Genomic DNA, 56,533 nt, shown 5'->3' on the forward strand with positions numbered 1-56,533 from the left:
CGGTCTCAAAGCAGTTGAACGTTTACTGCGATTTACCTATCGTTGCCGTCCCCAAGTTTGGCGTGGCCAGCGGCTTTCGTGGATAATCGCCCGATCATCTTGTCGTCACAGCGAGCCTTCATGACCGACCCTCAGGATCTCACCGCCAGCGCCGAGCCGGCCGCAGCGCCCAGCGGCGGGCCTCGCCAGACCCTGCAGCTGGGCGATACCCGCTACACCCTGCTGGGCACCGCCCACGTCTCCAAGGAGAGCGCCGACGAGGTGCGCGCGCTGGTCCGCTCCGGCGACTTCGACGCGGTGGCCATCGAGCTGTGCGCCTCGCGCCACCACAGCCTGGTGGAGCCCGATGCCCTGGCCGGTCAGGACCTGTTCGAGATCTTCCGTCAGGGCAAGGCCGGCATGGTCGCCGCCAGCCTGGCGCTGGGGGCCTTCCAGCAGCGTGTCGCCGAGCAGTCGGGCATCGAGCCCGGCGCCGAGATGCGCGCCGCGCTGGAGGAGACCCAGCGCCGCGACCTGCCGCTGCTGCTGATCGATCGCGACGTCGGCATCACCCTCAAGCGCATCTACGCCAATGTGCCCTGGTGGCAGCGCTTCTCGCTGTTCTCGGGGCTGCTGGGCAGCGTCATGTCGCGCCAGGAGGTTTCCGCCGCCGATATCGAACGACTCAAGGAGGGCGACGTGCTGGAGTCGACCTTCAATGAGTTCGCCGAGCAGTCCGAGTCGCTCTACACGCCGCTGATCAGCGAGCGCGACCGCTACATGACCCTGCGTCTCGGCGAGGAGAGCCCGCCGGGGCGCTATCGCCACGTGCTGGTGGTGATCGGTGCCGGCCACCTCAAGGGCATGGCCGAACATCTCGGCACGCCGCTGCCCGACGAGCCGCGAGTCGAACGCGAGGCGCTGGAGGCCACGCCGCCGCGCTCGCCGGTCTGGCGAATGCTGCCCTGGGCGATCACCGCCCTGGTGCTGACCGGCTTCGCCATCGGCTTCTCGCGCAACACCGACCTCGGCTGGCAGCTGGTCGGCGAGTGGTTCCTGATCAACGGGGTACTCTCGGCGGCGGCTACCACCATCGCCCTGGCCCACCCGGTGACCATCCTGGCGACCTTCTTCGCCGCCCCGCTGACCTCGCTCAACCCCACCATCGGCGCCGGGTTCGTCGCCGCCGGGGTGGAGCTGTTCATGCGCAAGCCCAAGGTCGGCGACTTCGCCCACCTGCGCCACGACGTCACCCAGCTCAAGGGCTGGTGGCGTAACCGGGTGTCGCGCACGCTGCTGGTGTTCCTGCTCGCCACCCTCGGCTCGGCGGCGGGCACCTGGGTGGCAGGCTTCCGCATCGCCGGCGCGCTATTCGGTAGTTGAGACATGTGCCCGGCGCTCATAGCCCCAGGAAGCGGGTGATCGTTGCGATAGCCTCTTGGTGTATCTGACGACGGTCGGCCCCGAGCGGGTCGCTGCAGATAGGGTCATCCTCCTCCTCGGCAAGCCGGGCCTCGCCCTGTTCGGTACACTCGGCCAGGAAGGTGAAGTGGTTAGCCGGTGCGATCTCCACATAGGTCGCATTGGCCAGCCGAGTTGCCAGGCCACTCCCCCGAGGTCCCAGGTCCACCGCCGACCAACGCGACGCCGGGTCACCCAGATTGATCAATAGCGTAGGGCGCTTGCGCGCCACCACGCTGGCATCGGTAAAGGCATAAGCAAACCCGGGATCAACGGCGATGGCCTGCATCACTCGCGGGTCGAGAGCATTCCTCTCGACACCATCCGGTAGCGTATCGGGCACGATCCCCCCCTTGGCAAAGAACTGGCAGTCGACCTCGTCACCCCGTGCACGCTCGCAGTAGTCGCCGAAGGCAGACCAGTCGACCCGCAGGCCGGCCAGATTCAGCGCCGTAGCACCACCCAGCGAGAAGCCCAGCGCAGCGATACGCGAAGCGTCCACATAGGGGGCGAATAACGGGTCATCCAAGAGCTGGTCGAGGGCTGCCGATAGATCTCGCGCCCGCTCCCAGAGGCCAATCGAACGACGTGGCGAACTATCTCCGGTGGTACTGCCCGGGTGATTGACGGCCAACACCATGGCCCCCCGCTGCGCCAACGCCGACGCTAGCCATGCAAGGCTATTCATGTTGCCGCCGGAACCGTGGGACAGCAGGATAAGTGGATGGCGCCCCTCGGCTATCGCTGCACCAACATAGGCCGACTCCCCCTGGAATATCGGCCCACTACCGATCACACTGCGGTAAGTCGGGGTACCAGCCGGGTACCACAGCGAGCCTTCGATAAGATGTGAGCGATGGCTGGCAGCAATATCCAGCCTGTCGTACCCCGCTATCGGTTCGGCCAACGCAGACAGGCAATACACACACAACACGGCGGCAAGGCATAGAGCTTTCATCACGATATCCTTTTATGCTGGGGAACCTGATGCAGCGTCCGCCATCCGATGTGCGCTAACGACCTAAAACCCGTTTCAGGTCGCGCATAACCGGTTCCAGATCCATACAAGGACTGAATCCCACCGCGAATCTTGCCCATGCCTGCCCTACCTATCCCAATGGTCTTCGCCGCGCTGCTCGGCTTCCTGTTCATCCGGGCCATGACCCGCGACAACCGGCCCTGGCCATTCGCTTGGCTGGTGCTCGCCTGCGCCACGCAGGGCGTCGTCATCTCGCTCCACCAGCACTACGGGCTGGCGCCGTTCGCCAAAGTGCAGCCAGTGACGGCAGCTCTGATCCCGCCGCTCGCCTGGATCACCTTCCAGACCACCGCCGTTCGCGCGTTCGACCCGGCTCGAGACCTGCCACACCTGCTCACGCCGGCCTTCGTCGCGTTCTGCACGGCCTTTGTGCCGCAGGCGCTCGATATCGTCATTCCCGCCGTCTTTGCCAGCTATGGCATAGCCGTGCTGATCATGCTGAGCGAGAGGAGCGGAGACCTGCCACTGCCTCGGCTCGAAACCGGCAACCGCCCCTGCCTTATATGGAAAGTGATCGCGCTGTCACTGATGGTCTCCGCGCTCAGCGATGGGCTGATCGTGCTCGATCAGGTGTTGAACCAGGGCCGCTTACAAGTTTGGATCATTACCCTGTTTTCCTCGCTTGCCCTGCTGGTGCTTGGCGCACTCTGCCTGTCGCGCAGCCTGGAGAGCGAGCCGGCCGAAGAGAGTGCGGCGCCAGGCACCGCAACCGCGGTCGATCCCGAGCAGGACCGTGCCCTGATGGAGCGGCTCGACCATCTCGTCACCTCCCAGGGGATGTTCCTCGACCCCGATCTGACCTTGAACAAGCTGGCCCGCAAGCTGGGGGTGCCGGCCAAGCGACTATCCGCCACGATCAACCGGATAACCGGTGAGAACGTGTCGCGCTATATCAATGCGTACCGGATCGAGCATGCCTGTGCCCGCCTCAAGGCTGGAGAGAGCGTCACGGCAGCAATGCTCGACAGTGGCTTCAATACCAAGTCGAACTTCAACCGCGAGTTCCTCCGTATACAGGGGCAGTCACCGCTTGCATGGGTGGCGGCGAAGCATACGCAAGACATGCGTCAGGAGGTGTCTGGTCAGACTCAGGAGGCTATCGGACTTGGCCGAAAGCCCTGATCCCGCAGTCGCTCAGCGTTAGGTCCGACAGCCGACTAGCGCTGCCGGGCAAGCAGCCGGCGCATGGCCGGCGTGGGCTGTTCGATCTTGTGGTAGGTACGGCTCGAGGCGTAGCTGTCGTTGAAGGCGTCGAAGTAGTCGTCGAGTATCTCGGCGGCATCGATATCACCTGACTGGCGCAGCAGTTCGATGGCCACTTCCGCGGTACACAGGTGGGCCTGGGAGGCCGGCTTGCGCAGCCGGTAGCGGGTCTGGCGCTGGGTGCGCAGCGGCAGCACCGGCAGCGCGTCGAGGTAGGGGCTCTTGCGAAAGATGCGCCGCGCCTGGCGCCAGGTGCCGTCGATGATGATGAACACCGGAATCTTCGCCTGCTGCTTGGCACGCTCCACCGCCGGCATGCCCACCACCCGTTCGGCGTAGTCCGGCTGGTCGTCGGGGAAGATAACGAAGGGCGCGTAGCGCGGGTCGTCGAGCAGCGCCAGCAAGTCTGGATCGGGGGCGGTACGGTACCAGGTGAAGACCCGGGTGGCGGACAGCACATCGCCGATCAGCCGCCCGGTATTGGTCGGCTTGTGGTGCTCCAGGGGGTGGGTCAGCAGCCACACCTCGGCGCGACTGTCGGCCTCGACCCGGAACGGGCAAAGACAATTCAGGGTCGGCAGATTGCAGCCTGCGCAGCGTTCGACGAAGCTCCCGCGGGCCTTGAACTCGCGCCGTGGCGGGCGCGCATGACCGCTGGCCGGATCACGGCCTTCGCCATTGGCCACGCGTGGATCGAGCGAGACGTCTTCGTACATGACGCACCTGGGAAACGAGCGGGCCGGCATTCTAGCATGCCTGCCCGCCAAGGCACGTCAGGCGGTCTCGGAGGCACTCGATGCCGCCACAGGCCGGCGCTTCCAGTAGCCGGCCAGCAGCGAACCTGAGACGTTGTGCCACACCGAGAACAGCGCGCCGGGCAGCGCAGCCCCGGCGCTGAAGAACTGGTTGGCCAGCGCCACGGCGAGCCCCGAATTCTGCATCCCGACCTCGATGGAAACGGTCCGCGCGGTACGCTGGTCGAGGCCGCACAGCCGGCTGACGAAGTAGCCGCCGGCCAGGCCGATGCCGTTGTGGGCGATCACCGCGACGGCCACCACTGGCCCGAGGCTGGCCAGGCGACCGGCGTTGAGCGCCACGACGATGGCAATGATCATCACGATGGCCGCCATGGCAAGCGTCGCCAGCGCCGGCTCGATGCGCTCGACATGGCGCCCGACGAAATGATGCACCACCACCCCTGCCGCTACTGGCGCGATCACCAGCTGGGCGATGCTCGACAGCATGCCCCACACCGGCACCTCGACCATCTGCCCGACCAGCAGCCAGGCGATCAATGGCGTCATCACCACCGAGGCCAGGGTCGAGACCAGCGTCATCGACACCGATAGCGCCACCCGCCCGCCGGCCAGCCAAGTCATCACGTTGGAGGCGGTGCCGCCGGCCGTCGCGCCCACCAGCACCATCCCTGTGGTCAGCTCCGGCGACAGCCCCAGCACCAGCGCGACACCGAGTGCCGCCAGCGGCATCACCACGAATTGCAGCAGCACGCCGATGCCCACCGGCAGCGGCGCCTTGATCACAGCGAGGAAATCCTGCTTGGACAGCGTCAGCCCCATGGAGAACATGATGGTCGCCAGCAGCAGCTGGATCTTTCCCGCGTGACCGGTGAACAGCGGCGGCATGATGATCGCAAGGGTGGCGAATAGGATCGCCCACACCGGGAAGAGGCGATTGAGGCGTTCGAAAAACAGCATGATGCGTGTCCTTACGATGTGGTCCGCCGGGCGACACGGCCCAACCGCCGCGTTGATTAGACCGCTAATAATGCCCTAAAGCGCCGACCGGGGAAAATCCCTCACGCCTCGAGCAGTGTCTCCGGCAGCCACAGGCGGCCCTCCCGCGACCAGTGGCGCACCAGCGTCGTGACGCCGCGCCCGGCGGGCTGGGCCAGCGCCGCAACGCCTGGCGGCGCCAGCTGCCCGGCGGCCGGATCGACCAGGATCACCTCGGCATCCAGCGGCGCCCGCTCGAGCAGCGCCGCGGCCGGCATCACCGCCAGCGAGGTGCCCACTACCAGCAGCAGATCGGCCTGCTCGACGATCTCGCAGGCTTCTATATAGCGCGGCACCGGCTCGCCGAACCACACCACGTCGGGGCGCAGCTGGCTGCCCTTGTCGCAGATATCGCCAAGCCTGATGCCGCCGCGCGGCAGCGGGTAGCGCATGCGCTCATCGACGCTGGAGCGCGCCTTGAGAATCTCGCCGTGGAGGTGCAGCACGTCGCGGGAGCCGGCACGCTCGTGAAGGTCGTCGATGTTCTGGGTGATCACGCTGACCCGAAAGCCCTGCTTCTCGAGCGAGGCCAGGGCCTGGTGGGCAGCGTTGGGGCGGGCCCGGCGCACCTGGGTGCGCCGCGCATCGTAAAAGCGCAGTACCCGCTCGGGGTCGCGACGCCAGGCCTGGGGCGTGGCCACGTCTTCGATGGCATGATCGGCCCACAGGCCGTCGCTGGCGCGAAAGGTCTGGATGCCGCTCTCGGCACTGATGCCGGCACCGGTGAAGACCACCAGGTGAGGTGAGTGGGATGTCATCGTCGTAAAACCACCCTGCCCGTCTACGTGCTTACGCTATGGATTGCTGAAACGTCCGGCCGGCCCAAAGGGCCTAGCCCCTGTCCGAAATCTCGCTGCGCTGGGCCTGGCGTCTTAGGCGATAAATTCGCCAGCTGTTGGAGACGCCGTCAGCAAACATCACCAGAACCCCCGGGATCGACCCGGCTTGCCAGTTGAACACCAGCCACAGCAGGCTGCCAATCAGCAGCGCCCCGCGCCGCGGCAGGCCGGCGAGAAAAAATACCCCGACGCTTCCCGAGATCACCGCGATGACCGGCAAGATATCCCAACCACTCTGCCAGCTGTAACTCCCGGTGACCAGATACAGACCAATGAAGCCCGACGCAAACCAGGCGCCGCGACAGCGAATGCCAACCAGATTGCGCACCGCCGTGATCACATTGAGCAGGGCCGCCGTGGGCTGCGCCAAGAGTAGAAAGTGTAGGCTCCACACCAGGCACGAGCCCGACAACATCACCAGCATGCGAATATCGTGGCGACACTGAAAGGCCAGGACCCCGAGTAGCGCCGCGACACCGCCGAGCAGCTGAATACCCAGCCACTCGAGGCTCATTCGTCGAACCGCGCCGCAATGGTACCCGGCGCCAGGGGCAGCGCCTGGCAGCGTGACCAGATGCGCTCATAGGCCGGCCGCAAGGTTTCGGTCATCTCCTCGGCGGCCTCGATGGCAGGCCTCAGCCGCTGCATGGCCTGGTCGATACGCTGCGATATCCTGCGCTGATCAAGCCGAGTCAGTTGACCATCGGCTACCACCTGCTCGCCTTCCACCCATACCGAGTGGATACCGCCGCCGTTTTCTCCAAATACCAGCTGACGCAGCGGGTCATTGAGCGGCGTAAAGGCCGGCGCATCCAGCCGGTAGAGCACCAGGTCGGCGCGCATGCCGGTCGCTATCCGCCCCAGTCGCTGCTCCATGCCCAGCGCCCGGGCGCCGCCCAGGGTGGCCGCCTCAAGCGCCTCCTCGGCGCCAATCCAGTGCCGATAGTCGTCGCCGCGCAGCTTGTGAATCAGCGCGGTGTTGGCCACCACCCTGAGCATATCGGTGGACTCCAGGGAGCCGCAGCCGTCGGTCCCCAGGCTCACGTTGACCCCGGCGTCCAGCAGCGCGCGCATGGGCATCAGCCCGGACCCAAGCTTGAGGTTGCTGTTGGGGTTGTGCTGCACGCTGGCACCGCTGGCGGCAATCCGCGCGATATCGTCAGGGGTCAGCCACACCGCGTGAATCAGCGAGGTCCCCGGTGCCAGAAAGCCCAGCTCATCGAGATGCTGGAACAGCGTCTTGCCTCGCTGGTGCCAGGCTGAGGCCGCCTGCAGGCGGGTTTCCTGGACGTGGATAATCACCGGCAGTCCGGTTCGGTCGGCCAGCGCCCTCACCTCGCCGAGCAGGCTATCGCTGCAGCGCTGCGGCGCGGAGGGCGCAAGTAGCACACCTACGCGGTTGTCCCGAGGATGACGCGTCGCGGCGAGTGACTCGACCAGGCGCAGATAGTCTGCCGCAGGGGTCACCTTGTTCGGCGCCAGGCTGGCCAGCGTCTCTGGGCTGCACTCCTCGTGAACAAACGGCACGCTCTCGTGAAATGGCACATCAAAGAGCGTGGGGCCGAGCAGCGCACGGATACCGATATCGTCATAGGCGTCGAGTGCCGCCTCGAGGTGTTCGCGGTCGAGCACCGGCGAGGCGTTGAAGTCGTCGACGATACAGGTGGTGCCTGAAAGCAGCGCCTGGCAGGCACCCACCAGCGTGCGCAGGTAGACGTCGTCGGGCGTCAACGGCAGGGGCTTCGCCGGCCGCACGTAGTTCATCCACAGCTCGAGGGGCAGCCGGTCGTAGCGCCCCTTGTGGAAATTCTCATGGGAGTGGTGGTGGCCATTGATGAAGCCCGGTACGGCCAGGGTGCCCGAAGCATCGACGGCATCGCCTTCCGGGGGAGCCTCCCCCGCTGGCCGTATCGCCTCGATGTTGCCCCCGCGAATAACGATATCCATCGGCGATGGCAGGACATGGGAGCCGTCCTCACTGAGCGGACGAGCGCCCAGCAGTGTCGTGGTCTTGTCAGCGTTGTGTGTCATCACAAACGGTCGACGGCCCCATGCCAGGGGCCGCCGACACTCTCCTGTGCGGTGAGGCGTCGAGTTAGTCGTCGAGATACGCGTCGCGCAGGGCGGCTTGCTCCGCCGCCAGCGCTTCGGCGAACTCCTCGTGGCCGAGGAACTGAATGCCGGAGCCAATCTGACCGATCAGGCGCAGGAAGCCCTCGTCTTCGGTCAAGCGCTGGAAGCCGTCACTGAGTTCCGCCACGACCTCGGCCGGCGTGTCGGCCGGTGCCATCACCCCACGCCAGAACTGGAAGACCACGTCGTAGCCCTCTTCCTGGCAGGTGGGGATATCGGCGTAGGCGTCGAAACGCTCGGTATCCGTGACGCATAGTCCGACCAGACTCCCCGCTTCGAGATGCTCACCCACCACGCTGGGATCACCGGCATAGGCCATGGTGTTGCCACCCAGCAGCTGAGTCACCGCAGGACCGCCACCGCCCAGTTCGACGCCACGCATCTCGATATCGGCTGTTGCCTTGAGCATCTCGAAGACGGTGTAGGTGAAGCCATTGCGGTTGTCGGAACTGTAGACCACCTCGCCGGGATTATCCTCGGCGTGCTCGACCAGCTCACCAATGCTCTGGAAGGGTTGGTCGGGGGTGGTCACGAAAATCGCCGGACTGTAGTTGATGCGAGCCACTGGCACGAAGTCATCCATCTCGTAGGGCAGGTCCTCGACCTGTGGGCGCAGTGAATTGATGGTCGGGTCACCAAACAGCAGCATGGTGCCGTTTGGCGTACTGCCGGCCACCTCGGCGGCGGCCACCGCACCGCCGCCACCGCCGCGGATTACCGAGATCAGCGGTCGGCCCAGAAACTCTTCGCCAACCGCGGTAATGATACCGGCATGCAGCGAGTGGGAGCCCCCTGCAGGATAGGGTGTAACGAAGCGGATCGGCTCATCGGGCAGGTGGCTCTCCTCGGCGAGGACCTGACCGGTGGTAAGGGCGGTAGCCGCGGCGAGCGATGCGGCCAGTAAGGTACGGGACAGGAGGGGACGGGTCATAGTGAGTTGCCTCAGGTGTTGTTGGACTTGGGTGGGTGGGAGTTGGAGCGCTTGCGGATGACACCTGCTTTCACCAGGCCGCGCCATGCCATCGTGAAGATGACCAGTGCTAGCAGGATCAGCAGGATGAGGCTGCCTGGCCGCGACCAGAAGATCGCCAGGCTGCCGTTGGAGAACACCAGCGATTGACGCACGGCGCTCTCGAAACCCGGCCCCAGCAGCAGACCGATGATCAGCGGGGCAATGGGAAAATGAGTGCGGCGCATCACGTAGCCCAGGCCACCGCCAACCACCAGAATCAGCAGATCGAAGGTGCTGGAATTGACCGCATAGGCGCCGCACACGCAGAGCAGCAGGACGCAGGGGTAGAGCACCGTGGGCGGGATCCGCGTGACCTGCTTCAGCCAGCGAATCGCCGCCAAACCGAATATCAGCAGCAGCACGTTGGTGACCAGCAGCACCAGAAACAGCCCAAACAGGAAGCCGGGGTTCTGCTGGATGAGCAGCGGCCCCGGCATCATGCCTTGCGCCATCAGCGCGCCGATCAATACCGCGGTAATGGTGTCACCGGGAATACCGAACACGGTCATGGGAATCAGCGCCGCGGGCACCACGGCGTTGTTGCCGGACTCAGCCGCTGCCAGGCCCTCGAGCGACCCCTTGCCGAACTTTTCCGGTTCGCGGGAGCGGCCGCGGGCCAGGCCATAGGCAATCCAGCAGGCGATTTCAGCGCCCAGGCCCGGCAGAGACCCCAGAAAGGTACCCAGTGAGGTCGAACGCAGGATGGTCGGCCGCAGCGCCCAGAACTCCGCCCACTTGAGCCTTTCCCCGCCGTGCTCCACCGCCTGCCCGGCATCGTGCGTCCGCTCCGGGGGGTGCGTCAGCTGCATGAGAATCTCGCTCAGCGCGAACATGCCGATCAGCAGCGGAATCAGTGACACGCCCCCCAGCAGATCGGTATTGCCGAAGGTGAAGCGCTGGTAGCCCGACATCGGGTCGAGCCCGATGGACGCGACCAGCAGCCCTAGACCTGCGGCGATCAGGCCCTTGAGGAAACTTTCACCGCTGACCGTGGCAATCATGGTCAAGGCAATCAGGTAGAGCAGCGCAAACTCCGACGAGCCAAAGCGAATGGCGATACTCGCCAGCGGGATGGCGACCATGATCAAGATCAGGGTCGCCAGGAAGTCCGCCACCACCGAGCTATACAGGCTCAGTTCCAGTGCCTTGCGCGATTTGCCCTGCTGCGTCAGCGCATAGCCATCGCGGGCGGTGGCCGCCGCCGCCGCAGTGCCGGGTGTATTGACCAGGATGGCCGGTATCGAGCCGCCGTAGATGGCCCCCTTGTAGATCCCCAAGAGGAAGGGGATGCCAATGGCTGCCTCCATGAAAAAGGTAAAGGGTGCCAGCACCGCCACCGCCATGGTCGCCGTAAGACCTGGCAGCGCGCCGATCAGGATGCCACCGGCAAGCCCCGCCGACAGCGCCAGGAAGGTCCAGGGACTGGCCAGCATGGCAAGCCCCTGCTGAAGTACGGCCAGGTCGATCACAGCACCACCCCTCTGGGGAAGTAGACCCCCATGACACCCTCGAAGAGATGAATCACCAGCGCCGGCGGCACTACCGCCAGCGCCAGCAGCACATACCAGCGGCGTTCGCCGAAGCACATTGCCAGCAGCGGCACGGCCAGCATGGTGACCAGCCAGATGCCCAGGAAGCGGATCGATACGACCATGGCCACCATCAGCGCATAGGCCATGAGCGCCCGGGCGGTATGTCCAGACTCGAAGGCCACCGAGGACGCTGGCCGCCAGGCGGACAGCAGCAGCACCACGCCGAGGCCGGTCACCAGCAGTGCGATCAAGCCGGGGAAGAACGCCGCCGACCCGATATCGCGCGGGTCGCCGAAAGGCGGCGGCGTACCATGCACGATACGCAGAAACATGACCCCCACCGCGATCACCGCGAGCGCCAGCAGCGACTCGATCAGGCGCCCCCCGGGCCACGTGCGTGTGTTCATGGGGAGACCCCGCTCGCGATCAGCGCTTCGAGACGTTCAGCCATGTGTGGGCGGCTTACCACGCAGCACCTCCCGGCGGCCGTGGCTTGGGCCGAGCCGGCGCGGGCAAGGCGCAGGGCAGGAACTGGCCGCGCCCGGCGACGCCCAGGTACTCGCCGTCGCGCCACACCACCTCGCCACGTGATAGCGTCAACGCCGGCCAGGCCGACACCGGTATGCCCTCGTAGGGGGTGTAGTCGACGCCGTGATGCAGGTCGCTGTTGCGGATGCGCCGGTCCAGGCCGGTCTCCCAGATCACCAGGTCGGCATCGGCGCCGACGGCGATCGAGCCCTTGCGCGGATAGAGGCCATACATGCGCGCCACATTGGTGGCGGTGAGTGCCACGAACTGCTGCATGGTCAGGCGGCCCGTCTCCACCCCGTGGCTGAACAGCAGGGCAAGACGCGTTTCGAGCCCCGGGATGCCGTTGGGAATACGCTCGAAGCTGGCGTCGCTGCCGGCCGCGAACTTGCCCTGGGGGCCAGCGAAGGTGAACGGCGCATGATCCGAGGAGAAGATCTGGAAGGCGCCGCTCTCCAGGCCATCCCAGACCACCTGTTGATTGGCCTTGTCGCGCGGCGGCGGGCTGCAGATGCACTTGGCGCCGTGGGGATCGTCATCATCGATACCCAGGTCGTCAGCGGTCAGGAACAGATACTGAGGGCAGGTCTCGGCATAGATGCGCAGGCCGTGGCTGTGCGCCCAGCGCAGCTGCTCTATCGCCTCGCGCCCAGAGACGTGGACGATCAGGATCGGCACGTCGACCAGCTCGGCATAGGCAATGGCGCGGTGGGTGGCCTCGCGCTCGACCAGCATGGGCCGCGCCTCGGCGTGATAGCGGGGGGCGGTATGGCCATGGGCAAGCAGACGTTCGGTGAGCCAGGCGATGCAGTCGGCATTCTCGGCGTGCACCATGACCATGGCGCCATGCTCACGGGCCACCGCCAGCACGTCGATGATTTCTCGATCCGACAGCTTCAGGTCGTCGTAGGTCATGTAGATCTTGAACGAGGTGTAGCCTTCGCGGATCAGTGCCGGCAGCTCATTGGCCAGCACCTCGGGGGTCGCGTCGGTCACGATCAGGTGGAAGGCGTAGTCGATACACGCCTTGCCTTCGGCACGCTGGTGATAGTCATCGACGGCGGCACGCAGGCTCTGGCCTTTCATCTGGCAGGCAAACGGAAATACCGTGGTGGTGCCCCCGCAGGCCGCCGAGCGGGTACCGCTGAGAAAGTCGTCGGCCATCTTCGAGCCGTCAGAGGTGGGCTGGTCCAGATGGCAGTGCCCGTCGATGCCGCCCGGCAGCACCCAGCGGCCGGCGGCATCGATCTCCTCGAGCCCCTCGGCAAGGCCACTGCCCAGCGCCGTGATCACGCCGTCGCGGATGCCGATATCGGCCTCGAACACATCGGCTGCGGTGGCGCAGCGGGCGCGCCGAATCACCAGATCGAATTCAGCCATGCGCCATCACTCCTTCCATCAGTTGACCCCAACCGCTGACTGACGCCTCGCCATGTCCGGTCATGCGCAGCATCTTCCACACCACGGTGGCCGTGGTATCCAGCACCGGTACTCCCAGCTCCGCCTCCCACTGTGCTACCAGGTCGGCCGAGCAGAGATTGGTGCAGGCCACCACGATGGCCGGCGCGCCGGCCTGGGCCACACGCCGCACCTGAGCGGTGAGCGTTTCGGCGCTGACCTCGGCGTAGGCGAAGTTCTCGCTAATGCCCAGATGGTCTTCGGCGACCACCGCAAATCCTTCGCCGCGGTAGTTGTCGAGAATTCGCTGCTGCACGTCGTCGGTGTAGGGCGTCACCAGACCAAACTCGCGGACCCCGTATTCGGCGAGGATCTCATTCAGCGCCAGCATCGATGTGGTTGCCGGAATACCCGTTTCATCCGTAATCCGCTGGCACAGGGTCTCGTCGTGGTCGAACCCCAGCCAGCCGGCCGAGGTGCCGCTCCAGCCGATCACGTCGACCCGGGCGTCCGCCAGCAGGCGGGCTGCCGCCAGCACGTGGCGATCATCGAACTGGCCCAGCGCCCGCGCGCTGAGCGCGATTTCAGTCACGCTAAAGCGCGAGAAGTGCGCGCTGACCCCGGGAACCTTGGCCACCATGGCCGACGTGAGCGGCTCGAGCGCCGTATTGGACGAAGGCGTGAGCACGCCGAATCGACTGCGGTTCACGGTCATTGGGAGCCTCCTTGGGTCGGGTGGGTAGTGATGGTCAGCGGCTGGGCGCCATGCCATAGGCAGCGTCGACCCAGTTCCGGTAGCTGCTCGAGTCCTTCGACGAGGCTCATGAAGTGATTGCCGGCGATCGGCCCCAGCTTGCTGGCAAAGCTGCACGCGCCGTAGGCCAGCAGGATCTCGGTCTCGCTGTATCCGCCGGGGTAGAACAGCACGTCGCCGGGAGCGGGATAGCGGGTGGGGTTCTCCCAGGGCAGGGCGAAGTCCTTATCGCCCAGGGGTATCCACACCCCTTCACCGCTCCAGCGCACGTGCACCAGCTGCGTCTGCCAGGGCAGGAGCGCGAGAAAGGCTGCCGCGCTGTGCGGCGCATCGGGACGGGTCTCGGCCACGAACTCGAGGTCGTGGGAGACCAGCCGCAGGCGTACGACACTCTCGGCCGACTCAGGACGGCTCATTGCTGATCCTCCCGGCCGATCAGCTGCCGCAGTGCCGGCGACAAGCCCACAGCACCTTTCACCGGCGGCGCGGCGTAGCTGCCCGCGGTCGCCTTGGCAGGGCCCAGGCGGGCCAACAGCTCCGCCTGCTGCACCGCGCAGCTCACCCCATCCACCACCGGCACCGGGATTCGCTGTGCCACGCTGCGCGCCAGACCCGCCAAGGGCGCGCCGGCGATGATCAGCACATCCGCGCCATCGTCGCGAATCGCCGCCTCACACAGCGCCACCAGCTGCTCGCCCTTGTCCTGCTGCACGCTGCCGATATTGGCCAGCGGCTCGTCCAGACAGCGGATACCGGCCAGACGCGAGGTCATGCCATAGCGATCAACGGTCTCGGCGTACCAGGCCCGAATACGCCGCGAGATGGCCACGATGCCGATCTTGCCGCCGAGCATGGCGGCGCTCATCAGCGCACTCTCGGTCAGGCCCACCACCGGTATCGGCAGCATCTCGCGGGCCGCTTCAAGCCCCGGGTCGCCAAAGGCGGCCACCACGGCGGCATCGTGTCCGGAAAAGTGGTCGGCCAGCTCGTTGAGCGTTGCGTAAGCGCCGATGGCAGCCTCGGCGCGGGTCTCGATATAGGCCACGCCCAGCGCCGCCGTGCGCAGGGTCAGCTCAGTACCCGGACTGGCCGTACGGCGCGCCTCGGCCTCGATCAGCTCGGTGACGCTGTGCGAGATGTTGGGATTGACGATCAGCAGTTTCATGGGCGCTCCTCGAGCCGTTGGCAGGGTCAGACCTGGGCCCGGGCGCGGGACCAGAGTGCTTCGGCCGCGTGCTGGGCATCGGCCAGCAGCGCCGGCGTATCCGCCAAACACAGCTCGCCCCCCTCGACCACCACCTGCCCATTGCAGACCACCATCTCCACATCGCGCCCCTGGGCGGTATGCACCAGATTGCCCAGCGCATTGATCAGCGGCACCAGGTGCGGCCGGCGGAAATCGAAGACCGCCAGATCGGCGCGCTTACCGGGCGTCAGCGAGCCCAGCTCATGCCCCAGGCCAAGCGCCTTGGCGCCGTTCAGGGTGGCCATCTCCAGCACATGGTGAGGCTGCCAGGTATCGTTCACCTCGCCTTCCTGGACGCGGCCCATGATCAGCGCCCAGCGCATGACCTCGACCATATCGGCGTGCATGTTGTCGGTGGCCAGTGTCAGATTGGCGCCGGCTTGACGTAGTCGGGTGGTGGGGGCAATCCGCCCGCCGGTGGCATTGCCGCGCGGGACGTGGGCGATATTGGTGCCTGCGCGACCGATACGCGCGATGTCGCTGTCGCTGACGTACATGCAGTGGGCGGCCGTGAAGCGTGGTCCGAGCAGCCCGACATCCTCGAGCAGCTCACTCGGGCTCATGCCGTCGCGCTCCTCGACGCGACGATTCTCCTTGCGACTCTGGGAGAGATGGCCGTTGACCTGGATGCCCAGGGCGTCGCGGGTCTCGGCCACCTTCACCAGCAGCTCGCGGGAGCAGGTGTCCGGCGCATGGGCCGCCAGCTCGACGCCCAGGCGGCCGTCCATCTTGCCCTGCCAGCGCTCATGCAGCGACACCGCCTCACCCAGCGTCTTCTCGCCAATCGCGGTGCGATGCTCCCACACCCCTTCATGGACGCGACTGAAGTCCACATCATGGATGCGGCCACAGGTGATCACCCGCATGCCCAGCTCGCCCATTGCCGGCAGCGTCAGGTCGGCATGCACATAGCTGTCATTGATCAGGGTGGAACCGAACAGCAACGCCTCGGCGGCGCCCAGTCGCGCCAGTGCCACCGCTTCTTCCTCGCTGACCTCATGGCCGTGGGGCACGCCCGGGGTGTAGGCCGGGGCGAAGCCCATGTCCTCGGCCACGCCACGTACCATGCTCAGGATGGTGTGGGTATGCACATTGACGAAGCCCGGAATGATCACGCGGCCATGCATATCCAGGGTACGACGGGCAGGCGGGAGCGGCTCGCCGGCAGCGTGGGGGCCCACCTCGACCAGGCGCCCCTGATGGATCACCAAGCGACCGCAGGCGATCTCACCGAGCTGTGGGTCCACGGTCAGTAAGCGCGCGCCGTAAATCACCAGGTCGGCGGGGTGCTCGGCGTCGAACGGAGAGGGTGTCGGCATGGTCTGCTCCTCAGGATTCAGTAACCGAGTGCACGAGGCAGCGCGGTGACGATTTGCGGAAAGGCGATGCATAGCCCGAGGATCGCGAACTGGAAGGCGACGAACGGCAGTGACTCTCTGACCAGCGTCATCATCGGCACCTTGGTGATGCCGCTCATGACGAAGTAGAGCACGCCAACCGGCGGCGTCATCATGCCGACCACCAGGTTGTACATGAACAGAAAGCCGAAATAGAGCGGATCGATGCCGTACAGCACGGCGACGGGCGCGAACAGCGGCACCAGCATGATGTAGGCGGCGTTGGACTCGATCAGCATGCCGATCACCACCAGCAGCGCCATGGTCAGCAAGATGAAGATCATGGGATCCGCGGTCAGCGACTGGATGAACGATGACAGCATCATCGGCACCATCTCGATGGTGAAAATGAAGGTCAGCACCGACGCAAACGCGATCAGCGCACCGACCATTGCCGAGGTCACCGCGGCGCGGTAGAGACAGCCCGGCAGGTCGGCGATACGCAGACGACGCGTGACAACGAATCCAATGAACGCCGAGTAGACCACCGCGATGGCTGCCCCTTCAGTCGCGGTAAAGACCCCGCCTACGATGCCGCCTACCACGATCACCGGCATCAAGATGATGACGATGGCGCGCCGCGCCTGTCGGGCGACGTTGCAGAGGTTGAAGCGCTCGCCGGTCAGCGGATAGCCGCGCTTCCAGGAGATCCAGCTGGCAATGACCATGAAGCCCACGGCCAGCAAGATGCCGGGCAGGATGCCCGCCATGAACAGCCCGCCCACCGACACCGAAGAGCCGGCCATCAGGGCGTAGACGATCATCGCATTGCTGGGCGGGATCACCGGGCCCAGATTGGCCGCCGAGGCAATCACCGCCCCCGAGTAGGCATCCGGGTAGTACTTGCGCAGCGACGGCACCAGCGTACTGCCCATGGCACTGGCGCTGGCCACCGCAGCACCGCTCACCGACGCGAAAATGGTGCCGGAGGTGATCGTCACGTGAGCCAGGCCGCCGTGCATCCTGCCCACCAGGCTGTTGGCAAAGGAGATGAGTCGGTCCATGATCCCGGCTCTCACCATCAGCTCACCGGCGAGCATGAACAGCGGAATGGCCATCAGCGGGAAGCTGTTGACGGCGTGCAGCATTCGTTGCGGCATCACCACCAGCTCGAAATCGAGCATCCACAGGCCCGCCAGCGACCCAAAGCCGAGGGCAAAGGCCAACGGCATGCCGAGGACGGCCAAGCCCAGAAACAACCCTATCGCCAGCCAGGTCATGTCAGCTCCTCCCAAGTTCGCGACCCGCCCCAGGCCAGCAGGGCCAGGTGCAGGAAGGCATGGGCGCCGCAGATCAGCACCGCGATGTAATAGACCGCCGAGGTGATCGGCAGCGTCGGCATCAGTTCGGGCCAGCGATCGAGGGTCGCCACCCAGGCGCCCAGCATCACCATCAGCATCAGGGTCGTCGAAACGCCCGCCATCAGGCGAAACAGCACTTCCTTCATCCACTCAGGCATCAGCATGACGAACAAATCGATGCCCACGTGCACCCCGTGCTTCACACCATGGGGAATGGCCAGGAAGATGGCCCAGACAAAGAACAGCCGCGACAGCTCGTCGGCGGAGTCGATCGACGACCCCAATACGTAGCGCCAGAACACCTGCAGGGAGACGATGGTCGCCATCAGGCCCATCACTGCCACGATGCCCCAGTAGGTAGTGGCATCGAGCAGCTCCACGATGCGCTTGGCACGCCTGAAAGCACTGGAACGTGGCGGGGGCTGGGGCCCCCGCGCCTTGGCATTATCGTGCGGTGGTGCAGAAGTGTCCGTCATGCCTGACCTCACAGCGCCGCTTCGGCTTCCTGGATCACCAGTTCAAGGAACTCAGGATCAACGCGCTCCGCGAGGCTCTCGGCGACTTCCATGGTCGCTTCACGCAGCTCGGCGCGCAGGTCCGCAGAGATCGGGGTGAACTCCATACCGGCCTCGATCAGCTGCTCGCGCCAGGACTCCTCTTCCTCTGCCGCTGCCTCACGCTGCCACTCCATGGCCGCTTGCATCGCCTCATCGACGATCACACGATGCTCTTCGGAGAGACGCTCATAGCTGCGCTGGTTGGCGACGGCATTGATGAAGTCGTAGAAATGACCACTGTCGGAGAGGTACTCCTGAACCTCATTGAAGCGGCGGCTGGCGATGATGTTGTAGGGGTTCTCCTGACCATCAAGCACTCCCTGCTGGAGCGCGGAGTAGAGTTCAGAAACGTCCATCGACACCGGGTTGGCCCCCAGCGCACGGAAGGTCTGCAGGTGGACTTCATTCGGCTGCAGGCGAATGCGCATCCCTTCGAAATCCTCGACCGACGTAATCGGGCGGAGATTGTTGGTGACATGCCGGAAACCGAGCTCGCCGTAGCCAAGGTTAACGAAGCCCAGCTCGGCCATCTTTTCATCGAGGTGTTCGCCGACCGGGCCATCCATAACCGCAAAGGCCTGATCACGACTATCGAACAGGAACGGCAGGCTGACCGCCTCGTACTCGGGAACCGAGCGAGTGAAATAGGCGATCGAGGTAAAGACGGCAAAAATGCTGCCTGAACGCACCTGATCGACGTTCTCTGTGGCCCCGCCCAACTGCATCGCCGGGAACAGCTCGACAGAGATATCTCCGTTTGACTCGCTCTCGACCTGCTCCTTGAAGACCTCCATGGCCCTCGACACGGAGTGGTCGGTGGGGAAATTACCGGCAACACGCAAGCGCTCCGTTGCCAGCACCGAGGACGACAGCAGCATCCCCGCCGTCAGCAAGGTAGCCATCTTCAGAGTATGGGACTTGGACATCTGGAAACCCTCCGGATCATTGTTATGGCGGAGCCGAGCCAGCGCCCGGTCACCTCACTAAGTCTGAGCAAGCCCTATGCCATGCCGGGACTCGTCGTTCTTGGCGCACCGCCGCTGTGACCTGCAACCCCATGATTTGGAATGTTAAAAATTTTGTTTTTATTATTGTTTGAAGTTTTGTTTAATAGATTGCGTACAATTTTTTAAGATAGATCACGCACATTAATTGTGCAAACATGCACCACAGGCACCTTTACGGTGCAGCCGAAGTCCCGGCACTGCGCGCTTCTTAGCGGCTTCTGATCTGCGCTGTGCTGCGGCATACTGAATCGGGACATCACTGACAAATGGGGAATGCAATGGAAGCCTCCACCACCAAACTGGCCATCGAGCAGATCGCCGAGCGCATCACCGACGCGGTGATGGAGCATCGGCTGCCGCCGGGCATCAAGCTGGTGGAGGAGAAACTGGCAGGCGCCTTCGGCGTGAGCCGGACCAAGATTCGTCAAGCCCTGACGCTGCTGGCCAAAGAGGGGCTGGTGACGCTGCACCCCAACCGCGGCGCCTTCGTCAAGCGACCTTCCGCCGAGGAGGCCAGGGACCTGTTCGCCACCCGCCGGCTGGTCGAGCCTGAGATCGTACGTAACGTCATCGCCAGGGCCTGTGAACAGGACATCGCCCGGCTACACCAGCACCTCGAAGAAGAAGCACAAGCACGAGCGACGGGAGATCGCCGCCGCATCATTCGGCTATCCGGTCAATTCCACATGCTCTTGGCAGCGCTGGCAGGCAACGCCTTCATCGAGAAGCTGATGGCAGAGCTGTGTCCTTTGACGTGCCTGATCATCGCACTCTATGACGCACCGCAGACCCCAGCATGCCCCGAAGACGAACATAGCCAAATTGTCGAGGCCATAGAGAATCACGATGAAGCGGCTGCCATCCGGCTCATGCTGCATCATCTCGAACATATTGAATCCGAGCTCATGCTCGACGCAGCGCCCAAGCTGGATATCCACTGGGAAACGCTCTACGGCTGATATCCACAGGCGATACGGATGACAGCGGCGCGCCGAGCGGCGACAATAGCCGCCCATTTCGAGACGCCGCTGCCATGCCTGCCACGCCCCCCAGCCGAGACGCCTGCGCCCCGCTGCCGATCCTGTATCGCGATACGGCGCTGGTGGTCGTGGCCAAGCCGTCAGGGCTGCTGGTCCACCGCACCGCCCTGGCCCGCGGCGAGACGCGCTTCATGGTCCAGACGCTGCGCGACCAGCTCGGCCAGCGGGTCTACCCGGTGCATCGGCTCGACCGCCCCACCTCGGGGGTGATGGTGTTCGCGCTAAGCGCCGAGATCGCCGCAGCGCTGGCCCAGGCGTTCACCGAGCAGCATGTCGCCAAGCGCTACCTGGCGGTGGTGCGCGGCGTCGGCCCCGAGGCCGAGCGGCTCGACTACCCGCTGCGCGAGGAGGATGGCAGCCGCCCCAAGGCGCAGATGCCGGCCATGCCGGCGGCCACCGAGATCCGCCGCCTCGACAGCGTCGAGCTGCCGGTACAGGTCGACCGCTACCCCAGCAGCCGCTATTCGCTGATCGAGGCGCGCCCGCTGAGCGGGCGCCGCCATCAGATCCGCCGCCACCTGTCGCAGCGTGGCTACCCGATCATCGGCGATGCCAAGCACGGCAAGGGCAACCACAACCGCTTCTTCAAGGAGCGGCTCGGCTGCCCGCGGCTGCTGCTGGCCGCCGTCGAGCTGCGCTTTCCGCACCCGCTGGAGGGCAGCCAGCTGCAGGTCAGCGCACCGCTGCAGGAGGACATGCAGCAGCTGTTCGAACGCTTCGGCTGGGCCGCACACCTGCCGCAGCATGACATCGCCTGGCATGACGCCGACTCACCAACATTCGCCACCGCCCCATGACCGATATCGACGCTCCCCCTTCCGACGCCAACACCGCCGACGACTACGACCTGCGCTTCGGCGGCATCCGCCGGCTCTACGGCAGCCGCGCCGCAAAGGCCTTTCGCCATGCCCATGTGGTGGTGGTCGGCGTCGGCGGCGTCGGCAGCTGGGCGGTTGAGGCGCTGGCCCGCGCCGGGATCGGCAAGTTGACGCTGATCGACCTCGACGATGTCTGCGTCTCCAACGTCAACCGCCAGCTCCACGCCCTCGACGGTACCATCGGCCGCCCCAAGGTCGAGGTGCTGGCCGAGCGCTGCCGGGCGATTCACCCCGGCATCGAGGTGGTCGCCGACGCGGCGTTCGTCACTCCAGGCAATCTCGCCGAGCGGATTCCCGACGATGCCGACCACGTGCTGGATGCCATCGACAGCGTGCTGGCCAAGGCCGCGCTGATCAGTTGGTGCAAGCGGCGCAAGATCCCCATCACCGTGACCGGCGCGGCCGGCGGCCAGACCGATCCCACCCGCATCCAGGTTGCCGACCTGACCCGCACCGAGCACGATCCGCTGCTGGCCAAGGTCCGCGCCCGGCTGCGCCGCGACTTCGGTTTCTCGCGCAACCCCAAGCGGCGCTTCTCGGTGGAGTGCGTCTACTCCGACGAGCAGCTGGTCTACCCGGGTGCCGACGGCGAGGTGTGCCTGACCAAGCCGGGATCCGGGGATGCCACCCGACTCGACTGCGCCTCGGGCTTCGGCGCGGCTACCTTCGTCACCGGCGCCTTCGGCTTCGCCGCCGCGGCGCGGGTCATGGCGCGGCTTGCCAAGCGCACAGCAGATTCACAGGAGATTCAGGATGCATGACGCCAAGCGCCCGGTAGCGGGCATCTACCGCCACTACAAGGGGGCCGACTACGAGGTGGTGGGTGTCGCCCAGCACAGCGAGAACGAAGAAGCGCTGGTGGTCTATCGTGCCCTCTACGGCGACTACGGCCTGTGGGTCCGGCCGCTCGAGATGTTCTGCGAAACGGTGGAGATTCAGGGCGAGACGCTGCCGCGCTTCGCCCTGGTCAAGGCCTTCGACTGAGGCCTCAGCGATCCTGGCCGCGGTGCGCCCAGCGGGTCATGCGCTTCTCGAGTAGCGCGAACAGCTCGTACATCACCATGGCCATGGCGCTGATCACGATCAGCCCGGCAAACACCAGCGGCATGCGCATCTGCGAGCCGGCGCTCATCATCAGGTAGCCGATGCCCTGGTTCGAGGCCACGGTCTCGGAGACCACTGTGCCGACGAAGGCCAGGGTGATGGCGACCTTGAGCGAGGCGAAGAAGTACGGCAGCGAGCGCGGCAGCCCCACCTTGAGCAGCACATCGAGGCGCTTGGCGCCGAGCACCCGCAGCACGTCCTCCATCTCCGGCTCCAGGGTGGCAAGGCCGGTGGCCACGTTGACCACGATGGGGAAGAAGCAGATCAGGAAGGCAGTGAGGATCGCCGGTACCGAGCCGATGCCGAACCACACCACCAGAATCGGCACGAAGGCGACCTTGGGGATGGCGTTGAAGCCCACCAGCAGCGGATAGCAGGCGCGGTACATGAAGCGCGACGAGCCGACGATGAAGCCCAGCGCCAGCCCCACGACCACGCCCAGCGCGAACCCCACCAGGGTGGTCCACAGGGTCTGCCAGGAGTGCATGCCGATCGGTCCGGCGAAGGTGATCATGGCCTGGAAGGTGTCCCAGGCGCCGGGAAACAGAAACGGCGGAACGTCCAGCAGGCGCACCGTGCCCTCCCAGATCACCAGCAGCGCGACTACCGCCAGCCACGGCGCCAGGCGCTCCTTGGTCGTGGCCTTCATGCCGCACCTCCGCGTATCTCGCCAATCTGCGCGCGCAGCTCGTGCACCAGGGTGGTGAAGGGCTCGCGATAGGTGGTTTCCAGCTCCCGCGGGCGCGGCAGGTCGATTTCGCGCCGCTCGACGATGCGCCCCGGGCGCTTGCTCATCACATACACGGTGTCGGCCAGGAAGGCCGCCTCGCGCAGGTCGTGGGTGACCAGCACCACGGTGAAGCGCTGCGCCTGCCAGAGGTCGCGCAGCACGCACCAAAGCTCTTCACGGGTAAAGGCATCCAGTGCGGCAAACGGCTCGTCGAGCATCAGCAGCTTGGGTTGGTGGATCAGTGCGCGGCAGATCGAGGCGCGCTGCTGCATGCCGCCGGAGAGCTGCCAGGGGTACTGGTCCTCGTAGCCTTCCAGCCCCACGGTGCGCAGCAGGTCGCGTGCCCAGCCGACGAACTCCCCGCGCCGCCGGCGAAACTGCGAGCGGTAGGGTTTGACGATCTCCAGCGGCAGCAGCACGTTGTCGAGGGTGGTGCGCCACGGCAGCAGGTTGGCGTTCTGGAACGCCATGCCGGTGATCTTGAGCGGCCCGCTGACCGGCTCGCCGGCGACCCGCACGCTGCCCTGGGTGGGCCCGTGCAGGCCGGTGCAGAGCTTCATGAAGGTCGACTTGCCGCAGCCCGAGGGGCCGACGATGGCAACGAACTCGCCCTCGCGGATGGAGAGGCTGATGTCCTCGATGGCGTTGCCGCTATCGTCGTAGGCGAGGCTGACGTCGTCGAAGTCGACGAAGGCATGCTCGCTGCGCGCCGCCTCGGCGGCGCGCAGCTCGGTGGGAGTGACGGTCATGGCAACCCTGGGCTCAGTCGGCGAAGATCATGCGGTCTTCCTGGGCGGGCAGGAAGCGCGAGGTGAAGACCCGCTCGGCGTCAGGCACCTCGGGCAGGTCGTAAGCCTCGGCAACCAGTCGAATCGACTCTTCCAGGCGCGCCTCGTCGATGGCACCAGCGCCGTGGGCGCGGGCGTCCTCGGTATCGATGGCGCCCTCGATGGCAAGCTTCAGGCGGCGCGTCTCGAGCTCGACGTCGATCAGGCCGTCGCGGTTGCGCACATAGTCGATGGCACCCTCGGGGTCGGCCAGGGTCTCGGCCAGCGCCCGGTTGAAGGCGCGCAGAAACCCCTCCACCGCCTCGGGGTTCTCCTCGGAGAATTGCTCGCTGGCGATGATCGCATTGCCATAGAGCGGCACGCCGTAGTCGGGGAACGGCATGATGGTCAGCTCGCCCTCCTGCATGCCGCGCGCCTCGAGGTTGAGCAGACTGGTGAAGTAGAAACCGGTGATGGCATCGACGTCGCCGCGCTCGAGCAGCGTTTCGCGCAGTGCCGGGTCGACGTTCTGCCAGGTCACGGCATCGGCGTCGAGGTCGTTGGCATTGGCGAAGATGCCCCAGGCGCGATAGCCGGTATCGAAGGTGGGTGCCGCCAGGGTCTTGCCGGCCAGGTCGGCGGGCGACTCGATATCGCGGTCCTTGCGGGCGAAGACCGCCGCCGGCGACCCGTCATAGACCACATAGACGCCCTGGATGCCCGGGCCGTCGGGATTCTCGGCCAGGAACTCGACCAGCGCATTGAGATCGCCGAAGCCCATCTGGTAGGCGCCGCTGGCGACCCGGTTGATGGCTCCCGCCGAGCCGCTGCCGGAGTCGATCTCGACGTTGAGCCCCTCCTCTTCGAAGTAGCCGCGCTCCACCGCCATCAGGAAGGGCGCCGACGGCCCCTCGAAGCGCCAGTCGAGCTGGAAGCGAATATCGGTGGCGGCGCTGGCGGTGCCGCTCAGCAGGATGGCGCCCAGCGCAGTGGCCAGGGAGAGAGGGCGAATCGCGGATCGATGCATGGCAGAGGCCTCGGTATACAAGATTGTCATTATTGAGTATGCAGGTTTCTTGCCATCGCGGGCTGTTGCTCGCAGCCCCGGCACGGCAAGGGTCGATGCGTCTGAACCAGGGCATCTCGGCACGCCGCTGCGCCACCCCAGTGCAGGCGCCGCCCGCCCATGCACCAGCATAGAACATTCAGCAACGCCGGCACCGCGTGCATCCTCAACGCAAGACACCGGCCCTGGGGCCGGTGTCGTGATTCGCTGCAGTTCGGCTAGCGTATTACTCGTCGCCGGCCATCTGCATCTGGCGCTGCATGTAGTTCTCGATGCCGACCTTGTCGATCAGGCCGAGTTCGGTCTCGATATGATCGATATGGTCCTCTTCGTCGGCGAGAATCTCGCGGAAGATATCGCGAGTCACATAGTCCTTGACCTGTTCGCAGTAGGTGATGGCCTCGATGTAGTCCTTGCGACCGTCGTGCTCGATCTTGAGGTCCGCCTCGAGCATCTCGCGCACATTCTCGCCGATGTGCAGCTTGCCGAGATCCTGCAGGTTGGGTACGCCTTCGAGGAACAGGATCCGCTCGATCAGGCGATCGGCGTGCTGCATCTCCTCGATGGACTCGTCGTACTCCCACTTGGCCAGCGCCTTGAGGCCCCAGTCCTTGTACATCTTGGCATGCAGAAAATACTGGTTGATGGCTACCAGCTCGTTACCGAGGGCCTTGTTCAGGTGCTTGATGACCTTGGCGTCGCCTTTCATCGATCCTCTCCTAAGTGCATGACACTAAACGCTAGAGTCGCCGCAGGCCGCGACGTCATGGCACCAGTATCGACAATAAACCGAGAAAAGGCAAAAAATCCAATCAGGACAGGAGGTTAGCGAGACGCCCTCGCATTTGTAAAAAGTTGCGGATGGCAATGACTGACGGGCGCCAGCCAGCCTCACACGGCATAGGCAAGATCTTGGCTGGCCTCGACCATGGTGGTGACAACGGCCTCGTGGGTCAGCGCCTTGCCGACACAAGCACATTTGCCGCACTGGGTGGCACAACCGGTGGACTCGCGCACTTCACGCCAGCTGCGCGCGCCGCCGTCTACGGCTTCGCGAATCGCCTTGTCGGTTACCCCGTTGCACAGACACACGTACATGCGCATCACCTCGCTGATCGTCTACACAACAAATGTAAATGATTCGCAGAGAGTATTGCAAGTACGACTACGACCTATTGACTAGGGGACCCTCTTATCAGGCTTGGGCAGCACCACCACTTGAGTGCCGGAGACGATATCCGGCCAGCTGCGACGCTGGCCGTCGAACAGCACCCACCAGTAGCCCAGGCCCAGCAGCGCCAGCGACAGGCAGGCGACCAGAAAGCGGATCAGGCTCTGCACCAGGGTGATGCTGGCGCCGTCCGGGGTCTGCACGCGCAGCCGCCAGGCCTGCATGCCCAGCGTCATGCCGGCACGCATCCAGCAGAAAGCGAAGAAGGCGAAAGTGGTGACGAACAGCAGGCTGTGAAACAGCGGCGTTTCATTGGCCTCGCCGCGATTGAGCGCCACCGCAATGAAGGCCAGCAGCACCCAGATCGCCATGACCAGGAAGCTGTCGTAGAGCATCGCACCCAGCCGGCGGCCGAGGCCGGCCGGCCATACGCGGTCGAGATCGGTAAAGCGTCGTCGCATGGTGTCCTCGTGTCAGCCCGAGCGTCGTAATAGATAGAAACCGAGGCTGGCGCAGATCAGCGTCGGCCCGAGTACCGCCCACACCGGCGAGAAGCCGAATACCGTCGAGGCCGGCGCCAGCAGGTCCTGCAGATACTTGAAGCACAACCCGACCACCACGCCGTAGAACACCCGGGTACCGGCGGCCACGGTGCGCAGTGGACCGAACACGAACGAGGCCGCCACCAGCACCAGCGAGGCCATGGTCAGCGGCATCAGCATCTTCTGCCAGAAGTAGAGCAGCGGCTGGGTCGACTGCAGCCCCTGCTCCTGCAGGTAGCGCGCGTAGGCCCACAGCTCGCTGGGCGCCTGGCTGTTGACCGGCCGCAGCAGGCGCCCGAGCTGGTCGGGCGTGAGGCTGGTCTGCCAGTCGAGGCGTTCGAGGGACTCGGCCTCGGTGCGCTCGTCTTCGAAGCGCGTCACCGAGACCTCCTCCAGCACCCAGTGGCCGTCGTTCCACACCGCACGCTCGGCGGTGGTCGCCGCCCGCAGGGTCTCGTCCTCGAACTCGTAGCGGGTCAGATCGAGCACGGTGTTGTCGCCGCGGATCGCCCCGAAACGGTAGACCGTATCGCCCTCGCGCTGCCAGCCGCCGCGCTGGGTGAGTACGGCGCCCTCGCCCTGCATCTGCTCGATGCGCCAGGCACTGGCATACTGCTCGGTGCGCGGGCTGACATACTCGGCCACCAGCAGCACGACCACCACGACCAGGATGATCGGCTTCATCACCCCCCACAGGATCCGCGACAGCGAGCGCCCGGCGGCGCGCATCACGGTTAACTCGTTGCTCGATGCCATGCTGCCCAGGCCGATCAGGGCGCCGATCAGCACGCCTACCGGGGCATACTGATAGAAGCGCCACGGCAGGCGCATGATCAGGTAGAGCAGCACCTGGAAGGCGCCGTAGTCGCCTTCGACGTCGTCGAGGTCGTTGATGTAGGAGATCACCAGGTCGAGGCCGAGCAGCACCAACTGCACGACGATGATCGCGCCCAGCACGTTGCGGGCGATATAGCGGTCGAGACGGTCGGCGATCATCAGCGCATCCCCTTTTGCTGTGCCCGCTGCATCATTACCAGACCAAGGGCCAGGTAGGCGGCGTGGATCGGCCACATGCCCACCGCCGCCGGCAGCGCGCCGCGGCCGATGGCGTCCTGGGCGGCGAGCAGCAGGCTCAGGTAGCTGATATGCAGGAAGATCGCCGGCAGCAGCTTGGCGAAGCGCCCCTGCCGCGGGTTGACCTTGGATAGCGGCATTGCCATCAGGGTCAGGATGAAGACCATCAGCGGCAGCCCGAAGCGCCACTGCAGCTGGGCATGGGCGCGGCTGTCGTCGCTGCCCAGCAGCGCCAGCGTGGAAGCGTACTCGGGGGCGTCGATCTCGACCACCTCATCGCTCCTCGACAAGCGTACGGCGTAGGTAGCGAACTCCAGGCGCTCGGCCTCGAAGCGTCCCGGGTCGACGCTATAGCGCTCGCCGTCGGCCAGCACCAGAAAGCGGCTGCCGGTCTCATCGTCGACGGTCTGATAGCCGCTTTGGGCGCGGGTCACGCTGTCTTCCGGGGTGCCGTCGGTGCGCCGCTGGCGCTCGCTGATGAAGACGTTCTGCATGCGCGTCTGGTTGTCGGTGAAGCCCTCCACGTAGACCGTGCGGCCGGCGCCCAGGTCCTGGAAGCGTCCCGGCGCCAGCGCCGAGAAATCCAGCTGGCTGCGCTGCTCTTCGAGGGTCACGGCGTTGTTGAAGGCCCCTGCCGGTGTCAGCCACAGGCTGCATAGCCCCACCAGGATCGCCACCAGGGTAGCCGGCACCAGGCTGATGGTCAGCAGCCGCCGCGGACTGGTGCCACAGGCCACCAGCACGGTGATCTCGCTGTTGAGGTAGAGCTGCCCATAGGCCAGCAGGATACCCAGGAAGAACGCCAGCGGCAGGATCAGCTCGAGAAAGCCCGGCAGGTGGTAGAGCATCAGGGTGCCGAGAATGCTGGCCGGAATATCGCCCTCGGCGGCATCGGTAAAGTAGCGAATGAAACGACTACCCATGATCACCAGCAACAGCACCCCAGCCACGGCGGCCATGGTCAGCAGGATCTCGCGGGTCAGGTAGCGAAATATGATCAAGAAACTCTCCCGGTGCTCCATGCAGGGCAGGTATCGCTCCCCATGCAATGGCGCAGCGCATTGCGTACACTGGACGGCATTCGGCTGCGGCAAGGCGTCGTGCCGGCATTATCCAGAATCCCCTTTCGCTTGTCTTGTGGAGACGTCATGGAATTCACTGTTCAGACGGCCAATCCGGCCAAGGTCGAGACGGCCTGTCTCGTGGTACCGGTATTCAAGGACGGTGACCTGCTGCCCGCTGCAGCCAAGCTCGACGATGCCAGCGAGCGGCTGATTGGACAGCTGATCGAGCGCGGTGACTTCAGCGCCGGGCTCGGCAACGTGCAGATGATTCCCTTTGCCCCCGGCGTCAGCGGCGAACGCCTGCTGCTGGTGGGCCTGGGCGAGCGCGAAAAATGCAACGAGGCGGCCTTCCGCAAGGCGCTGGATGCCGCCTTCGGCACCCTGGCCAAGCTGCCGGTGAGCGACGCCGCGGCGGCCTTCACCGACGTGCCGGTCGGCGAGCACGGCTGTGCCTGGAAGGCACGCATGACCCTGGAAGCCGCCGAACGCGCCATTTATCGCTTCGTCGAATTCAAGTCCGACCCGGCGCCCGCGGCCAAGCTCGAGCGCGTCATCCTGCTGGTCGGCGATGGCCAAGACGCCGAGGCGGCCAAGCAGGGCGCGCGCCTCGGCGCCGCCATCGGTGCCGGCATCAATGTCACCCGCACCCTGGGCAACCTGCCGGGCAACGTCTGCACACCGCGCTACCTGGCCGAGCAGGCCGAGGCGCTGGGCAAGGGCTCCGGCGGCGCACTCGAGGTCGAGATCCTCGACGAGGAGGCGCTGGAAGCGCTGGGCGCCGGCTCGCTGCTGTCGGTGGGACGCGGTAGCGCCGAGCCTACGCGGCTGATCGTCATGAAGTACCAGGGCGCCGACAATCCCGACGATGCCCCCCATGTGCTGGTCGGCAAGGGTATCACCTTCGACACCGGCGGCATCTCGCTCAAGCCCGGCGAGAGCATGGACGAGATGAAGTTCGACATGTGTGGCGCAGCCAGCGTGTTCGGCACCGTCAACGCGGTGCTGGCGATCCGCCCCAGGATCAACCTGGTGGCGATCGTCGCCGCCGCCGAGAACATGCCCGACGGCAAGGCCACCAAGCCCGGCGACATCATCAAGACCCTCAAGGGCCTCTCCGTGGAGGTGCTCAACACCGACGCCGAGGGTCGCCTGGTACTGTGCGACGCCCTGACCTACGCCGAGCGCTTCCAGCCGGCCAGCGTGGTGGATATCGCCACCCTCACCGGTGCCGCCATCATCGCCCTGGGCCACCACGCCACCGGCCTGCTGTCCAACGACGACGACCTGGCGCTGGACCTTCTCGAGGCCGGCGAGACCGCTTGGGATCGCGCCTGGCACCTGCCGCTGTGGGACGAGTACCAGGAGCAGCTCGACTCCAACTTTGCCGACCTGGCCAACATCGGCGGACGCCCGGCGGGCACCATCACCGCGGCCTGCTTCCTGTCACGCTTCGCTGACAAGTTCCCCTGGGCGCACCTCGACATCGCCGGCACCGCCTGGAGTTCCGGCAAGCAGAAAGGTGCCAGCGGCCGCCCGGTGGGCCTGCTGACCCAGTACCTCCTCGATCGCGAGGCCGACGCCGAGGTCGAAACCGACGCCGAATGATGGCTGAGCTTCCCGGGGGGTTGCCTTTTTTGCGCGGCGACTTTCTCATGGGAAGCCTGACATGCTTCCACGCACCGAGTCGCCCACGCGACTCGGTGTTCCTGTATCACCCTGAGGCCACTGCCGCGCCCCAGGGGTAGCGGAGACCCTTTGCCGTGCCCACTGCAAGCTTTGCCCAACTGCCCAACGCCCAACCCACGGCGGACATCATTCGCAAGGACATCCTTGCCAATCCCGGTTTCGGCCGCTATTTCAGCGACCATATGGCGCATATCCGCTGGACCCTCGATGCCGGCTGGCACGGCCACGAGGTGCGCCCCTACGGTCCGCTGACCCTCGACCCCGCCGCCGCGGTGCTGCACTACGGCCAGGAGATCTTCGAGGGCATCAAGGCTTACCGCCACGACGACGGCTCGGTGTGGACCTTCCGCCCCGAGAAGAACGCCGAGCGCTTCCGCCGCAGCGCACGCCGCCTGGCACTGCCTGAGCTCTCCGACGAGGACTTCATCCGCTCGCTAAAGGCGCTGCTCGCCCACGACCAGGGCTGGGTGCCAACACCGTCCAGCGAAGCCGACGAGTGCAGCCTCTACCTGCGCCCGTTCATGATCGCCAGCGAGACCTTCCTCGGCGTACGCCCCTCCCACGAGGTCGACTACTACGTGATCGCCTCGCCGGCGGCGGCCTACTTCAAGGGCGGCGTCGAGCCGGTGTCGATCTGGCTGTCGGCCAACTACAAGCGCGCCGCCGCCGGCGGCACCGGCTTCGCCAAGTGCGGCGGCAACTACGCCGCCTCGCTGGCCGCCCAGAAGGAAGCCGAGGCCCACGGCTGCGGCCAGGTCGCCTTCCTCGACGCCGCCGAGAACAAGTGGATCGAAGAGCTGGGCGGCATGAACCTGTTCTTCGTGTTCAAGGACGGCCGCATCGTCACCCCCAAGCTGACCGGCACCATCCTCGAGGGCGTGACCCGCGACTCGGTGCTGACCCTGGCCCGCGACGCCGGCCTGCAGCCGGAAGAGCGCCATATCAGCATCGACGAATGGCGCGACGGCGCTGCCTCCGGCGAGATCACCGAAGTCTTCGCCTGCGGCACCGCCGCGGTGATCACCCCAGTGGGCGAGCTGGTCGGCGAGGATGAGCGGATCCGCTGCCAGCCCAGCGACAACCCGGTGGCCAAGCAGATCCGCCGCACCCTGCTCGACCTGCAGTACGGCCGCGCCGAGGACACCCACGGCTGGCTGACCCGGCTGGTGTAATAGCAGCTCTCACAGCGGTTACGCCCCCCACCAACGTGGCGGGGCGCCGGAATGCCCAGTAAATTCTAATACCCGGCCGCGAGCCCGGAGACAGGTCGCAGCGAGGGTCTTTTTCCATGGAAGGAAAAAGTAGCGCCCAAGGAGGGGTTCACAGCGCCCTCGCGTAGGCCTGTCGCCGGGCCAGCTCAATCGCATAGGTTATGCACCACAACGTCGACGAGCGAAGGCATGACACAGGTTGATTTCTACGTCCTACCCGACACCACGCTGGAGGCCCGGCTGGCCTTCGCCTGCCGGCTCACCGAAACCATCCAGCGCAAGGGCTACCGCCTGCACCTGCACGCCGAGGACGAGGCCATGGCCCGTCAGCTCGACGAGCTGCTGTGGACCTTCCGCCCCGACGCCTACGTGCCCCACGCCCTGGCCGGCAGCGAGATGGCCAGCCAGGTGCCGGTGGTAATCGGCTGGCAGGGGCCGCCGGACCCCGCCGAGGAGCACCCCCAGGCGATGCTCAACCTGCATCCCGAGATTCCCGAATGGTTCTCGCGCTTCGAACGGGTCGCCGAGATCATCAACCAGCACCAGGAGGTGCTGAGGGCCAAGCGCGCCTGCTGGAAGACCTACAAGGACCGCGGCTACCCGGTCAAGGCGCACCAGCTGGCTGGGCAAGAGGGCCGCGGTTAATCCTGGCGTCGTTAACCCTGGCGTAATAGAAGCTCGGGGCTGATCCGTCGACAGGTCTTCGCGGAGGCGCTGTAAACCCATCCCTGGGCGCTACCTTGCGCCATCCATGGCGCAAACCTCCGCTACGACCTGTCCCCGGCGCCCCTCGCGCAGCGTAGTCGCCTCATCCCCTCGGCCACCAGGCTGACGCCAAGCGCCTCATCGCGCTATAATCGAGCCCATTTTTCGCACGCCTAGACGATTTCCTGCCGCCCGGCGCCACGCCCCGGCGGCGACCATTTCTGGACCCGGAACGCCCCATGGACAAGACCTACCAACCCGAGCAGATCGAATCCCGCTGGTACCAGCGCTGGGAAGCCGACGGCCGCTTCGCGCCGTCCGGCCAAGGCGAGCCCTACGCGATCATGATCCCGCCGCCCAACGTCACCGGCAGCCTGCACATGGGCCATGCGTTCCAGGACACCATCATGGACACCCTGATCCGCTGGCGGCGTATGCAGGGCCACAACACCCTGTGGCAGGTGGGCACCGACCATGCCGGCATCGCCACCCAGATGCTGGTCGAGCGCAAGGTCGCCGCCGAAGAGGGCAAGACGCGCCACGACCTCGGCCGCGACGCCTTCATCGACAAGGTCTGGGAGTGGAAGCACGAATCCGGCGGGCACATCACCCGCCAGCTGCGCCGCATGGGCGCCAGCGTCGACTGGAGCCGCGAGCGCTTCACCATGGACGACGGCTTCTACAAGGCGGTGCAGGAGACCTTCGTGCGCCTCTATGAAGAGGACCTGATCTACCGCGGCAAGCGGCTGGTCAACTGGGACCCGACCCTGCACACCGCGATCTCCGACCTCGAGGTGGAGAACCGCGACCAGCAGGGCCAGTTCTGGCACTTCCGCTACCCGCTGGCCGACGGCGTGACCACCGACGCCGGCCTCGATTATCTGGTCGTCGCCACCACCCGCCCCGAGACCCTGCTCGGCGACACCGGCGTGGCGGTCAACCCGGAAGACCCGCGCTACGCCTCGCTGGTCGGCAAGTACGTCGAGCTGCCGCTGGTCGGCCGCCGCATCCCCATCGTCGCCGACGAACACGCCGACATGGAGAAGGGCTCGGGCTGCGTGAAGATCACCCCGGCCCACGACTTCAACGACTACGAAGTGGGCCGCCGCCAGGGGCTGCCGCTGATCAACGTCTTCACCCAGGACGCGGCGATCCTTGCCCAGGCCGAAGCCTTCGATATCCAGGGCCGGCCGCTGCCCGACATCGACCCGACCCTGCCCCAGGCCTACGCCGGGCTCGACCGCTTCGCGGCGCGCGAACAGATCGTCGCCGACATGCAGGCCGCCGGGCTGCTCGAGCAGGTCGAGGCGGTCAACAACACCCTGCCGTTTGGCGACCGCTCCGGCGACGTCATCGAGCCGCTGCTCACGGATCAGTGGTTCGTCGCCGTGGAGAGCCTCGCCAAGCCCGCCATCAAGGCGGTGGAGAATGGCGACATCCAGTTCGTACCCAAGAACTACGAGAACATGTACTTCGCCTGGATGCGCGACCTGCAGGACTGGTGCATCTCGCGCCAGCTGTGGTGGGGCCACCGCATCCCGGCCTGGTATGACGCCGAGGGCAACGTCTACGTGGCCCGCAGCGAAGCCGAGGCCCGCGACAAGCACGGCCTGGGTGACGACGTCACCCTGACCCAAGACGACGACGTGCTCGACACCTGGTTCAGCTCCGGGCTGTGGACCTTCGGCACCCTGGGCTGGCCGCAGCAGACCCCGGAGCTGGCCACCTTCCACCCCTCCAGCGTGCTGGTCACCGGTTTCGACATCATCTTCTTCTGGGTCGCGCGGATGATCATGCTGACCCTGAAGTTCACCGGCGAGGTGCCCTTCAAGCAGGTCTACGTCCACGGCCTGGTGCGCGACGGCCAGGGCCAGAAGATGTCCAAGTCCAAGGGCAACGTGCTCGACCCCATCGACTTGATCGACGGCATCACCCTGGATGACCTGCTCGAGAAGCGTACCGGCAACATGATGCAGCCGCAGAAGGCCAAGGCCATCGGCAAGGCGACCCGCGCCGAGTTCCCCGAGGGCATCGAGCCCCACGGCACCGACGCGCTGCGCTTCACCTTCCTGTCCCAGGCCACCACCGGGCGCGACATCAAGTTCGACATGGGCCGCCTGGACGGCTACCGCAACTTCTGCAACAAGCTGTGGAACGCCTCGCGCTACGTGCTGATGAACGCCGAGGGCGAGGATTGCGGAGCGGACGGGGGCGACATCGAGCTGTCGCTGGCCGATCGCTGGATCGTCTCGCGGCTGCAGCAGACCGAGGCCCAGGTGACCCGCGCGATGGAGGAGTTCCGCTTCGACCACGCCTCGCAAGCGCTCTACGACTTCGTCTGGAACGAGTACTGCGACTGGTACCTGGAGCTCTCCAAGCCGGTGCTGTGGGATGACGCAGCGGCCTCAGAAGCCAAGCGCGGCACCCGGCGCACCCTGGTGCGCGTTCTCGAGGCGATCCTGCGCCTGGCCCACCCGATGATGCCCTACATCTCCGAAGAGATCTGGCAGCGCGTGGCCCCCCTGGCCGGCAAAGCCGCTGGCGACGGTAGTGATTCGATCATGAACCAGCCCTGGCCACAGCCGGAAGAGCGCAAGGTCGACGAGCAGGCGACCCGCGATATCGAGTGGCTCAAGGGTGTGATCGTGGCGGTGCGCAATATCCGCGCCGAGATGAACATCGCCCCGGGCAAGCCGCTGGAAGTACTGCTGACCAAGGGTGGCGACGCCGACCGCCAGCGCCTGGAAGCCAACCGCCCGTTCCTCGCCAAGCTGGCCAAGCTGGAGAGCGTCACTTGGCTCGACGACCCGAATCAGGCGCCCCTCTCGGCCACCCAGCTGGTCGGCGAGATGGAAGTGCTGGTGCCGATGGCCGACCTGATCGACAAGGACACCGAGCTCGCCCGCCTGGCCAAGGAGATCGACAAGCAGGACAAGCTGATCGGTGGCATCGAGAAGAAGCTCGGCAATCAGGGCTTCATCGCCAAGGCCCCGGAGGCGGTGGTGGAGAAGGAGCGCGGCAAGCTGGCCGACTTCCAGGCCGCCCGCCGGCTGCTGGTCGAGCAGCGCGACAAGATCGCCGCGCTCTGAGATGGCGCCCCCCGGCAGCAAAGGCTTCGGTCAGTCGCCCTTCCCCGGCGGGGTCGACCGCGGCCTGACGCTGGAGTCGATCAGCGCGCTGTTCCCGGTCTTCGAGCAGGCCAGCGCCGGGGCGATCTCGGTGGACGCCGAGAGCCGCCTGACCTGGATCAACGACAGCTACTGTCGGCTGCTGGGTATCGAGGACCCCGAGGCGGTCATCGGCCGCCCGGTGGCCGAGGTCATCCCCACCACGCGGATGCCCGAAGTGGTTCGCTCGGGGCGGCCACTGCTGCTGGATATCATGGAGTATCGCGGCCAGCAGCTGGTGGTGATGCGCCTGCCGGTGTTCAACGATGCCGGTACCGAGGTGCAGGGCGCGGTGGCCTTCGTACTGTATGACGACCTGCAGCCGCTGACGCCGCTGGTCAGCAAGTATCGTCGCCTACAGAGCGACCTGGCCGCCGCCAAGCGCGCCCTGGCCAAGCGCGGTGCGCGATACGAGATGGCCGACTTCGTGGGCGCCAGCGCGGCGGTGCTCGAGGTCAAGCGCCGCGCGCGCCTGGCCGCTGCGCGCAATACCCCGGTGCTGCTGCTCGGCGAGACCGGCACCGGCAAGGAGGTGCTGGCCCAGGCCGTCCACGCCAGCTCGCCCCGCGCCGAGCGCCCTTTCGTGGCGGTCAACGTTGCCGCCATCCCCGACAACCTGCTCGAGGCCGAGTTCTTCGGCGTGGCCCCGGGGGCCTACACCGGCGCCGACAAGCGCCAGCGCCAGGGCAAGTTCCAGCTTGCCGACGGCGGCACCCTGTTCCTCGATGAAGTCGGCGACATGCCGGGGCATCTGCAGGCCAAGTTGCTGCGCGCGCTGCAGGAGGGCGAGGTGGAGCCACTGGGCTCCAACGAGGTGGCGCCGGTGGACGTGCGGGTGATCGCCGCCACCAGCCGCAACCTGGAGGAGATGGTTGCCGACGGCAGCTTCCGCGCCGACCTCTACTATCGCCTCAACGTGCTCAGCATCCGCGTGCCGACCCTGCGCGAGCGGCTGGTGGACCTGGGCATCCTGTGCGACACCATCCTTGAAAAGCTGGCCGCCGAGAGCGGCGAGCCGCGCGCCGAAATTACCGCCGAGGCGATCAACGTGCTGCGCCAGCACGACTGGCCGGGCAATATCCGCGAGCTGCGCAACACCCTGGAGCAGACCCTGGCACTCAACGAGGAGTGCAGCGTCATCGACGTGCCGCAGCTGCTTACCGCGCTGCCGGCCCCGGCACGTCGCGGGCGCCAGCCCGGTGTGCCGAGCGCGCCGGTGCGCCCGCTGCAGGAGGCGGTACGCGACGCCGAGCGCAGCGCCATCCATAACGCCCTCACCGCCAGCGGTGGCAACAAGGCACAGGCCGCACGGCTGCTCGGCATCCCCCGCTCGGTGCTCTATGAGAAGCTCGGCCGCCTGGCCGAGATGTCCGAAAATCCGGACGCATGACCGAAAAAACAGACAGCTAACCTACTACCAAAGCCAAATATCGTCCGCCCTTACGGACACATGCGCCTGACGCGCGATTGACGAAATCTCGTAACTCCTTGTTTATCCACTATTCCTGATTGTTGGCACGAAGTCTGCAATGTCACAGGCATGCGTCGCCGTGCGGCGTTGTTGTCCAAGAATAACGAAGCTAATCAGGAGCTATCATGCCGTTCAATCGCCCTCTCACCTCGCTAGTCCGTCCCATCGCACTCGGTGTCACCACCGCCGCCGTGCTGGTGGGTGCCGGCCTGAGCAGCGCCCAGGCCCAGGAGCGCGTGCGCTGGCAGGTGCCTATCGCCTTCCCCTCGCACCTGGTCGGCCTGAGCACGCCGGTGCGCTACCTCAGCGAATCCCTCGACGAAGTCTCGGGTGGCAACATCAATCTGCGCTACTACGAGCCGGGCGAGCTGATCCCGCCGTTCGAGATCCTCGATGCGGTATCCGAAGGCCGCTATGACGCCGGCTTCACCTGGGTAGGCTACGACCAGGGCAGCATCCCCTCGCTGCCGCTGTTCGCCGGCGCCCCGTTCGGCATGGAGCCGCCGGCCTACCTGGCGTGGCACTACTTCGGCGGCGGCCGCGAGCTGCTCGAGGAGATCTACGCCGACTACGACGTGCACCCGCTGCTGTGCAGCATGATCGGCCCCGAGGCGGCCGGCTGGTTCGCCGAACCCCTCGAAGATCTCGACCAGATCGACGGCCTGCGCATCCGCTTCGCCGGCATCGGCGGCCAGGTAATGGAGCGTCTTGGCGCCTCGGTGACCATGATCCCGGGCGGCGAGCTCTACCAGGCCATGGAGCGCGGCACCATCGACGCCATGGAGTTCTCGGCTCCCGCCGTCGACCGCATCCTGGGCATGCAGGAGATCGTCCAGAACTACGTGCTGCCGGGCTGGCACCAGACCTTCACCACCGCCCACCTGCTGGTCAACAAGGACAGCTGGGAGTCCCTCGAGCCGCAGACCCGCGCGCAGATCGACATGGGCTGCCGCGCCGCCACCCTGTACGGCTACTCGGAAAGCGAGATGGAGAACCCCAAGGCGCTGCAAGACTTTGAGGATGAAGGCGTCAACGCCCAGGTGCTCCCGGACGACATCCTCCATGAGCTGCGCCGCGTGACCAATGAGGTGCAGGACGAGATCGCCGCCGAGGACGAAATGTTCGGCCGCGTGCTCGAGAGCCAGCAGGACTTCATGCGTCTGCACGGCAACTGGCACGTCAAGGGGCACCTGCCGCGCTCCTACTACGCGCCGGAAGAGATCGGTAGCAACGACTGATCCACGCCTGTGATACCGCCACCGGTCGCTTGCGACCGGTGGTTCGTGCATGCCCCTATCGCCACGGAGTGACCCGATGAGCGTTCGCGAACAAGGGTCGGGCGACGGCGAACACGCCAGCCTCGACCTGCCCACCAACCGCATCAGCCACCTGCTCGACAGTGTCATACTGCAGCTGGGCAAGGCCGCCTCCTGGCTATGGCTGGCGACCCTGACGGTGGTGCTGACCAATGTGGTCAATCGTTTTATTCTCGGCCGCGGTTCGATCGCCCTGGAGGAGCTCTCCTGGCACTTCTTCGGCGCCGCCATGGTCCTGACACTGGCCTACGCCGTGGTCACCAACGACCACGTGCGGGTCGATGTGATCCGCGAGAAGTTTACGCTGCGCACCCAAGCCTGGATCGAACTGCTGGCCATCGTGATCCTGCTGCTACCCATTCTTTATATCGTGCTGGTCGAGCTCTATCAGTACGGCTATCGCTCGTTTGAGCGCGGTGAGCGCTCCCAGGCCCCTAGCGGCCTGCCCTATCGCTTCATCATCAAGACCGTGATCCCCATCGGCCTGAGCCTGGTGGCCATCGCTATCGTGTCCCGCGCGCTGCGCTGCAGCACGCTACTGTTCGGCTACCCGCGGCGCTTCCTGAGCCCCGCCGAGCGCAACCAGCGCCCTTCTGACTGAATCACGAGGTTGATCATGGGATTGGAAGAAATTCTCGTACTGGCGATGTTCGCCAGCTTCATGAGCCTGCTGCTGCTGGGCTTCCCGGTGGCCTGGGCGCTGGCCGGCATCGGCTTCGCCTTCGCCGTGCTCGGCCATGTGCTGGTGGAGTTCTTCGACGCCGACCTGTGGTTCAGCTGGGGCGGCACCATCGGCGTGCTCGACCGACGCATCTACGGCATCGTCGCCAATGAGCTGATGGTGGCGCTGCCGCTGTTCATCTTCATGGGCATCATGCTCGACCGCTCAGGCATCGCCGAGCGGCTGATGAACTCGCTGGTCAAGGTGCTCGGCGGCCTGCGCGGCGGCTATGCCGTCACCGTGGTGATCGTCGGCGTGCTGCTGGCCGCCTCCACCGGCATCGTCGGCGCCTCGGTGGTGCTGCTCGGCATGCTGTCGCTGGGGCCGATGATGCGCGCCCAGTACAACAAGTCGCTGGCGGTGGGTACCGCCTGCTCGGTAGGTACCCTGGGCATCCTGGTGCCGCCGAGCATCATGCTGGTGCTGATGGCCGACCGCCTGGGCACCTCTGAAGCCTCGGTAGGCCGACTGTTCATGGGCGCCCTGATCCCAGGCATCATGCTCGGCCTGATGTACATCGCCTATATCGTCATCGCCGCCTATATCAAGAAAGACCTGGCCCCGGCGCCCAAGGATCGCGAGCCGCTTAACGCCCGCGCCTTCGTGCAGGTGTTCTGGGCGGTGCTGCCGCCGATGGCGCTGATCCTGGCGGTACTGGGCTCGATCTTCACCGGCTTCGCCACCACCACCGAGGCCTCGGCAGTGGGCGCGCTGGGCGCCATGCTGCTGGCCCTGCTCAACCGCCGCCTGACCCTGACCGCGCTGCGCAAGGCGCTCTACCAGACCAGCCGCACCACCGCCTTCATCTTCGCGATCTTCATCGGCGCGACGATCTTCGCTGCGGTGCTGCGCGGCCTGGGCGGCGACGACGTGGTACGCTTCGCGCTCACCGGCCTGCCGTTCGGCGAAACCGGCATCGTGCTGACGGTGCTGGCGGTGGTGTTCCTGCTCGGCTTCTTCCTCGACTGGGTGGAGATCACCCTGATCATCCTGCCACTGGTGGCACCGGTGGTATTCAGCCTCGGCGTCGATCCGGTATGGTTTGCGATCCTCTTCGCGATCTGCCTGCAGACCTCGTTCCTGACGCCGCCGGTGGGTTTCGCGCTGTTCTATATCAAGGGCGTCTGCCCACCGGGCGTGACCACCCGCGATATCTACATTGGCGTGGCGCCCTTCGTCGCCATCCAGTTGCTCGGGCTACTGCTGGTGTTCTGGTTCTCGGGGCTGGCCACCTGGCTACCTGGTGAAGTCTACGGCGGCCGCTGACCGCCCTTCCCCTCTGTGGAGACAACCGCATGCGCATGACTGACAAGATTGCCCTGATCACCGGCGCCGCCGGTGGTATCGGCCTGGCGATTGCCCAGGGCTTCGCCCGCGAGGGCGCCAAGGTCGCCATCAGCGACCTCGACCTCGACGCTGCCGAGCGCGCCGCTGCCGGCATCCGCGATGCCGGCGGCGAGGCGATGGCGGTGGCCATCGACGTCACCGACGAAGCCGCCATGGACGCCGGCTTCGCCAAGGTGGTGGACGCCTGGGGCCGCATCGACGTGGCGGTCGCCAACGCCGGCATCCAGCACATCGAAGCGCTGGACAAGCTGAGCTTCGCCAACTGGCGCAAGGTCACCAGCGTGCACCTCGACGGCGCCTTCCTGACCACCCGCGCCAGCCTGCGCCAGATGTACCAGCAGCAGGGTGGCGGCTGCATCCTCTACATCGGCTCGGTGCACAGCAAGCTGGCCTCGCCGCTCAAGGCGCCCTATGTCGCCGCCAAGCACGGCCTGCTCGGGCTGTGCCGCGCAGTGGCCAAGGAGGGCGCCGCCCACGGCGTCAGCGCCAATGTGATCTGCCCCGGCTTCGTGCGCACCCCGCTGGTGGAGAAGCAGATCCCCGAGCAGGCCCGCGAGCTGGGCATCAGCGAGGAGGAGGTGATCCGCGACGTGATGCTCAAGGACACCGTGGACCAGGAATTCACTACGCTGGAAGATATCAGCGAGGTGGCGGTCAACCTGGCGGCCTTCCCCACGGCGGCGCTGACCGGTCAGTCGGTGGTGGTCAGCCACGGCTGGTATATGCAATGACAGCAGGAGAGACCCCGCACATGGACACGGCAGAGATCCTCTGGGAGCCCGGCCCGGCGCAGTACGAACAGAGCCAGATGGCCCACTACCTGCGCTGGCTGGCCAAGGCCGGCTATGGCGACTTCGCCGACTACCAGGCGCTGCACGCCTGGTCGATCGCCGACCTCGAGGCCTTCTGGCGCTCGGTATGGGAGTTCTGCGGCCTCGAGGCCGAAACGCCACCCACGGCGATGCTCGGCCGCCGCGAGATGCCCGGCGCCGAGTGGCTGCCCGGTGCGCGGCTCAACGTCGCCGCCAACCTGCTGCGTCACGCCCGCGGCGAACGCGCCGAGCAGGAAGCGGTGGTGGCCATGGCCGAATGCCGCGACACGCGGCGGGTGACCTTCGCCGAGCTCTACGACGACGTGGGCGCCTTCGAGGGCGTGCTGCGTGAGCACGGCGTGCAGGTCGGCGAGCGTGTCGCCGGCCTGGTGGCCAACGGCTACGAGGCGCTGGTGGCCATGCTCGGCGCGGCGAGCCTTGGCGCGGTGTGGTCGTCGGCCTCGCCGGACTTCGGCGTTGAGGCCACCGTCGACCGCTTCGGCCAGATCGAGCCGGCGCTGCTGGTGGCGGTCAACGGCTACGGCTACGGCGGCAAGACCTTCCCGCGCCTCGAGCAGATCAGCCAGCTCGCCGAACGCCTGCCCAGCGTGCGCCAGGTGATCGTGGTCGACCAACTGCCCGGCACCGGCCTGCCGCCGGGCGAGCGCTTCAGCGCCTGGGACGCGGCACTGGCCCGCCACCGCGGCAGCGCGCCGTCGTTTACCCCGCTGCCCGCCGACCATCCGCTCTATATCCTTTACTCCTCGGGCACCACCGGCAAGCCCAAGTGCATCGTCCATGGCGCCGGCGGCATCCTGCTCAACCACGCCAAGGAGCTGATGCTGCACGGCGACCTGGGCCCCGGCGACCGCCTGCTCTACTTCACCACCTGCGGCTGGATGATGTGGAACTGGCAGGCCTCGGGGCTGCTCGCCGGCGCCACCCTGGTGACCTACGACGGCTCGCCGGGCTACCCGGACATGGACCTGATGTGGCGCACCGCCGCCGCCGAGCGCCTGACCCACTTCGGCACCAGCGCGCGCTTCCTCGCCGAGTGCCGCAAGCAGCAGCTGAGCCCGGGTCGCGATCACGACCTCAAGGCGCTGCGGGTGATCTTCTCCACCGGCTCGCCGCTGCTGCCGGAAGACTACGACTGGGTCTACGGCGACGTCTCCGGCGACCTGCTGCTCGGCTCGATCGCTGGCGGCACCGATATCTGCGGCTGCTTCGTCGGCAGCAGCCCGCTGCTGCCGGTGCGCCGCGGCGAGATCCAGTGCCGCTTCCTGGGCGTCGACGCAGTGGCTTACTCTCCCGACGGCGAAGCCCTCGACAACGCCCGCGGCGAGCTGGTGTGTCGCCAGCCGCTGCCGTCGATGCCGGTCAGTTTCTGGGACGACCCGGAGGGCCAGCGCTACCACGACGCCTACTTCGCCAACTTCCCCGGGGTCTGGGCCCACGGCGACTTCGTGCGCTTCACCCCCGAGGGCGGCGCGGTGATCTACGGCCGCTCCGATGCCACCCTGAACCCCGGCGGCGTGCGCATCGGCACCGCCGAGATCTACCGCCAGGTGGAGACCGTGGAGGCCGTGGCCGACAGCCTGGTGGTGGGCCGCCCCGTCGACGGCGATGTGGAAGTGGTGCTGCTGGTGACCCTGGCTCCCGGCCAGGCGCTCGACGACGCGCTGCTCAAGCAGCTGCGCCAGCGCATCCGCCAGCACGCCAGCCCGCGCCACGTACCGGCGCATATCGTCGCGGTACCGGCGGTGCCCTATACCCGCAGCGGCAAGAAGGTCGAGCTGGCGGTGGCGCGCATGCTGCAGGGCGACGCCAAGGCCGAGAACCGCAGCGCGCTAAGCAACCCCGAGTCGCTGGACGCGATCCACGAGGCCCTGGATGAAGCCAGGCTGCTGCCGACCTGACAGCCGTTCAACATGGCATCACGTGGCAGAGGATGAGGCCCCGCGACGCGGGGCCTCATCACATTCATCGGCACGGCTGCTAGAATGGCGAAAATCTTTCAGCAGCGTGACGTTTTCATGACCCAGCCACCCTCCTCCTTTCATCCCCTGCGTATTCTCTTCTACAACCTCCTAGGCATCGCCCTGGTGCTCAGCTGGTGGTCGCCCAACCTGCTGATCTGGGAAGAGCTCGACGACGCGGTGTTCTTCGTCACCAACGCCTGGCTGCATGAAGACAACATGGCCTGGGTGACCTTCGTCGCCGCGGTCAATAACCGGCTGTTCGACGTGGTCAGTTTCCTGGTCCTGCTGGGGCTCTACCTATGGGCCATTCGCCGTGACCCGGTGCTCGAGCATCGCCTGCTGCGCTGGGGCGGGATCGGTATCACGATGCTGCTCACCGCCGGCATCCTCAGCCAGGCGGTACGCTACGCCATCCCCTGGGAGCGCCTAAGCCCAACCCTGGTCTACGACGACGTCAACCTGATCACCCAGATGGTCGGCTTCGACACCAAGGACGTCTCGACCACCAGCTTTCCCGGCGATCACGGCATGATGCTGATGCTGTTCACCGCCTTCATCTGGCGCTTCTCCGGACGCACGGTTGGCCTGGCCAGCGCGCTGATGGCCATCCTGCTGAGCCTCCCGCGGATGCTCGGCGGCGCCCACTGGTTCAGCGACATCTTCATCGGCGCGCTGGCGATCTGCCTGGTCACCCTGCCCTGGGTGCTGTGCACCCCCGTGGCGCCGGCCACGGCCCGCGGCATCACCCGCGGCATGGTAGCGGTCAAGACCCGGCTGCTCCGCTAGCGACCATCTCCCGACACGACAACGCCGGCCTCTTGAGGCCGGCGTTGTTCAGTTCGCTCCACGGCAGGGCATGCCCGATCAGCGGCGCTGAAAGCCCCCCAGCACGCGGCTGTCGCTGCCGAAGAAGACCAGGCGGTCGTGGTCGATCAGGTAGCGGTAGGCGTTTTCCAGCATATCCTCGACGCGTTGGGCGTCGGCCATATCGGGGCAGGCCATGCGCGTCGAGGAGAGCTCGCTGATGCGGATGCGGTTGCCATCGTCGAACTGCACCCGCCCATTTAGCTGGTTACAGCCGTTGTTGCCGCTCAGGCGCAGCGCGCCCCCATTGGGCTGGACCTCGATATAGGGTCGCTGCTCGCCGGACCAGCGCTCGGCGGTACCCAGCAGGATCAGCTGCCAGCGCTCGCCGACCATCGGCGACTGCTCGGCGCGGGTATCGGGCTCAGGGGCTCGCTCGGGGTCCGGCGCCGGGGAGCGGGCACAGCCTGCCATAACCGCCATCGCCAGCAGCGCGGGAATCCATGTCTTGCGCATCGTCGTTCCTCGGTGAATGACTCCGGCACAAGAGTGCCGCAAGGCTCTCCGCTTGACCAGCCCAGCCTGTATCATAAGGGCTGGATGACACTGCTCACGGAGAGACCATGCTTCACGCGCTGCACAACGACGACCTGGGAAAACTGCTTCTGCGCCTCTCGGTGGGCGGCCTGATGCTGCTGCACGGCATCGCCAAGCTCACCAACCCCGGCAGCCTGACATGGATCGGCAACGCCCTCAGCGCCCAGGGGCTACCAAGCTTTCTCGCCTACGGCGTGCTGATCGGCGAGATCGTCGCCCCGCTGATGGCGATCATCGGCCTGCAAACGCGCCTCGCCGGCCTGCTGATGACGTGCAACATGCTGGTGGCAATCTTCCTGGTGCATCGCCACGAGCTGCTCGATTTCCAGGCCAACGGCGCCTGGGCGCTGGAGCTGCAGGGCCTGTTCCTGTTCGGCGCCGCCGCCATCATGTTCCTGGGCAGCGGCCGCACCGCCTACCGCCCGGACTGAGTAGGTCGGCGCCCTCTACCAGCTGCCGGTATTCTCCATCGACGCCCAGGGCTCGCGGGGCTCAAGGGCGTCGCCCTTCTGCAGCAGCTCCACCGAGATGCCGTCCGGCGATTTGACGAATGCCATATGGCCGTCACGCGGCGGGCGGTTGATGGTCACGCCGTTGTCCTGCAGGTGCTGGCAGAGCGCATAGATATCGTCGACCCGGTAGGCGAGGTGGCCGAAGTTGCGTCCGCCGGAATACTCCTCCGGGTCCCAGTTGTAGGTCAGCTCCAGCTCCGGGGCCTTGAGCTCGGCACTGCGTGCCTCGTCCTCGGGTGCGGCAAGGAAGACCAGGGTGAAGCGGCCCTTGTCGTTCTCCTTGCGACGCACCTCCTTGAGGCCGAGCAGGTCGCAGTAGAAATGCAGCGAGGCGTCGAGGTCGCTGACGCGCACCATGGTGTGCAGGTATTGCATGGATTGCCTCCTTGGCTGGTGAGATATGGCGCTAGTCGTGGATGTATTCCTGGAAGACCTGTGGCGCCTCGTGCTGCCCGCCGAAGGCGAACACGGCGTAGTCGTCGACGCGCCCGGTCTCCATGCCCGGTGAGCCGTGGGGCATCCCAGGCACCGCCAGACCGGCAACCTCCGGCGACTCGTCGAGCAGGCGCTGGATGTCCGCCGCCGGCACATGGCCTTCGATGACATAGCCATCGACCACCGCGGTGTGGCATGAGGCCATCTCCTGGGGCACGCCACGTTCGATCTTGACCTCGCGCATCTCGCGGGTGTCATGCATCTCGACCTCGAAACCGGCCGCCTCGAGGTGCTCGGCCCAGGCCGTACAGCAGCCGCAGTTGGGGTCTTTCCACATCTCCACCAGGGGGCCTGCCCAGGCCGCGGTGGAGAAGGCACTCAACAGGCCGATGCCAATCAGGCGGCGGGCGGCAGTAGGAAACAGGCTCGACATGGCGACTCCTCGATGCTAACGATAACGACCACAGACACTCAGGATACACCAGCATGTCCGCCTACTGTGACCTGGCCCCGGGCCACGAATTCCACGGCCCTTACCACGACCACGAATATGGCTTTCCGGTCCACGACGACGACAGCCTGTTCGAACGCCTGATCCTGGAGATCAACCAGGCCGGCCTCTCCTGGCTCACCGTGCTCAAGAAGCGCACCGCCTTCCAGGCTGCCTTCGAGGGTTTCGACATCGACCGGGTGGCCGCCTACGGTGAGCCCGAACGCGCGCGCCTGCTGAGTGATGCCGGCATCATCCGCAACCGCCTCAAGGTCGACGCCGCGATCCACAATGCACAGGTAATCCAGCAGCTACAGGCCGAGCACGGCAGCTTCAAGGCGTGGCTCGACCACCACCACCCGCTGCCCCATGCGGACTGGGTCAAGCTGTTCAAGCGCAGCTTCCGCTTTACCGGCCCGGAGATCGTCAACGAGTTCCTGATGAGCAGCGGCTACCTGCCAGGCGCCCACCGCGACGACTGCCCGGTGCAGGCGCGTATTCTCGCCGCCGGGCCGCCCTGGGCAGAGACCTCCCCGCGCCAGGTCGGGAACCCTGTCGCGGATCGCCACTCATAACAGCGGATCATTTACGCCGACCTCGGCGCGCAGGGAGACAAGCAAGGGTATGGATTCGATTACACAGGCGGCGCTGGGCGCGGCCATCGGCGGCGCCGTGCTCGGCCGTCGGCTGGGCCGCAAGGCAGTACTGATCGGCGCAGCACTGGGCACGCTGCCGGACCTCGACGTGATGCTCGACTACGGCGACGCCGTGGCCAACTACACCGAGCACCGCGGCTTCAGCCATTCGCTATTCGTGCTCACCGGGCTTGGCACGCTATTGGCGCTGCTCGCCGCGCGTTTTGCCCCGGCGCGGGACATCCCGCTGCGCCACTGGTGGCTGTTCTTCGTGCTGTGCCTGGCCACCCACCCGCTGCTCGATGCGCTGACCACCTACGGCACCCAGCTATGGTGGCCAATGGACGTGCGGCCCAGCGCCTGGCCGGTCGTGTTCATCATCGACCCGCTCTACACCCTGCCGCTACTGGTAGGCATCGTCATCGCCCTGGTCAGCGGCAACGGCCGCCGTGGTCCGGCCTGGGGCCTGGCACTCTCGAGCCTGTATCTGGTGCTCGCCTTCGGCGCCAAGAGCCTGGTGGAGTATCGCCTCGGGCCCGAGCTTGCCGAACGCGGGCTCGACGACGCGCCGCGGCTGGTGCAACCGACGCCGTTCAATACGCTGCTGTGGCGGGTCACGGTAATCGACGGCGACGACCAGCACGAGGCGCTGGTCAGCGTCTTCGACGGCCGCGCGCCCATCGAGTTCGAGCGCTTCTCGCGGGGTGCCCAGTGGGAGCCGGCGGCGCTGGCCAGTGCCAATGGCGCACGACTCGACTGGTTTGCCGGCCCCTACCTGCGCTACGACGTGGAGCTGGTCGACGACCTCCCGATCCTCACCGCCACCGACCTGCGGCTGGGCTTTCCGGGCTTTCACCCCTTCACCTTCACGCTGCTCGAGGCAGACCTCGACGCTGGCCAGTGGCATCCCCTGGCCAGCGAGCAGCGCGAGACGCCGCCCCGCGCCAACGGCGAGGCGCTGGCGCTGCTCGGCCAGCGCATCCTCGACCCCGAGGCGCCGCTGTGCCTCGGCGAACTGGTCGACGAGCGCTGGCATGAGGAGGTCTCCTGCTAACTCCCCTCAGGGGGCGATGCCCTGCCCACAGCCCCTATACGTCTGCCCGTCGAGGGTCAGCGTGACGCGCACCGGGAAGGGGTCGCCCTTCATGTCGTCGAAGCAGGCCCTGGCCTCCAGCTCCAGCAGGAAAGGCTGCTCGGCGGCGCCGCTGACCAGCCGCACCCGACCGTTGGCATTGTCCATCACGGTGACCCGGTAGGGCAGGCTCAGCTCGCGCTCACCGTAGTCGAGCAGCAGCGACAGACGCGGCGCGTCGTGGTCGAGGCTGACGATCCAGCCCGGCTCGTTGCCGCGGCCGTGGAACATCACTCCGGGACGGTCGGCGCGGGTCATGGCGGAGCGCGACAGGTCCTGCTGGCAGTCGAGGCGGCCGTTGTCGCTCTCCACCAGCGCCTCGTCGCCACGGTTCCAGAAGCTGATGTCGTCGACCGTGAAGCGCGCGCCGCTGGCCACTACCGCCGGGGCCAGGCGGTAGGCGCCCTGCCGCGACCATAGCCGCAGCTCATCGTCGGCGTACGCCGAGACCAGATCCTGGGCCGGCTGGCAGCGCCAGCCGACGAACTGCTCGGCGCTACCGGGGAAGAACAGCGACGGCAGCAGCGGCGCCGGCTCGCTGGCCGCCACCTCGGCCGCCGGACGCTCGTCGGCCACGGCGCTGGCCCCGGTGCTGTCGACCACCGGCGGCGGTTCGTCGCTGCTCTGGGGGGCGGCGCAGCCGGCCAGCCACAGCGCACCGCACGCCACACCGGCGGTGCGCAGGAAGAGGGGGGAAAGGGTCATCTCTGGGCTCCTTGCAAGACCAACCTAGCCTGATTAGGCGCCCAGCATACCAGGCGCCGGGGCGATTCGCCCCGGCGCCTGGCCGTCACCCTCAGCGCAGCATCAACCGTGCTTGCGGCGCAGCTCGCGGGCCGCCTCGACCATATTGGCCAGCGCCGGCTCTACCTCAGCCCAGCCGCGGGTCTTGAGGCCGCAGTCGGGGTTGACCCACAGCCGCTCGGCGGGAATCTTGTCCAGCGCCTTGTCCATCAGCTGCACCATCCAGGCCACCTCGGGAATGTTCGGCGAGTGGATATCGTAAACCCCGGGTCCGATCTCGTTGGGGTAGGCGAAGTCCTGGAAGGCGTCGAGCAGCTCCATGTCCGAGCGCGAGGTCTCGATGGTGATCACATCGGCATCCAGTGCGGCGATGGAGGCGATGATGTCGTTGAACTCCGAGTAGCACATATGGGTGTGGATCTGGGTGGCATCCTCGGCCACCGCCGCCGACAGCTTGAAGCAGGCCACCGCCCAGTCGAGATAGCCCTGCCATTCGGCCTGGCGCAGCGGCAAGCCCTCGCGCAGCGCCGGCTCGTCGATCTGGATGATGCGAATGCCGGCGGCCTCGAGGTCGGCGACCTCGTCGCGCAGCGCCAGGGCGATCTGCCGGCAGGTGGTCTCACGCGGCTGGTCGTCGCGCACGAAGGACCACTGCAGGATGGTCACCGGGCCGGTGAGCATGCCCTTCATCGGCTTGTCGGTGAGCGACTGGGCGTACTCGCTCCAGGCCACCGTCATCGGCCTGGGGCGCGCCACGTCACCGTAGATCACCGGCGGCTTGACGCAGCGCGAGCCGTAGCTCTGCACCCAGCCGAAGCGGGTGAAGGCGAAGCCATCGAGCTGCTCGCCGAAGTACTCGACCATGTCGTTGCGCTCCGGCTCGCCGTGCACCGGCACGTCGATGCCCAACGCATCCTGGCGGGCCACCGCATGGGCGATCTCCTGCTGCATCCGCGCCGTGTAGTCGGCCTGGCTCAGCTCGCCGGCCTTGAACGCGCGCCGCGCGGCGCGGATCTCGCCGGTCTGCGGGAAGGAGCCGATGGTGGTGGTGGGAAACAGCGGCAGGTCGAAGGCGCGGCGCTGGGCCCGCGCCCGCTCAGGATAGGGGCTGGCGCGCTCGGCGTCGGCGTCGCTGACCGCCGCCAGGCGCTCGGCCACCGCCGGGCGATGGATGCGCGTCGAGGCGCGCCGCGCATCGAGTGCCGCGGTGGCCGACTCGAGGCGGGCGCGGTCGTCCGGCGTGGCACGGTTGTCCAGCAAGCGTGCCAGGGTCACCGTCTCGTCGAGCTTCTGGCGGGCAAAGGCCAGCCAGCTCTTGAGCTCGGTATCTAGCTCGGTCTCGGCCTCGAGGTCCACCGGCACATGCAGCAGCGAGCAGCTCGGCGCGATCCACAGCCGTTCGCCGAGGCGCATGCGCGCGTCCGCCAGCCGCTCGCGCAGCACCGCCAGGTCGGCGCGCCAGATGTTGCGGCCGTCGATGGCGCCCAGCGACAGCACCTTGTAGCCCGGCAGGTTGTCGATCACCGCGGTGAGCTGCTCGGGGGCGCGCACGGCGTCGATATGCAGGCCGTCGACGGCCAGCCCGGTGGCCAGCTTGAGGTTGTCGCCCAAACCACCGAAGTAGGTCGCCAGCAGCACCTTGAGCGGCGCGCGGGAGAGGCGGCTATAGGCCGACTCGAAGGCCTGCTGCCAGTCGCGGGGCAGGTCCTGGACCAGCGCCGGCTCGTCGAGCTGTACCCACTCGACGCCCTGCTCTGCCAGCCGTGCCAGCACCTCGGCGTAGACCGCCAGCACTCCGTCCAGCAGGCTCAGGCGGTCGAGGCCGTCGTCGCCCTTGACCTTGCCAAGCCATAGCCAGGTGAGCGGGCCGAGCAGGCTGACCTTGACCGGGTGCCCCGCGGCGAGGGCCTCGTCGACCTCGCCGAACAGCCGCTGGCTGGCCAGGCGGAACGTCTGGCCGGCATGCAGCTCGGGGACCAGGTAGTGGTAGTTGGTGTCGAAATACTTGGTCATCTCGCAGGCCGCCGCCTGCGCGCCGCTGGGGGCGCGGCCGCGGGCCATGCGGAAAGCGGTGTCGAGATCGATATCGCCAGCGGCCACGTCGGCCTCGGCGCCAAAGCGCGGCGGCACCGCACCGAGCAGCAGCGAGACCTCGAGGACCTGGTCGTAGAAGGCGAAATCGCCCACCGTGACCATGTCGAGGCCCGCAGCGCGCTGTTCGTGCCAGTGCCGGGCGCGTAGTTCGCGACCCGCACTCTCCAGACCATCGCGGTCCAGTTCGCCTTTCCAGTACGCTTCGGTGGCGCGCTTGAGTTCACGATTTGCGCCGATGCGTGGGTAGCCGAGAATGTGTGCCAGTGCCATGTGCTAACCCTTGAGGTGATAAACCGATATGATTTATGGCGGCGTCGCCATACGCAGTGAAGGCAGTCTGGCTGGCACCCAAAGGTGAATCAAACTAAATTAATTAATCTTAAAAGTGAAAGTTACTCATCATGCTCGAGCTACGCCATCTCCGCACCCTGATCGCCCTGCGCGACGCCGGCTCGCTGGTAGAAGCCGCCGAGCGGGTTCACCTCACCCAGTCGGCGCTCTCCCACCAGCTCAAGGACCTCGAGGAGCGGCTGGGCAGCCCGCTGTTCCTGCGCAAGACCCGGCCGGTGGAGTTCACCCGTGCCGGCCAGCGGCTGCTGGCCCTGGCCGAGCAGATCCTGCCCCAGGTGCGCATGGCCGAGCGCGACCTGGCCAGGCTGGCCGGCAACGAGCAGGGCCGCCTGCACATGGCCATCGAATGCCACAGCTGCTTTCAATGGCTGATGCCGACCATCGACTACTTCCGCGACCACTGGCCGGAGGTCGAGGTCGACATTCCCGGCGGCCACCACTTCGACCCGCTACCGGCGCTGGCCCGCGAGCAGCTCGACCTGGTGATCACCGCCGACCCCCAGCCGCTGGCCGGCGTGCACTACGAGCCGCTGTTCCGCTACCAGGGCCTGCTGGCGGTGGCCAAGCAGCACCGCCTGGCCGGACGCGCCTGGATCACCCCCGAGGACCTGGCCGATGAAACCCTGATCACCTACCCGGTGGAGCACGCCCGCCTCGACGTGTTCAGCCAGTTTCTCGACCCCGCCGGCGTCGAGCCGCGTGAGATCCGTACCGCCGAACTGACGATCATGATGATGCAGCTTGTGGCCAGTGGCCGCGGGGTCTGCGCGCTGCCCAACTGGGCGCTCACCGAGTACCTCGAACGCGACTACGTGCGCGGCGTGGCGCTGGGCGAGGAAGGCATGTGGAGCACGCTGTTCGCGGCGATCCGCGAGGAGACCCGCGATGCGCCGTGGATGGAGGACTTTCTGCGCACCGCGCGGGAGACCTCGTTCGCGGTGCTGGAGGGGATCAAGCCGGCCTGAGGTTCAGGCACCACCGGGCAGCAGCAGGCTGAAGCGCGCGCCGCCCAGCGCAGGGCTTTCGTCGACCATCACGCTGCCACCGTGCCAGGCCATGACCTTGTGAACGATGGACAGCCCCAGGCCGTAGCCGCCGGAGCGTCGGGTGCGGCTGTCATCGAGACGCGCAAAGGGCTTGAAGATCTCCTGGCGGTCCGCCTCCGGCACCCCGGGACCGTCGTCTTCGACGTCGATGCGCACCGCCCGGGCGTCGTTATGCAGGCTGATCAGTACCCGTCGTTCGGCGTGCCGACAGGCATTTGCCACCAGGTTCTGCAGCGCCCGCTGCAGGTAGCGCGGTTCGGCCTCGAGCTCGAACTCCTCGCCCTCTGCCAGATCGATGCGCAGTTGGCCGTGCAAGCCGGCCAGGGCGTCGATGACACGCTGCGCCATGGCCCGGCACTCCATCGGCTCGGTGGCCAGCTCGACGCCGTGGGCTTGGTCGCTGCCCAGCCGCGCATAGGTGAGGATCTCGTCGATCAGGCCGTCGAGTTCCTCGATGTCGCCGTCGATGCCCGACAGCTGGCGGCGCACCGCCTCATCGTCGGTCATGTCCTCGACCATCTGCACCGCAAAGCGAATGCGCGCCACCGGCGTGCGCAGCTCATGGGACACCGCGCGGATCATCTCCTGCTGGGCGCGCAGCAGTGCCTGTACCTGGGCGGCCATGCCGTTGAAGGCCATTCCCAGGCGGCCCAGGAAGTCGCTGCTCTCGACCTTGACCCGGGTGTCGAGATGGCCGCCGGCGATGCGCGTGGCGGCCAGTTCGAGCCTCGCCATACGCGCCTCGACGCCGCGCACGATCAGGTAGATGGTGCCGGCCAGCACACCGAGCATCAGCACCAGCAGCAGCAGCGACAGCGACAGTGGCATCGGCTCGAAGGCGTGCATCGGCCCCACCTGCAGCCACTGCACCGACTGCAGTTGGTTGCCCGTGTCGAGCTGCAGGAACAGCGTCAGGCTCCAGGCCTCCGGGGCCAGGTGGAGGATCACCTCGCCGGCGCCCAGCCGTGCCAGCTGGGCGCTGTCGAGTCGCCGCGGCGGCGCATCGCTCAGGGTGATCGGCAGCGCCCCGCTGGACAGCTCGGCGACGCGCTGATGACGCAGCAGCGGGTCGGCCAGCCACTCGCCGAGCAGGCCGGCCATGCCGCGCAGCTGCGACTCGCTGATGCCATCGAGGCGCGCCTCGAGCACGGCCGCCTCGTCGGGCAGGCGCATGAACAGTCGCCAGTCGGTGGCTCCCGGGGTGTCGATCAACACCCGGCCGGCGTCGAGCCGGGCACGCTGAAAGTAGCCGAGACCGCGGCTCTCGGCGTCAGCGTGCAGATGCAGTTCGATATCGAGTTCGGTGCCGCGCTGCGACAGCCACTGGCTGCGCTGATCCTCCGCCGCGGCGCCCAGCTGTTGGGCCAGCAGGCGCATCGGCGCGTCGGCGAGCTGTTCGCGATACTGCTCGCGGCGCACCTGATCGACCAGCGTGAAGCCGCTCAGTGCCAGCCCGAAGGCCAGTACCAGGGCCAGCGCCAACAGCACATAGACGCGCAGGAAGGTACTGCCCGAGAGCGGTCGCAGCATCAGCATCAACCGTCCTTGACGAACAGATAGCCCTTGCTGCGCACCGTCTTGATACGGTGCGGATGGTTGGGATCGTCGCCGATCTTGGGCCGAATGCGCGACACCCGTACGTCGATGGAGCGATCCTGGCCGTCATACTTGATGCCGCGCAGCTCGCTGAAGATCTCCTCACGGGTCAACACCCGCCCGGCGTGACTGGCGAGCAGCCACAGCAGATCGAACTCGGCGCTGGTCAGGTCGATGCGGTCGCCCTCGAGCCAGGCCTCGCGAGTGGCGCTGTCGACCACCAGATTATTGAAGGTGAGGCGCGCCTCACCACCGCTTTCGCCGCTCTCGGTGCGGCGCATCAAGGCCCGCATCCGCGCCAGCAGTACCCGTGGCTGGACCGGCTTGGGCACATAGTCATCGGCACCCATTTCCAGCCCCAGGACCTGATCCATATCGTCGGTGCGCGCCGTCAGCATCAGGATCGGCCCGGCATAGTCGTTGCGCGCCCGGCGGCAGATCGACAGGCCGTCCTCCCCCGGCAGCATCAGATCGAGAATCACCAGATCCGGCTGCAGCGAGACGATACGCTCCACGCCACGCGCGCCGTCGGCCTCGACGGTCACCTGGAAGCCATTGGCTTCGAGGTAGTCCCGGGTGAGCTCGGCGAGCCGCTCGTCATCCTCGATGATCAGTACATGGTCCTGGTCGTTGCGCTCCACGCGTTCTTCCATCCCGTCATATCCGTCCGTTGTTGGGAAAACGGCCGCCGGCTGCTCGGCAGCATAACTTTCGCGACATCCTGCAACGCCAGCTTACCTGGGGCACTACAGGGCCACATTGTTATTTGCGAATGATACCCAAGGATACCTGAAATAACCGAATTTGCAGCGAGCGTCTACCACGATAGAACTTTTTGGCCCCTGCGTCAGGTCAAGAAACGCTCTGGCATGCGGCCTGCCGAGAGTCCCATATTCACACCCAGGAGAGACACATGATATACACAGCTTATCCACTTGATGAATGCCTAGGGGCACACTATCTTGTGCTCGTGACCTACGAGAACACAAGATAGTGTGCCTCTAGCAAGTCACCCTTACACTGTCAAATCGCACCGACGCTGCGTCAGGTGCCCCGTTTCAGCCCGCCTTATCGAGGGCGGCGAGGCGCGCCACGCGCTGCTTTCCAACAACCACCGCTAGGACGACACGGCGCCATGGATACCACTTTGACTCCCGGCAAGACGCCGGTGAACGTGACCGCCCCCAACCAGCTGCGGGTGATCAAGCGAGGCGGCGATGTCGTCTCATTCGATGCCAGCAAGATCTCGGTGGCGATGACCAAGGCATTCATCGCCGTGGAAGGCGATAATGCCGGCGCCTCGTCGCGGGTCCGCGACTTCGTGGCCCAGGCCTCCAGCGTCATCAGCGAGGCCTTCCTGCGTCGTATGCCCGACGGCGGCACCCTGCATATCGAAGATATCCAGGATCAGGTGGAACTGGCGCTGATGCGCGCCGGCGAGCAGAAAGTCGCTCGCGCCTACGTGCTCTACCGCGAGGAGCACGCCCGGGCCCGCGCCGCCGCCGGCGGTGACATCGAAAAGCCGCACCCGACGCTCAACGTCACCGCCCTCGACGGCAGCCGCCGTCCGCTCGACCTGGGCCGCGTCGAGACCCTGGTGTTCGACGCCTGCGAAGGGCTGGCCAACGTCGACCCCAACAAGATCGTCGAGGACTCGCTGAAGAACCTCTACGACGGCGTGACCGTCGACGGCGTCTCCCAGGCGCTGATGATGACCGCGCGCACCCTGGTCGAGAAGGACCCCAACTACACCTACGTCACCGCCCGCCTGCTGCAGGACAACCTGCGCCGCGAGGCGCTGTCGTTCCTGGGCGTCGCCGAAGAGGCCACCTACCAGGAGATGGCCGAGCTCTACAAGCCGGCCTTCAAGGCTTATATCGAGCGCGGCATCGGCTTCGAGCAGCTCGACGAGCGGCTCGCCGAGTTCGACCTAGAGCGCCTCGGCGATGCGCTGGACCATACCCGCGACATGGCCTTCACCTATCTTGGCCTGCAGACCCTCTACGACCGCTACTTCATCCACCAGGACGACGTGCGCTACGAGCTGCCCCAGGTGATGTTCATGCGCGTGGCGATGGGCCTGTCCCTCAACGAGGACGACCGCGAAGCGCGCGCCATCGAGTTCTACGAGCTGCTCTCCAGCTTCGACTACATGGCCTCGACGCCCACGCTGTTCAACTCCGGCACCCAGCGCAGCCAGCTTTCCAGCTGCTACCTGACCACCGTGTCCGACGACCTGGACAGCATTTACAGCGCGATCCGCGACAACGCCATGCTCTCCAAGTGGGCCGGCGGCCTGGGCAACGACTGGACGCCGGTGCGCGCGCTGGGCTCCTACATCAAGGGTACCAACGGCAAGAGCCAGGGCGTGGTGCCGTTCCTCAAGGTGGTCAACGACACCGCCGTGGCGGTCAACCAGGGCGGCAAGCGCAAGGGCGCGGTATGTGCCTACCTCGAGTCCTGGCACCTCGACATCGAGGAGTTCCTCGAGCTGCGCAAGAACACCGGCGACGACCGCCGCCGCACCCATGACATGAACACCGCCAACTGGGTGCCGGACCTGTTCATGAAGCGCGTCTTCGACGACAAGGAGTGGACGCTGTTCTCGCCGGCCACCTGCCCGGACCTCCACGACCTCTACGGCGCCGCTTTCGAGAAGCGCTACGAAGAGTACGAGGAGATGACCCGCAGCGGTCAGCTCAAGCTGTTCAAGCGCGTCCGCGCCAAGGACCTGTGGCGCAAGATGCTCTCGATGCTGTTCGAGACCGGCCACCCCTGGATCACCTTCAAGGACCCCTGCAACCTGCGCAGCCCGCAGCAGCATGCCGGGGTGGTGCACTCCTCCAACCTGTGCACCGAGATCACCCTCAACACCAGCCCCGACGAGATCGCGGTGTGCAACCTGGGCTCGGTGAACCTGGCCCAGCACGTGACCGATGGCCAGCTCGACGACGCCAAGCTGAGGCGCACCGTGCGCACCGCGGTGCGCATGCTCGATAACGTCATCGACATCAACTACTACGCGGTGCCCCAGGCGCGCAACTCGAACATGAAGCACCGCCCG

General features: G+C 66.3%; 54 protein-coding genes (1 of these 54 running past the window's edge). 22 read left to right on the forward strand and 32 right to left on the reverse strand.

What is annotated here, in order from left to right:
- Positions 1-120: 120 nt before the first annotated feature.
- Positions 121-1,362: a TraB/GumN family protein gene (locus QC821_RS07745; RefSeq protein WP_309719262.1), complete on the forward strand. Its 1,242-nt coding sequence runs from the start codon at positions 121-123 to the stop codon at positions 1,360-1,362.
- A 16-nt stretch (positions 1,363-1,378) separates the two neighbouring features.
- Here QC821_RS07745 and QC821_RS07750 read toward each other — a convergent pair whose 3' ends face one another.
- A complete protein-coding gene (locus tag QC821_RS07750; RefSeq protein ID WP_309719265.1) occupies positions 1,379-2,398 on the reverse strand; it encodes an alpha/beta hydrolase family protein in 1,020 nt (339 codons plus the stop codon).
- 138 nt (positions 2,399-2,536) lie between these two features.
- Between QC821_RS07750 and QC821_RS07755 the strand changes: the two genes are divergently transcribed.
- Complete coding sequence (locus tag QC821_RS07755; protein ID WP_309719267.1) at positions 2,537-3,601, forward strand: helix-turn-helix domain-containing protein; 1,065 nt, start codon at positions 2,537-2,539, stop codon at positions 3,599-3,601.
- 35 nt (positions 3,602-3,636) lie between these two features.
- Here the strand turns inward: QC821_RS07755 and QC821_RS07760 are convergent, their stop codons facing one another.
- The 16 genes from QC821_RS07760 to QC821_RS07835 form a co-directional block, all read right to left on the reverse strand.
- A complete protein-coding gene (locus QC821_RS07760; protein WP_309719269.1) occupies positions 3,637-4,398 on the reverse strand; it encodes a tRNA-uridine aminocarboxypropyltransferase in 762 nt (253 codons plus the stop codon).
- 57 nt (positions 4,399-4,455) lie between these two features.
- The gene (locus QC821_RS07765; protein ID WP_309719272.1) at positions 4,456-5,397 is read right to left on the reverse strand and encodes a bile acid:sodium symporter family protein; all 942 of its coding nucleotides are present in this window, start codon (positions 5,395-5,397) and stop codon (positions 4,456-4,458) included.
- A 101-nt stretch (positions 5,398-5,498) separates the two neighbouring features.
- Positions 5,499-6,233 carry an SIR2 family NAD-dependent protein deacylase gene (locus QC821_RS07770; protein WP_309719275.1) on the reverse strand — a complete coding sequence of 245 codons (735 nt, stop codon included), beginning with the start codon at positions 6,231-6,233 and terminating at the stop codon, positions 5,499-5,501.
- A gap of 73 nt (positions 6,234-6,306) precedes the next feature.
- The gene (locus tag QC821_RS07775) at positions 6,307-6,828 is read right to left on the reverse strand and encodes a YgjV family protein (protein ID WP_309719278.1); all 522 of its coding nucleotides are present in this window, start codon (positions 6,826-6,828) and stop codon (positions 6,307-6,309) included.
- Positions 6,825-8,345, reverse strand: a complete 1,521-nt coding sequence (locus tag QC821_RS07780; protein WP_309719281.1) for an amidohydrolase family protein — start codon at positions 8,343-8,345, stop codon at positions 6,825-6,827. Before QC821_RS07780 ends, QC821_RS07775 begins: the two co-directional genes overlap by 4 nt.
- A gap of 64 nt (positions 8,346-8,409) precedes the next feature.
- On the reverse strand, positions 8,410-9,378 hold the full coding sequence (locus QC821_RS07785) for a tripartite tricarboxylate transporter substrate binding protein (RefSeq protein WP_309719284.1): 969 nt from the start codon (positions 9,376-9,378) through the stop codon (positions 8,410-8,412).
- A gap of 11 nt (positions 9,379-9,389) precedes the next feature.
- Positions 9,390-10,928, reverse strand: a complete 1,539-nt coding sequence (locus tag QC821_RS07790; RefSeq protein ID WP_309719287.1) for a tripartite tricarboxylate transporter permease — start codon at positions 10,926-10,928, stop codon at positions 9,390-9,392.
- Positions 10,925-11,398 (reverse strand): tripartite tricarboxylate transporter TctB family protein, encoded by a 474-nt coding sequence (locus QC821_RS07795; RefSeq protein WP_309719290.1) that lies wholly within the window; start codon positions 11,396-11,398, stop codon positions 10,925-10,927. Before QC821_RS07795 ends, QC821_RS07790 begins: the two co-directional genes overlap by 4 nt.
- A gap of 55 nt (positions 11,399-11,453) precedes the next feature.
- The gene (hydA, locus tag QC821_RS07800; RefSeq protein ID WP_309719293.1) at positions 11,454-12,899 is read right to left on the reverse strand and encodes a dihydropyrimidinase; all 1,446 of its coding nucleotides are present in this window, start codon (positions 12,897-12,899) and stop codon (positions 11,454-11,456) included.
- A complete protein-coding gene (locus QC821_RS07805) occupies positions 12,892-13,632 on the reverse strand; it encodes a maleate cis-trans isomerase family protein (protein ID WP_309719296.1) in 741 nt (246 codons plus the stop codon). The genes hydA and QC821_RS07805 overlap by 8 nt, the downstream gene beginning before the upstream one ends.
- The gene (locus tag QC821_RS07810; protein ID WP_309719299.1) at positions 13,629-14,087 is read right to left on the reverse strand and encodes a DUF3830 family protein; all 459 of its coding nucleotides are present in this window, start codon (positions 14,085-14,087) and stop codon (positions 13,629-13,631) included. Before QC821_RS07810 ends, QC821_RS07805 begins: the two co-directional genes overlap by 4 nt.
- Positions 14,084-14,836 carry an aspartate/glutamate racemase family protein gene (locus QC821_RS07815; protein WP_076749221.1) on the reverse strand — a complete coding sequence of 251 codons (753 nt, stop codon included), beginning with the start codon at positions 14,834-14,836 and terminating at the stop codon, positions 14,084-14,086. Before QC821_RS07815 ends, QC821_RS07810 begins: the two co-directional genes overlap by 4 nt.
- 26 nt (positions 14,837-14,862) lie before the next feature.
- The gene (locus tag QC821_RS07820; RefSeq protein WP_309719305.1) at positions 14,863-16,236 is read right to left on the reverse strand and encodes an amidohydrolase family protein; all 1,374 of its coding nucleotides are present in this window, start codon (positions 16,234-16,236) and stop codon (positions 14,863-14,865) included.
- Positions 16,237-16,253: 17 nt separating this feature from the next.
- On the reverse strand, positions 16,254-17,534 hold the full coding sequence (locus QC821_RS07825) for a TRAP transporter large permease (RefSeq protein ID WP_089659266.1): 1,281 nt from the start codon (positions 17,532-17,534) through the stop codon (positions 16,254-16,256).
- Positions 17,531-18,091: a TRAP transporter small permease gene (locus QC821_RS07830; RefSeq protein WP_309719310.1), complete on the reverse strand. Its 561-nt coding sequence runs from the start codon at positions 18,089-18,091 to the stop codon at positions 17,531-17,533. Before QC821_RS07830 ends, QC821_RS07825 begins: the two co-directional genes overlap by 4 nt.
- An 8-nt stretch (positions 18,092-18,099) precedes the next feature.
- Positions 18,100-19,098 (reverse strand): TRAP transporter substrate-binding protein, encoded by a 999-nt coding sequence (locus QC821_RS07835; protein ID WP_309719313.1) that lies wholly within the window; start codon positions 19,096-19,098, stop codon positions 18,100-18,102.
- Between the two features lie 359 nt (positions 19,099-19,457).
- Here QC821_RS07835 and QC821_RS07840 point away from each other — a divergent pair, with 359 nt between their 5' ends.
- The 4 genes from QC821_RS07840 (at position 19,458) to QC821_RS07855 (ending at position 22,081) form a co-directional block, all read left to right on the forward strand.
- Positions 19,458-20,138, forward strand: a complete 681-nt coding sequence (locus QC821_RS07840) for a GntR family transcriptional regulator (RefSeq protein ID WP_309719316.1) — start codon at positions 19,458-19,460, stop codon at positions 20,136-20,138.
- Between the two features lie 74 nt (positions 20,139-20,212).
- Positions 20,213-21,016, forward strand: coding sequence for a pseudouridine synthase (locus tag QC821_RS07845; protein ID WP_309719319.1), 804 nt, complete (start codon positions 20,213-20,215; stop codon positions 21,014-21,016).
- Positions 21,013-21,858, forward strand: coding sequence for a tRNA cyclic N6-threonylcarbamoyladenosine(37) synthase TcdA (gene tcdA, locus QC821_RS07850; RefSeq protein WP_309719321.1), 846 nt, complete (start codon positions 21,013-21,015; stop codon positions 21,856-21,858). The genes QC821_RS07845 and tcdA overlap by 4 nt, the downstream gene beginning before the upstream one ends.
- On the forward strand, positions 21,851-22,081 hold the full coding sequence (locus QC821_RS07855) for a DUF1653 domain-containing protein (RefSeq protein ID WP_309719324.1): 231 nt from the start codon (positions 21,851-21,853) through the stop codon (positions 22,079-22,081). The genes tcdA and QC821_RS07855 overlap by 8 nt, the downstream gene beginning before the upstream one ends.
- A gap of 4 nt (positions 22,082-22,085) precedes the next feature.
- Here the strand turns inward: QC821_RS07855 and QC821_RS07860 are convergent, their stop codons facing one another.
- From QC821_RS07860 to lptF, 8 genes are all read right to left on the reverse strand, one after another.
- Entirely contained in the window at positions 22,086-22,850 is a 765-nt protein-coding gene (locus tag QC821_RS07860; RefSeq protein ID WP_309719327.1) for an ABC transporter permease, read from the reverse strand.
- Positions 22,847-23,680, reverse strand: a complete 834-nt coding sequence (locus QC821_RS07865) for an ABC transporter ATP-binding protein (protein ID WP_309719330.1) — start codon at positions 23,678-23,680, stop codon at positions 22,847-22,849. Before QC821_RS07865 ends, QC821_RS07860 begins: the two co-directional genes overlap by 4 nt.
- A 13-nt stretch (positions 23,681-23,693) precedes the next feature.
- Positions 23,694-24,725 carry an ABC transporter substrate-binding protein gene (locus QC821_RS07870; protein WP_309719335.1) on the reverse strand — a complete coding sequence of 344 codons (1,032 nt, stop codon included), beginning with the start codon at positions 24,723-24,725 and terminating at the stop codon, positions 23,694-23,696.
- Positions 24,726-24,990: 265 nt separating this feature from the next.
- Positions 24,991-25,473, reverse strand: a complete 483-nt coding sequence (bfr, locus tag QC821_RS07875) for a bacterioferritin (protein WP_095622309.1) — start codon at positions 25,471-25,473, stop codon at positions 24,991-24,993.
- A 182-nt stretch (positions 25,474-25,655) separates the two neighbouring features.
- The gene (locus QC821_RS07880; protein ID WP_309719340.1) at positions 25,656-25,862 is read right to left on the reverse strand and encodes a (2Fe-2S)-binding protein; all 207 of its coding nucleotides are present in this window, start codon (positions 25,860-25,862) and stop codon (positions 25,656-25,658) included.
- Between the two features lie 81 nt (positions 25,863-25,943).
- Positions 25,944-26,396 (reverse strand): RDD family protein, encoded by a 453-nt coding sequence (locus QC821_RS07885; protein ID WP_309719343.1) that lies wholly within the window; start codon positions 26,394-26,396, stop codon positions 25,944-25,946.
- 12 nt (positions 26,397-26,408) lie between these two features.
- Positions 26,409-27,473: an LPS export ABC transporter permease LptG gene (lptG, locus tag QC821_RS07890; protein WP_309719346.1), complete on the reverse strand. Its 1,065-nt coding sequence runs from the start codon at positions 27,471-27,473 to the stop codon at positions 26,409-26,411.
- The gene (gene lptF, locus QC821_RS07895; protein ID WP_309719349.1) at positions 27,473-28,552 is read right to left on the reverse strand and encodes an LPS export ABC transporter permease LptF; all 1,080 of its coding nucleotides are present in this window, start codon (positions 28,550-28,552) and stop codon (positions 27,473-27,475) included. The genes lptG and lptF overlap by 1 nt, the downstream gene beginning before the upstream one ends.
- 147 nt (positions 28,553-28,699) lie before the next feature.
- Between lptF and QC821_RS07900 the strand changes: the two genes are divergently transcribed.
- The 11 genes from QC821_RS07900 to QC821_RS07950 all read left to right on the forward strand — a co-directional run bounded on the left by QC821_RS07900 (position 28,700) and on the right by QC821_RS07950 (position 43,819).
- Entirely contained in the window at positions 28,700-30,220 is a 1,521-nt protein-coding gene (locus tag QC821_RS07900; RefSeq protein ID WP_309719352.1) for a leucyl aminopeptidase, read from the forward strand.
- 155 nt (positions 30,221-30,375) lie between these two features.
- Positions 30,376-31,473 (forward strand): branched-chain amino acid aminotransferase, encoded by a 1,098-nt coding sequence (locus QC821_RS07905; protein ID WP_309719355.1) that lies wholly within the window; start codon positions 30,376-30,378, stop codon positions 31,471-31,473.
- A 228-nt stretch (positions 31,474-31,701) separates the two neighbouring features.
- On the forward strand, positions 31,702-32,157 hold the full coding sequence (locus QC821_RS07910; protein ID WP_076749244.1) for a DNA polymerase III subunit chi: 456 nt from the start codon (positions 31,702-31,704) through the stop codon (positions 32,155-32,157).
- A gap of 299 nt (positions 32,158-32,456) precedes the next feature.
- Positions 32,457-35,306: a valine--tRNA ligase gene (locus QC821_RS07915; RefSeq protein WP_309719360.1), complete on the forward strand. Its 2,850-nt coding sequence runs from the start codon at positions 32,457-32,459 to the stop codon at positions 35,304-35,306.
- A 1-nt stretch (position 35,307) separates the two neighbouring features.
- Complete coding sequence (locus QC821_RS07920; RefSeq protein ID WP_309719362.1) at positions 35,308-36,774, forward strand: sigma-54 interaction domain-containing protein; 1,467 nt, start codon at positions 35,308-35,310, stop codon at positions 36,772-36,774.
- A gap of 206 nt (positions 36,775-36,980) precedes the next feature.
- Positions 36,981-38,093 (forward strand): TRAP transporter substrate-binding protein, encoded by a 1,113-nt coding sequence (locus QC821_RS07925; RefSeq protein ID WP_309719364.1) that lies wholly within the window; start codon positions 36,981-36,983, stop codon positions 38,091-38,093.
- A gap of 76 nt (positions 38,094-38,169) precedes the next feature.
- Entirely contained in the window at positions 38,170-38,772 is a 603-nt protein-coding gene (locus QC821_RS07930) for a TRAP transporter small permease subunit (protein WP_309719367.1), read from the forward strand.
- A 15-nt stretch (positions 38,773-38,787) separates the two neighbouring features.
- Positions 38,788-40,158, forward strand: a complete 1,371-nt coding sequence (locus QC821_RS07935; protein ID WP_309719370.1) for a TRAP transporter large permease — start codon at positions 38,788-38,790, stop codon at positions 40,156-40,158.
- Between the two features lie 29 nt (positions 40,159-40,187).
- The gene (locus QC821_RS07940; RefSeq protein WP_309719373.1) at positions 40,188-40,970 is read left to right on the forward strand and encodes a 3-hydroxybutyrate dehydrogenase; all 783 of its coding nucleotides are present in this window, start codon (positions 40,188-40,190) and stop codon (positions 40,968-40,970) included.
- A gap of 20 nt (positions 40,971-40,990) precedes the next feature.
- Positions 40,991-42,970 carry an acetoacetate--CoA ligase gene (locus QC821_RS07945; protein WP_309719376.1) on the forward strand — a complete coding sequence of 660 codons (1,980 nt, stop codon included), beginning with the start codon at positions 40,991-40,993 and terminating at the stop codon, positions 42,968-42,970.
- Positions 42,971-43,087: 117 nt separating this feature from the next.
- Positions 43,088-43,819, forward strand: a complete 732-nt coding sequence (locus QC821_RS07950) for a phosphatase PAP2 family protein (RefSeq protein WP_309719379.1) — start codon at positions 43,088-43,090, stop codon at positions 43,817-43,819.
- A gap of 78 nt (positions 43,820-43,897) precedes the next feature.
- Here QC821_RS07950 and QC821_RS07955 read toward each other — a convergent pair whose 3' ends face one another.
- Positions 43,898-44,353 (reverse strand): META domain-containing protein, encoded by a 456-nt coding sequence (locus QC821_RS07955; protein ID WP_309719382.1) that lies wholly within the window; start codon positions 44,351-44,353, stop codon positions 43,898-43,900.
- Positions 44,354-44,460: 107 nt separating this feature from the next.
- Between QC821_RS07955 and QC821_RS07960 the strand changes: the two genes are divergently transcribed.
- Positions 44,461-44,865 carry a DoxX family protein gene (locus tag QC821_RS07960; RefSeq protein ID WP_089659232.1) on the forward strand — a complete coding sequence of 135 codons (405 nt, stop codon included), beginning with the start codon at positions 44,461-44,463 and terminating at the stop codon, positions 44,863-44,865.
- A gap of 15 nt (positions 44,866-44,880) precedes the next feature.
- Here QC821_RS07960 and gloA read toward each other — a convergent pair whose 3' ends face one another.
- Both gloA and QC821_RS07970 read right to left on the reverse strand, forming a co-directional pair.
- The gene (gloA, locus tag QC821_RS07965; RefSeq protein ID WP_309719388.1) at positions 44,881-45,321 is read right to left on the reverse strand and encodes a lactoylglutathione lyase; all 441 of its coding nucleotides are present in this window, start codon (positions 45,319-45,321) and stop codon (positions 44,881-44,883) included.
- Positions 45,322-45,352: 31 nt separating this feature from the next.
- Positions 45,353-45,814, reverse strand: a complete 462-nt coding sequence (locus QC821_RS07970; protein WP_309719391.1) for a DUF411 domain-containing protein — start codon at positions 45,812-45,814, stop codon at positions 45,353-45,355.
- 53 nt (positions 45,815-45,867) lie between these two features.
- On the opposite strand from QC821_RS07970, the gene QC821_RS07975 reads away from it, so the two are divergent.
- Together QC821_RS07975 and QC821_RS07980 are read left to right on the forward strand one after the other, a co-directional pair.
- Positions 45,868-46,446, forward strand: coding sequence for a DNA-3-methyladenine glycosylase I (locus QC821_RS07975; protein WP_309719394.1), 579 nt, complete (start codon positions 45,868-45,870; stop codon positions 46,444-46,446).
- A gap of 49 nt (positions 46,447-46,495) precedes the next feature.
- Positions 46,496-47,560 (forward strand): metal-dependent hydrolase, encoded by a 1,065-nt coding sequence (locus tag QC821_RS07980; RefSeq protein WP_309719397.1) that lies wholly within the window; start codon positions 46,496-46,498, stop codon positions 47,558-47,560.
- Between the two features lie 6 nt (positions 47,561-47,566).
- Here QC821_RS07980 and QC821_RS07985 read toward each other — a convergent pair whose 3' ends face one another.
- Together QC821_RS07985 and metE are read right to left on the reverse strand one after the other, a co-directional pair.
- A complete protein-coding gene (locus tag QC821_RS07985) occupies positions 47,567-48,343 on the reverse strand; it encodes an MliC family protein (RefSeq protein ID WP_309719400.1) in 777 nt (258 codons plus the stop codon).
- Between the two features lie 102 nt (positions 48,344-48,445).
- Positions 48,446-50,746 (reverse strand): 5-methyltetrahydropteroyltriglutamate--homocysteine S-methyltransferase, encoded by a 2,301-nt coding sequence (gene metE, locus QC821_RS07990; protein WP_309719403.1) that lies wholly within the window; start codon positions 50,744-50,746, stop codon positions 48,446-48,448.
- Between the two features lie 131 nt (positions 50,747-50,877).
- On the opposite strand from metE, the gene QC821_RS07995 reads away from it, so the two are divergent.
- Positions 50,878-51,792 carry a LysR family transcriptional regulator gene (locus QC821_RS07995; protein WP_309719406.1) on the forward strand — a complete coding sequence of 305 codons (915 nt, stop codon included), beginning with the start codon at positions 50,878-50,880 and terminating at the stop codon, positions 51,790-51,792.
- A gap of 3 nt (positions 51,793-51,795) precedes the next feature.
- On the opposite strand, the gene QC821_RS08000 is transcribed toward QC821_RS07995, so the two are convergent.
- Entirely contained in the window at positions 51,796-53,403 is a 1,608-nt protein-coding gene (locus tag QC821_RS08000) for an ATP-binding protein (RefSeq protein WP_309719927.1), read from the reverse strand.
- A gap of 5 nt (positions 53,404-53,408) precedes the next feature.
- On the reverse strand, positions 53,409-54,122 hold the full coding sequence (locus QC821_RS08005) for a winged helix-turn-helix domain-containing protein (RefSeq protein WP_309719409.1): 714 nt from the start codon (positions 54,120-54,122) through the stop codon (positions 53,409-53,411).
- A 482-nt stretch (positions 54,123-54,604) separates the two neighbouring features.
- On the opposite strand from QC821_RS08005, the gene QC821_RS08010 reads away from it, so the two are divergent.
- Positions 54,605-56,533, forward strand: the 5' portion of a protein-coding gene (locus tag QC821_RS08010; RefSeq protein WP_309719412.1) for a ribonucleoside-diphosphate reductase subunit alpha. The gene runs 957 nt beyond the window's last position; only the first 1,929 of its 2,886 coding nucleotides appear in the window; it begins with the start codon at positions 54,605-54,607; its stop codon lies off the right edge, out of view.

The organism is Franzmannia qiaohouensis (assembly GCF_031451695.1).
Classification (GTDB): domain Bacteria; phylum Pseudomonadota; class Gammaproteobacteria; order Pseudomonadales; family Halomonadaceae; genus Franzmannia; species Franzmannia qiaohouensis.

Coding starts and splice junctions, on each gene's coding strand:
- QC821_RS07745 (WP_309719262.1), top strand. CDS start 121: ATGACCGACCCTCAGGATCTCACCGCCAGCGCCGAGCCGGCCGCAGCG.
- QC821_RS07750 (WP_309719265.1), bottom strand. CDS start 2,398: ATGAAAGCTCTATGCCTTGCCGCCGTGTTGTGTGTGTATTGCCTGTCT.
- QC821_RS07755 (WP_309719267.1), top strand. CDS start 2,537: ATGCCTGCCCTACCTATCCCAATGGTCTTCGCCGCGCTGCTCGGCTTC.
- QC821_RS07760 (WP_309719269.1), bottom strand. CDS start 4,398: ATGTACGAAGACGTCTCGCTCGATCCACGCGTGGCCAATGGCGAAGGC.
- QC821_RS07765 (WP_309719272.1), bottom strand. CDS start 5,397: ATGCTGTTTTTCGAACGCCTCAATCGCCTCTTCCCGGTGTGGGCGATC.
- QC821_RS07770 (WP_309719275.1), bottom strand. CDS start 6,233: ATGACATCCCACTCACCTCACCTGGTGGTCTTCACCGGTGCCGGCATC.
- QC821_RS07775 (WP_309719278.1), bottom strand. CDS start 6,828: ATGAGCCTCGAGTGGCTGGGTATTCAGCTGCTCGGCGGTGTCGCGGCG.
- QC821_RS07780 (WP_309719281.1), bottom strand. CDS start 8,345: ATGACACACAACGCTGACAAGACCACGACACTGCTGGGCGCTCGTCCG.
- QC821_RS07785 (WP_309719284.1), bottom strand. CDS start 9,378: ATGACCCGTCCCCTCCTGTCCCGTACCTTACTGGCCGCATCGCTCGCC.
- QC821_RS07795 (WP_309719290.1), bottom strand. CDS start 11,398: ATGAACACACGCACGTGGCCCGGGGGGCGCCTGATCGAGTCGCTGCTG.
- hydA (WP_309719293.1), bottom strand. CDS start 12,899: ATGGCTGAATTCGATCTGGTGATTCGGCGCGCCCGCTGCGCCACCGCA.
- QC821_RS07805 (WP_309719296.1), bottom strand. CDS start 13,632: ATGACCGTGAACCGCAGTCGATTCGGCGTGCTCACGCCTTCGTCCAAT.
- QC821_RS07810 (WP_309719299.1), bottom strand. CDS start 14,087: ATGAGCCGTCCTGAGTCGGCCGAGAGTGTCGTACGCCTGCGGCTGGTC.
- QC821_RS07815 (WP_076749221.1), bottom strand. CDS start 14,836: ATGAAACTGCTGATCGTCAATCCCAACATCTCGCACAGCGTCACCGAG.
- QC821_RS07820 (WP_309719305.1), bottom strand. CDS start 16,236: ATGCCGACACCCTCTCCGTTCGACGCCGAGCACCCCGCCGACCTGGTG.
- QC821_RS07825 (WP_089659266.1), bottom strand. CDS start 17,534: ATGACCTGGCTGGCGATAGGGTTGTTTCTGGGCTTGGCCGTCCTCGGC.
- QC821_RS07830 (WP_309719310.1), bottom strand. CDS start 18,091: ATGACGGACACTTCTGCACCACCGCACGATAATGCCAAGGCGCGGGGG.
- QC821_RS07835 (WP_309719313.1), bottom strand. CDS start 19,098: ATGTCCAAGTCCCATACTCTGAAGATGGCTACCTTGCTGACGGCGGGG.
- QC821_RS07840 (WP_309719316.1), top strand. CDS start 19,458: ATGGAAGCCTCCACCACCAAACTGGCCATCGAGCAGATCGCCGAGCGC.
- QC821_RS07845 (WP_309719319.1), top strand. CDS start 20,213: ATGCCTGCCACGCCCCCCAGCCGAGACGCCTGCGCCCCGCTGCCGATC.
- tcdA (WP_309719321.1), top strand. CDS start 21,013: ATGACCGATATCGACGCTCCCCCTTCCGACGCCAACACCGCCGACGAC.
- QC821_RS07855 (WP_309719324.1), top strand. CDS start 21,851: ATGCATGACGCCAAGCGCCCGGTAGCGGGCATCTACCGCCACTACAAG.
- QC821_RS07860 (WP_309719327.1), bottom strand. CDS start 22,850: ATGAAGGCCACGACCAAGGAGCGCCTGGCGCCGTGGCTGGCGGTAGTC.
- QC821_RS07865 (WP_309719330.1), bottom strand. CDS start 23,680: ATGACCGTCACTCCCACCGAGCTGCGCGCCGCCGAGGCGGCGCGCAGC.
- QC821_RS07870 (WP_309719335.1), bottom strand. CDS start 24,725: ATGCATCGATCCGCGATTCGCCCTCTCTCCCTGGCCACTGCGCTGGGC.
- bfr (WP_095622309.1), bottom strand. CDS start 25,473: ATGAAAGGCGACGCCAAGGTCATCAAGCACCTGAACAAGGCCCTCGGT.
- QC821_RS07880 (WP_309719340.1), bottom strand. CDS start 25,862: ATGTACGTGTGTCTGTGCAACGGGGTAACCGACAAGGCGATTCGCGAA.
- QC821_RS07885 (WP_309719343.1), bottom strand. CDS start 26,396: ATGCGACGACGCTTTACCGATCTCGACCGCGTATGGCCGGCCGGCCTC.
- lptG (WP_309719346.1), bottom strand. CDS start 27,473: ATGATCGCCGACCGTCTCGACCGCTATATCGCCCGCAACGTGCTGGGC.
- QC821_RS07900 (WP_309719352.1), top strand. CDS start 28,700: ATGGAATTCACTGTTCAGACGGCCAATCCGGCCAAGGTCGAGACGGCC.
- QC821_RS07910 (WP_076749244.1), top strand. CDS start 31,702: ATGACACAGGTTGATTTCTACGTCCTACCCGACACCACGCTGGAGGCC.
- QC821_RS07915 (WP_309719360.1), top strand. CDS start 32,457: ATGGACAAGACCTACCAACCCGAGCAGATCGAATCCCGCTGGTACCAG.
- QC821_RS07920 (WP_309719362.1), top strand. CDS start 35,308: ATGGCGCCCCCCGGCAGCAAAGGCTTCGGTCAGTCGCCCTTCCCCGGC.
- QC821_RS07925 (WP_309719364.1), top strand. CDS start 36,981: ATGCCGTTCAATCGCCCTCTCACCTCGCTAGTCCGTCCCATCGCACTC.
- QC821_RS07930 (WP_309719367.1), top strand. CDS start 38,170: ATGAGCGTTCGCGAACAAGGGTCGGGCGACGGCGAACACGCCAGCCTC.
- QC821_RS07935 (WP_309719370.1), top strand. CDS start 38,788: ATGGGATTGGAAGAAATTCTCGTACTGGCGATGTTCGCCAGCTTCATG.
- QC821_RS07940 (WP_309719373.1), top strand. CDS start 40,188: ATGCGCATGACTGACAAGATTGCCCTGATCACCGGCGCCGCCGGTGGT.
- QC821_RS07945 (WP_309719376.1), top strand. CDS start 40,991: ATGGACACGGCAGAGATCCTCTGGGAGCCCGGCCCGGCGCAGTACGAA.
- QC821_RS07950 (WP_309719379.1), top strand. CDS start 43,088: ATGACCCAGCCACCCTCCTCCTTTCATCCCCTGCGTATTCTCTTCTAC.
- QC821_RS07955 (WP_309719382.1), bottom strand. CDS start 44,353: ATGCGCAAGACATGGATTCCCGCGCTGCTGGCGATGGCGGTTATGGCA.
- QC821_RS07960 (WP_089659232.1), top strand. CDS start 44,461: ATGCTTCACGCGCTGCACAACGACGACCTGGGAAAACTGCTTCTGCGC.
- gloA (WP_309719388.1), bottom strand. CDS start 45,321: ATGCAATACCTGCACACCATGGTGCGCGTCAGCGACCTCGACGCCTCG.
- QC821_RS07970 (WP_309719391.1), bottom strand. CDS start 45,814: ATGTCGAGCCTGTTTCCTACTGCCGCCCGCCGCCTGATTGGCATCGGC.
- QC821_RS07975 (WP_309719394.1), top strand. CDS start 45,868: ATGTCCGCCTACTGTGACCTGGCCCCGGGCCACGAATTCCACGGCCCT.
- QC821_RS07980 (WP_309719397.1), top strand. CDS start 46,496: ATGGATTCGATTACACAGGCGGCGCTGGGCGCGGCCATCGGCGGCGCC.
- QC821_RS07985 (WP_309719400.1), bottom strand. CDS start 48,343: ATGACCCTTTCCCCCCTCTTCCTGCGCACCGCCGGTGTGGCGTGCGGT.
- metE (WP_309719403.1), bottom strand. CDS start 50,746: ATGGCACTGGCACACATTCTCGGCTACCCACGCATCGGCGCAAATCGT.
- QC821_RS07995 (WP_309719406.1), top strand. CDS start 50,878: ATGCTCGAGCTACGCCATCTCCGCACCCTGATCGCCCTGCGCGACGCC.
- QC821_RS08000 (WP_309719927.1), bottom strand. CDS start 53,403: ATGCTGCGACCGCTCTCGGGCAGTACCTTCCTGCGCGTCTATGTGCTG.
- QC821_RS08005 (WP_309719409.1), bottom strand. CDS start 54,122: ATGGAAGAACGCGTGGAGCGCAACGACCAGGACCATGTACTGATCATC.